General features: G+C 65.4%; 47 protein-coding genes (1 of these 47 running past the window's edge). 22 read left to right on the forward strand and 25 right to left on the reverse strand.

Annotation, left to right across the window (positions count from 1 at the left end; all coding sequences use genetic code 11):
• Window positions 1–585, forward strand: a 585-nt coding sequence (locus tag RJT48_RS09180; protein WP_486617180.1) for a PLP-dependent aminotransferase family protein, incomplete at its 5' end; no start/stop codon positions are given.
• Between the two features lie 304 nt (window positions 586–889).
• Window positions 890–1705 (forward strand): universal stress protein, encoded by an 816-nt coding sequence (locus RJT48_RS09185; protein ID WP_311171982.1) that lies wholly within the window; start codon window positions 890–892, stop codon window positions 1703–1705.
• Between the two features lie 81 nt (window positions 1706–1786).
• Here RJT48_RS09185 and RJT48_RS09190 read toward each other — a convergent pair whose 3' ends face one another.
• Window positions 1787–3157, reverse strand: coding sequence for an aminomethyltransferase family protein (locus tag RJT48_RS09190; protein WP_311171983.1), 1371 nt, complete (start codon window positions 3155–3157; stop codon window positions 1787–1789).
• A gap of 146 nt (window positions 3158–3303) precedes the next feature.
• Between RJT48_RS09190 and RJT48_RS09195 the strand changes: the two genes are divergently transcribed.
• The gene (locus RJT48_RS09195; protein ID WP_311171984.1) at window positions 3304–3576 is read left to right on the forward strand and encodes a hypothetical protein; all 273 of its coding nucleotides are present in this window, start codon (window positions 3304–3306) and stop codon (window positions 3574–3576) included.
• Window positions 3577–3653: 77 nt separating this feature from the next.
• Window positions 3654–4430: an MOSC domain-containing protein gene (locus RJT48_RS09200; RefSeq protein ID WP_311171985.1), complete on the forward strand. Its 777-nt coding sequence runs from the start codon at window positions 3654–3656 to the stop codon at window positions 4428–4430.
• A gap of 55 nt (window positions 4431–4485) precedes the next feature.
• On the opposite strand, the gene RJT48_RS09205 is transcribed toward RJT48_RS09200, so the two are convergent.
• The 4 genes from RJT48_RS09205 to RJT48_RS09220 form a co-directional block, all read right to left on the reverse strand.
• Window positions 4486–5145 carry a helix-turn-helix domain-containing protein gene (locus tag RJT48_RS09205; protein ID WP_311171986.1) on the reverse strand — a complete coding sequence of 220 codons (660 nt, stop codon included), beginning with the start codon at window positions 5143–5145 and terminating at the stop codon, window positions 4486–4488.
• Window positions 5146–5303: 158 nt separating this feature from the next.
• Window positions 5304–5429, reverse strand: coding sequence for a hypothetical protein (locus tag RJT48_RS09210; RefSeq protein WP_311171987.1), 126 nt, complete (start codon window positions 5427–5429; stop codon window positions 5304–5306).
• A 150-nt stretch (window positions 5430–5579) separates the two neighbouring features.
• Entirely contained in the window at window positions 5580–5861 is a 282-nt protein-coding gene (locus RJT48_RS09215; RefSeq protein WP_311171988.1) for a DUF8036 family membrane protein, read from the reverse strand.
• A gap of 63 nt (window positions 5862–5924) precedes the next feature.
• Window positions 5925–6203, reverse strand: coding sequence for a winged helix-turn-helix domain-containing protein (locus tag RJT48_RS09220; RefSeq protein WP_311171989.1), 279 nt, complete (start codon window positions 6201–6203; stop codon window positions 5925–5927).
• Between the two features lie 335 nt (window positions 6204–6538).
• Here RJT48_RS09220 and RJT48_RS09225 point away from each other — a divergent pair, with 335 nt between their 5' ends.
• The 7 genes from RJT48_RS09225 (at window position 6539) to RJT48_RS09255 (ending at window position 23310) form a co-directional block, all read left to right on the forward strand.
• The gene (locus RJT48_RS09225; RefSeq protein WP_311171990.1) at window positions 6539–7996 is read left to right on the forward strand and encodes a DUF4397 domain-containing protein; all 1458 of its coding nucleotides are present in this window, start codon (window positions 6539–6541) and stop codon (window positions 7994–7996) included.
• A 143-nt stretch (window positions 7997–8139) separates the two neighbouring features.
• Entirely contained in the window at window positions 8140–11517 is a 3378-nt protein-coding gene (locus RJT48_RS09230; RefSeq protein WP_311171991.1) for a tubulin-like doman-containing protein, read from the forward strand.
• 82 nt (window positions 11518–11599) lie between these two features.
• Window positions 11600–14995, forward strand: coding sequence for a tubulin-like doman-containing protein (locus RJT48_RS09235; protein ID WP_311171992.1), 3396 nt, complete (start codon window positions 11600–11602; stop codon window positions 14993–14995).
• Window positions 14995–16437: a hypothetical protein gene (locus RJT48_RS09240; protein WP_311171993.1), complete on the forward strand. Its 1443-nt coding sequence runs from the start codon at window positions 14995–14997 to the stop codon at window positions 16435–16437. Before RJT48_RS09235 ends, RJT48_RS09240 begins: the two co-directional genes overlap by 1 nt.
• Window positions 16438–16654: 217 nt before the next feature.
• Window positions 16655–18661, forward strand: a complete 2007-nt coding sequence (locus RJT48_RS09245) for an ICP22 family protein (RefSeq protein ID WP_311171994.1) — start codon at window positions 16655–16657, stop codon at window positions 18659–18661.
• A gap of 14 nt (window positions 18662–18675) precedes the next feature.
• Window positions 18676–19962 (forward strand): hypothetical protein, encoded by a 1287-nt coding sequence (locus RJT48_RS09250; protein WP_311171995.1) that lies wholly within the window; start codon window positions 18676–18678, stop codon window positions 19960–19962.
• Window positions 19963–20082: 120 nt separating this feature from the next.
• Entirely contained in the window at window positions 20083–23310 is a 3228-nt protein-coding gene (locus RJT48_RS09255; protein ID WP_311171996.1) for a PQQ-binding-like beta-propeller repeat protein, read from the forward strand.
• A 20-nt stretch (window positions 23311–23330) separates the two neighbouring features.
• Here the strand turns inward: RJT48_RS09255 and RJT48_RS09260 are convergent, their stop codons facing one another.
• The 9 genes from RJT48_RS09260 to RJT48_RS09300 form a co-directional block, all read right to left on the reverse strand.
• Window positions 23331–26039, reverse strand: coding sequence for a hypothetical protein (locus tag RJT48_RS09260; RefSeq protein WP_311171997.1), 2709 nt, complete (start codon window positions 26037–26039; stop codon window positions 23331–23333).
• The gene (locus RJT48_RS09265; RefSeq protein ID WP_311171998.1) at window positions 26026–27171 is read right to left on the reverse strand and encodes a hypothetical protein; all 1146 of its coding nucleotides are present in this window, start codon (window positions 27169–27171) and stop codon (window positions 26026–26028) included. Before RJT48_RS09265 ends, RJT48_RS09260 begins: the two co-directional genes overlap by 14 nt.
• A gap of 1 nt (window position 27172) precedes the next feature.
• Window positions 27173–30208, reverse strand: a complete 3036-nt coding sequence (locus tag RJT48_RS09270) for a hypothetical protein (protein ID WP_311171999.1) — start codon at window positions 30206–30208, stop codon at window positions 27173–27175.
• A 3-nt stretch (window positions 30209–30211) separates the two neighbouring features.
• Window positions 30212–31507, reverse strand: a complete 1296-nt coding sequence (locus RJT48_RS09275) for an FtsZ/tubulin family protein (protein WP_311172000.1) — start codon at window positions 31505–31507, stop codon at window positions 30212–30214.
• Window positions 31477–33555, reverse strand: coding sequence for a carboxypeptidase-like regulatory domain-containing protein (locus tag RJT48_RS09280; protein ID WP_311172001.1), 2079 nt, complete (start codon window positions 33553–33555; stop codon window positions 31477–31479). Before RJT48_RS09280 ends, RJT48_RS09275 begins: the two co-directional genes overlap by 31 nt.
• Complete coding sequence (locus RJT48_RS09285) at window positions 33552–34628, reverse strand: hypothetical protein (protein WP_311172002.1); 1077 nt, start codon at window positions 34626–34628, stop codon at window positions 33552–33554. The genes RJT48_RS09280 and RJT48_RS09285 overlap by 4 nt, the downstream gene beginning before the upstream one ends.
• Before the next feature lies 1 nt (window position 34629).
• Window positions 34630–34947 carry a hypothetical protein gene (locus tag RJT48_RS09290; protein ID WP_311172003.1) on the reverse strand — a complete coding sequence of 106 codons (318 nt, stop codon included), beginning with the start codon at window positions 34945–34947 and terminating at the stop codon, window positions 34630–34632.
• Window positions 34944–36122 (reverse strand): FtsZ/tubulin family protein, encoded by a 1179-nt coding sequence (locus tag RJT48_RS09295; protein WP_311172004.1) that lies wholly within the window; start codon window positions 36120–36122, stop codon window positions 34944–34946. Before RJT48_RS09295 ends, RJT48_RS09290 begins: the two co-directional genes overlap by 4 nt.
• 542 nt (window positions 36123–36664) lie before the next feature.
• On the reverse strand, window positions 36665–37678 hold the full coding sequence (locus RJT48_RS09300) for a metal-dependent hydrolase (RefSeq protein WP_311172005.1): 1014 nt from the start codon (window positions 37676–37678) through the stop codon (window positions 36665–36667).
• A 115-nt stretch (window positions 37679–37793) separates the two neighbouring features.
• Here RJT48_RS09300 and RJT48_RS09305 point away from each other — a divergent pair, with 115 nt between their 5' ends.
• The 4 genes from RJT48_RS09305 (at window position 37794) to RJT48_RS09320 (ending at window position 41863) form a co-directional block, all read left to right on the forward strand.
• A complete protein-coding gene (locus tag RJT48_RS09305; RefSeq protein ID WP_311172006.1) occupies window positions 37794–39089 on the forward strand; it encodes an outer membrane protein assembly factor BamB family protein in 1296 nt (431 codons plus the stop codon).
• Window positions 39090–39160: 71 nt separating this feature from the next.
• Entirely contained in the window at window positions 39161–40288 is a 1128-nt protein-coding gene (locus tag RJT48_RS09310; RefSeq protein WP_311172007.1) for an aminotransferase class V-fold PLP-dependent enzyme, read from the forward strand.
• A gap of 230 nt (window positions 40289–40518) precedes the next feature.
• A complete protein-coding gene (locus RJT48_RS09315) occupies window positions 40519–41082 on the forward strand; it encodes a hypothetical protein (protein WP_311172008.1) in 564 nt (187 codons plus the stop codon).
• 292 nt (window positions 41083–41374) lie between these two features.
• Window positions 41375–41863, forward strand: coding sequence for an Lrp/AsnC family transcriptional regulator (locus RJT48_RS09320; RefSeq protein ID WP_311172009.1), 489 nt, complete (start codon window positions 41375–41377; stop codon window positions 41861–41863).
• Here the strand turns inward: RJT48_RS09320 and RJT48_RS09325 are convergent.
• Window positions 41856–42872: an amidohydrolase family protein gene (locus RJT48_RS09325; RefSeq protein ID WP_311172010.1), complete on the reverse strand. Its 1017-nt coding sequence runs from the start codon at window positions 42870–42872 to the stop codon at window positions 41856–41858. The genes RJT48_RS09320 and RJT48_RS09325 overlap by 8 nt on opposite strands.
• A 386-nt stretch (window positions 42873–43258) precedes the next feature.
• Between RJT48_RS09325 and RJT48_RS09330 the strand changes: the two genes are divergently transcribed.
• Together RJT48_RS09330 and RJT48_RS09335 are read left to right on the forward strand one after the other, a co-directional pair.
• Window positions 43259–44746 (forward strand): proton-conducting transporter transmembrane domain-containing protein, encoded by a 1488-nt coding sequence (locus RJT48_RS09330; RefSeq protein WP_311172011.1) that lies wholly within the window; start codon window positions 43259–43261, stop codon window positions 44744–44746.
• Window positions 44736–47165 carry a DUF2309 domain-containing protein gene (locus RJT48_RS09335; protein WP_311172012.1) on the forward strand — a complete coding sequence of 810 codons (2430 nt, stop codon included), beginning with the start codon at window positions 44736–44738 and terminating at the stop codon, window positions 47163–47165. The genes RJT48_RS09330 and RJT48_RS09335 overlap by 11 nt, the downstream gene beginning before the upstream one ends.
• A 173-nt stretch (window positions 47166–47338) precedes the next feature.
• Here the strand turns inward: RJT48_RS09335 and RJT48_RS09340 are convergent, their stop codons facing one another.
• The 7 genes from RJT48_RS09340 to RJT48_RS09370 form a co-directional block, all read right to left on the reverse strand.
• Window positions 47339–47740, reverse strand: a complete 402-nt coding sequence (locus RJT48_RS09340) for a secondary thiamine-phosphate synthase enzyme YjbQ (protein WP_311172013.1) — start codon at window positions 47738–47740, stop codon at window positions 47339–47341.
• 395 nt (window positions 47741–48135) lie between these two features.
• Window positions 48136–48753 carry a CDP-alcohol phosphatidyltransferase family protein gene (locus RJT48_RS09345; RefSeq protein WP_311172014.1) on the reverse strand — a complete coding sequence of 206 codons (618 nt, stop codon included), beginning with the start codon at window positions 48751–48753 and terminating at the stop codon, window positions 48136–48138.
• Between the two features lie 28 nt (window positions 48754–48781).
• A complete protein-coding gene (locus RJT48_RS09350; RefSeq protein ID WP_311172015.1) occupies window positions 48782–49318 on the reverse strand; it encodes an adenylate kinase family protein in 537 nt (178 codons plus the stop codon).
• The gene (gene hisC / locus RJT48_RS09355) at window positions 49315–50412 is read right to left on the reverse strand and encodes a histidinol-phosphate transaminase (protein ID WP_311172016.1); all 1098 of its coding nucleotides are present in this window, start codon (window positions 50410–50412) and stop codon (window positions 49315–49317) included. The genes RJT48_RS09350 and hisC overlap by 4 nt, the downstream gene beginning before the upstream one ends.
• 87 nt (window positions 50413–50499) lie before the next feature.
• Window positions 50500–52131, reverse strand: a complete 1632-nt coding sequence (locus tag RJT48_RS09360) for a GMC family oxidoreductase (protein WP_311172017.1) — start codon at window positions 52129–52131, stop codon at window positions 50500–50502.
• On the reverse strand, window positions 52124–52735 hold the full coding sequence (locus tag RJT48_RS09365) for a gluconate 2-dehydrogenase subunit 3 family protein (RefSeq protein ID WP_311172018.1): 612 nt from the start codon (window positions 52733–52735) through the stop codon (window positions 52124–52126). Before RJT48_RS09365 ends, RJT48_RS09360 begins: the two co-directional genes overlap by 8 nt.
• A 53-nt stretch (window positions 52736–52788) precedes the next feature.
• The gene (locus tag RJT48_RS09370; RefSeq protein WP_311172019.1) at window positions 52789–53520 is read right to left on the reverse strand and encodes a fumarylacetoacetate hydrolase family protein; all 732 of its coding nucleotides are present in this window, start codon (window positions 53518–53520) and stop codon (window positions 52789–52791) included.
• A 127-nt stretch (window positions 53521–53647) separates the two neighbouring features.
• On the opposite strand from RJT48_RS09370, the gene RJT48_RS09375 reads away from it, so the two are divergent.
• The 3 genes from RJT48_RS09375 (at window position 53648) to RJT48_RS09385 (ending at window position 55128) form a co-directional block, all read left to right on the forward strand.
• Complete coding sequence (locus tag RJT48_RS09375; protein ID WP_311172020.1) at window positions 53648–53818, forward strand: DUF7560 family zinc ribbon protein; 171 nt, start codon at window positions 53648–53650, stop codon at window positions 53816–53818.
• Window positions 53819–54031: 213 nt separating this feature from the next.
• Complete coding sequence (locus tag RJT48_RS09380) at window positions 54032–54667, forward strand: helix-turn-helix domain-containing protein (RefSeq protein ID WP_311172021.1); 636 nt, start codon at window positions 54032–54034, stop codon at window positions 54665–54667.
• Between the two features lie 56 nt (window positions 54668–54723).
• The gene (locus RJT48_RS09385; protein ID WP_311172022.1) at window positions 54724–55128 is read left to right on the forward strand and encodes a helix-turn-helix domain-containing protein; all 405 of its coding nucleotides are present in this window, start codon (window positions 54724–54726) and stop codon (window positions 55126–55128) included.
• Between the two features lie 106 nt (window positions 55129–55234).
• On the opposite strand, the gene RJT48_RS09390 is transcribed toward RJT48_RS09385, so the two are convergent.
• A complete protein-coding gene (locus RJT48_RS09390) occupies window positions 55235–55909 on the reverse strand; it encodes a PHP domain-containing protein (protein WP_311172023.1) in 675 nt (224 codons plus the stop codon).
• On the opposite strand from RJT48_RS09390, the gene RJT48_RS09395 reads away from it, so the two are divergent.
• Window positions 55898–56020 (forward strand): hypothetical protein, encoded by a 123-nt coding sequence (locus RJT48_RS09395; RefSeq protein WP_311172024.1) that lies wholly within the window; start codon window positions 55898–55900, stop codon window positions 56018–56020. The two genes, RJT48_RS09390 and RJT48_RS09395, sit on opposite strands and share 12 nt — an antisense overlap.
• 72 nt (window positions 56021–56092) lie before the next feature.
• Here the strand turns inward: RJT48_RS09395 and RJT48_RS09400 are convergent, their stop codons facing one another.
• A complete protein-coding gene (locus RJT48_RS09400; protein WP_311172025.1) occupies window positions 56093–56239 on the reverse strand; it encodes a zinc finger HIT domain-containing protein in 147 nt (48 codons plus the stop codon).
• Between the two features lie 3 nt (window positions 56240–56242).
• Window positions 56243–57124: a universal stress protein gene (locus RJT48_RS09405; protein WP_311172026.1), complete on the reverse strand. Its 882-nt coding sequence runs from the start codon at window positions 57122–57124 to the stop codon at window positions 56243–56245.
• Between the two features lie 270 nt (window positions 57125–57394).
• Here RJT48_RS09405 and RJT48_RS09410 point away from each other — a divergent pair, with 270 nt between their 5' ends.
• A protein-coding gene (locus tag RJT48_RS09410) for a universal stress protein (protein ID WP_311172027.1) crosses the window boundary here: on the forward strand, window positions 57395–57671 show its 5' portion. It continues 161 nt past the right edge of the window; only the first 277 of its 438 coding nucleotides appear in the window; its start codon is at window positions 57395–57397; the stop codon falls past the right edge of the window.

The following is a 57671-nucleotide window of genomic DNA, read 5'->3' on the forward strand; positions in this document are numbered from 1 at the left end:
GTGACGGGGTCGACGCACAAGACGATCCGCGCAGGGCGCGGGGGGATGATCCTCTGTGACGAGGAGTACGCCGACGCCATCGACAACGCGGTGTTCCCCGGCACACAGGGTGGGCCGCTAATGCACAACATCGCGGGGAAAGCCGTCGGATTCAACGAAGCACTTAGCTCTGAGTTCCAGGCGTACGCCGAACAGACGGTGGCGAACGCGAAAGCGCTGGCCGATCAACTGCAGGAGCACGGCCTGGAGTTGGTCTCCGGCGGGACGGACAACCACCTCATCCTGGCGGATCTGCGGCCCTCGCATCCGGAGACGACAGGCAAAGACGTCGAAGCCGCTCTCGAATCGGCGGGGATCGTGATGAACGCGAACACGGTGCCGGGCGAGACCCGCTCGGCGTTCAACCCCAGCGGCATCCGACTCGGCACCCCCGCGCTCACCACCCGCGGGTTCGACGAGTCTGCCACCCGCGAAGTCGCCGATCTCATCGCGCGCGCCGTGGACGCCCCGGACGACGGAAGGGTGCGCTCGGAGATCGCATCCCGGGTTGCGGAGCTGACAGAGGAGTACCCGCTGTACGACTAACGCGGATCGCTGTGGTCGCTTACCGCCGATCACACCGGACGATGCTCTGACAGCGGGGAACAGTACACCAGTCGGTATAGGAGTGCAGGACAAGGGCCTGGTGGGGAACAATTTCGTAACCGGCGGCGTCCGACAGTGCAACGTCGACCGTCGTCTCTTGCCGCAGATCGGAGGCCGAACTACCGGATACGCCAGTTCGTGTGCGATCGGCGAATCGTGCTTTCGACGGGTGAAACGCGCGTATTCTCGGCTCCTGGGAATTACAAACGGTTATTTGTTATATCAAATACTATACTAGAATGGTATGTACCGTATGCTGATTCCGGTCGACAGGAAGGTGGATCGAGCGCTCCATCAGGCGAGATACGCGGCGAACCTGGCAGAGAGCGGCGCGGACGTCGAGGCGACAGTGCTGTATGTAGACCCCCCCGGCAACGCGGACGCAGTCGACGTCGTGTTCGACTCCATCGACGCGGCGGTCGGGGCCGCCGATCACCTGGAGGCGAAAGGTGTGTCAGTCGAGCGTCTGGTCGAGGAGGGGAGCGTCGTGGAGACGGTGCTCCGAACTGCAGACGAACTGGATAGCCACGAGATCGTGATGGGCGGCCGAAAGCGGTCCGGCGTCGCCCAGGTGTTGCTCGGTAGTACGGTCCAGGACGTGTTCGTCTCGACGGAGCGACCGGTGACGATCACGGGCGCGGAGATGGTCGTCGAGGACGGGCCGCGGACGGTGATCGTCCCCGTCGACGAAAACAAATCGCACGCGCGGAAGCAGGCGGCGTACGTCGCCGAGCTCGGAAGCGTGGCTCCCGACGTGAAAGCCGTCGTCCTGCACGTCTTCCCGGGGCAGGATTACAAGGGCGCACCGCCGCACTCCTTCGAGGACAACGAGGCGGCCGTCGAGGCCGCCGACGACCTGACCGACCGAGGAATCGAAGTCGAGCGCATCGGCATCGGCGGCAACGTCGCACAGAAGATCCTCGAGACGACCGCCGAGCGAGAGGCTCACGGGATCGTGATGGGCGGCCGCAAGCGGTCGGGGGTGCAGAAAGTGCTGCTCGGCAGTATCGCACAGGACGTGTTGCTGTCGGCCGACCGCCCGGTGACGCTCACCGGGTAACGGCGGCCGGCACGCCTGCAACTTGGCTCCAACTGCTCACCGACGTCCTGTCAAGGCCCGAACCCGGGCCCGTTCAGGCGATCAGTTGTTCTCTTCGGCTTCCTGCTTTGCGCCCAGCTTCGCCTGTTCGCGGGCGCTCGGGTTGACAGACTCCTTGAACGGCACTTCGGCGACCGTGGCGAACACAGGCTCGCCCTCCTCTTCGGCGTACTCGTCGGGGAGGTGCACCTGGAACTCCAGATCCAGGTCGTCCTCGTAGATCTCGTCGTCGAGCGTCGCCTGGGCGGCGTCCTGCAGTTTGTCCGCGGGGACGAACCCGAGACCGATGTTGGTTTCGAGGTCCGGGTTCCACCACGGCGACGTCATGTAGCCGCATTCCTCGCCCGTCTCCGGATCGGAGATGAGCCAGAAGTCGGAGGCGTAATCGCGGATCGGCTCGCCGGCCATCTTGAGGCCGACCATCTTGAGGTTGAACGGGTACTCGCCGTCCTCGATGAGCTCTTTCTGGCGTTCGAGCTCCTCTTTGCCGATGTAGTCGCCCTCCTTGTCGTCGGGGACCTGGTAACCCAGGTTGACCTGGAACGGCGAGGTCTCGTGGTCCATATCCTGACCCCACGAGAGGATCCCGGCGGCGATGCGGCGGTGGTGACCGGGGGCGATCTGTCGACCGCCGTGGTCCTTCACCGTATCGAGCACCGGATCCCAGACGCGCTCTGCGTTCTCCATCGCGTCCTTGACGTAGATCTCGAAGCCCTTCTCACCGGAGAAGCCGGTCTGGCTCACGAGAACCTCTGCACCGTTGATTTCGGCATCCATCAGGCCGTAGTACGGGATGTCGGAGACTTCCTCGCCGACGACTTCGACCATCACGTCCTCGGAGCGGGGGCCCTGGATCTGCATCGGGGCGACGTCGATCTCGTCGATCTCGACGTCGAAGTCCATCCCGACGTTGACGCCCTGTAGCCACTGCATGAGGGTCGAGTCCGAAATGGAGAACCAGAACTCGTCGTCTTCGACGCGCAGTAGAATCGGGTCGTTGAGAATGCCGCCGTCCTCGTTGCAGAGGATGACGTATTTGCCTTTCATCGTCTCGATTCCCGTGGCATCACGGGTGATTACGTAGTCTGTGAGTGCCTCGGCGTCGGGGCCTTTCACACGGATCTGGCGTTCGACGGCGACGTCCCACAGCGTCACCGTGTTCGTGAGCGCCTCGTACTCGGCCATTGCGCCGCCGTCCTCGGGTTCGACGAGGCCGCGCGGGTGGTAGATTCGGTTGTAGACCGAACACCGCCAGGCGCCTTCCTCGTTGAAGGACTTATGGAAGAACGGCGATTTCCGGACGCGGGTGGAGACGAGCATCTGAATCCCCGGATCTCCGGTCTGGCGGAGGTTCCGCGGGAGCGTTCTGTCGGACTGGTCGACACTTGGGTGGTTCGGGTGATCCCCTGTCATCCGATAAAAAACGACATCATATCCCAATAAAAGATGGCCTTGAAAGTACCGTACATTTATCCGACTCGTCGGAGCCGCGCGGATTCACTATGGTATAGCACTCCATATCGCGCGCCGTTTATCTTCCTAGAAAACGTAGCGAGTCTATGGTTGAGGCCCCACCCGCCCCCGGCCCCGATGCGGCCCGCGCGTTCCGGCTCGGCTCAGCGGCGGGTGCGGTCGCCGGCCTGGTGGTCATCGGCCTCCTCTACTGGACCGGCGTGCTGTCGCCGTTGGCTCTCGGATACGTGCTCGTGTTGCTCTTTCCCGTCTATCTCCTGCTCGTCGCGGTCGTGCTCAGCCTGTGGCTCGGCTACGACAAAGACGCCACCGCACTGCGTCCGGTGACCCGGACGGACGGCGAGCAACGACCGAAATGACTTCTCGCCGTATGATCTCTCGCCGTATGAGGTCTCGTACCGAACGATGAAACCCCCGAGAGACGAACGAGCAGTCGATGGCTAATCTGGCAGAGCTCCGAGTGTATCCGGTGAAGGGACTCGACGGGGTCGCGGTCGAGGCCGCCGACGTGCTCGCGGGCGGGACGCTCGAACACGACCGGGAGTTCGCTCTCTTCGATGCCGACGGCGACGTGCTCAACGGGAAACGGACGGACCGCGTCCACGACCTGACGACGGACTTCGAGCCGGAGACGGGGACGCTCGCGGTGGCGACGCCCGACGGCGAGACGCAGCGGTTCGTGCTCGATCGGGAACAGGATCGGGACCGCGCTGCGGCGTGGTTCAGCGATTTCTTCGAGATCGACCTCACACTAAAGCGGGATTCGGCGCTCGGGTTCGTCGACCGCCGGGACCTGGGTCCGTCGGTGGTCAGCACGGCCACGCTGCGGGAGGTCGCCTCGTGGTTCGAGGGGCTGACCCCCGAGAGCGTCCGCCGCAGGTTGCGAGCGAACATCGAGGTCGACGGCGTCCCGGCGTTCTGGGAGGACCGATTCGTCGGCGACGACGCCCCGACCTTTCGTATCGGGAGCGTCGGCTTCGAGGGCATCAAACCCTGCGGACGGTGTGTCGTCCCCGAGCGCGACCCGGACAGCGGCGAGCGACTCGCGGACTTCCGGGAGCGGTTCGTCGAACAGCGGGAGGAGACGCTCCCGGCGTGGGCCGACGCCGACGCCTTCGAGCACTTCTACTCGGTGATGCTCATCGCCAGGATTCCGGAGTCGGACCGTGGACAACGGCTTCGCGTGGGTGAGGACGTGACTGTCATCGAGTGATGTCGCCAAAAAGACTCTCTCCACGTGACGTCGCGAAAAACAGCCCGCTGTCAGTTCACTCCTCGCGGTCCCGCTCGGCAATCGTCGCCGCGATGAGGTTGCGCATCCCCCGGCGGAGTCGCCCGCTCATCGCCGTCGAGGAGAGATCCATCTCCGCGGCGACCTCGCTCAGGGAGATGTCCCGGGGTTCGTTGAAGTAGCCCTCGGCAAAGGCGAGCTGAAGCGCGGTCCGCTGTTCATCGGTGAGGCCGTAGGAGGATTCCCCGCCGGCGTCCTCGTTGCTGTAGATCTCGATGATGTCGAGCGCGATGTCGTTTGCGATCGCGTACTCCCAGATGGAGTTGAGCGCGGCGCGGTCGGGCAAAAGCAGGTGGACCAGCCAGCCGTCGTCCTTCGTCTCGGTGTGGACGAGAAAGCCGTTTTCCTCGGTCACGACGCCGCTTATGAGCCTGGTCTGGGGCGTGTGCTCGATGTAGTAGATGGCGGTGTCGTCGGTTCGGTCGACCAACTCGAAGGATTCGACAGTCACGTCGTCTTCGAGCATCGATTCGAGTTCCTCGTGGTCGTCGTACTCGATGAGAAACGGGAAGTTCGTCGACCCGGGATCGGTCGTCCCCTGGGTGATTACCCGGATCTTGACGCCGTCGAGGTTCCGAAGCGTCGGAATGAGCGCGAGATGCTCGTGGGAAATGTGTACCTTTGCAGTGATCGACATTGTGTGTTCCTCTGCCCCACCGATCGTCGGCGGAGCCAGTCGTTATCGTCCGGTCTCCGGCGGGGCAATAGTGTCTGTCGGTTTATCGGTCCCGGATCTTCGTCGTGTGTCAATTCGACTGAGGAATAAAAAATGGTGCCGCACACCGGAGCCTCGGGTCACCCGACGACCGGCTGAGGGTCGTCGTTGCCGCTCCCGAGGATGTCGTCGACGATCTCGTCGATGTCCGGGGTGCGACGGTCACGCCGAGGTTCGTCGGTCGGATAGTGCGGTACCAGGGGCATCTGACTCACCCCATCCGAAATACGGATCACACACAAAAAGTGTCACTGTCGCGGGCCACAGGCGTGCACCGTGAACGTCCCCTGACCCCCATCGAGTTCCCCTAACTCCCGCCGAGCGGTCACCGGGTCGCTCCCGGGGGCGTGGTCGCGTCACTGCCACGTGATATACGTGAGGACGCTGATTCCGGCCGTCTCCAGAATCTGCAGCAGCATCATCACCTGCACGGCGATCGCGGGCATCGCCGGGGCGGTGAAATAAAAGTACAGCGCGACTGCGTTCTCCGCGAGGAGAAACGACGCGAACACGATGGAGGCCAGCGTGAATGGTGCACGGATCTCACGGTACGTCTGCACCCAGGTACCGATGATGATCAAAAGGAGCAGGATGTTGAGCGCCGCAGCAACGCGGGCGGCGTCCAATACGAGACTCATTTCGGCACCCCCCGTCGACTTTCGGGGCCGTTCGGAAGGCAGTGGATTGGTTCGTGTATCATTTTACTCCTCAAGCTGTGTGATTATCCGCTCGACCGTCTCCCAGTGGTTCTTCGCCCTGTCGCTCGGGAGGTAGACCGTGCCGTAACTCGCATCGCTGCTGGTGACGACCCCGTTGTCCTCGAGCACGTCGAGATGGTGTCTGATCGTGTTGTACGCCAGATCGAAATCCTCGGCCAGCTGGTTTGCGTTCCGCGGTCGTTCCTCGAGTGCGCGCAGGATACGGGCGCGGTTCGGCCCTCCGCGTGTACCGGCGAGCGTCTGCCAGAGGACCGTATCCATCCTCCGGGTGGTTTTCTACGCGCCGTAATCAATCCACCGGCGGACCTGAGTACCCACTCGGGGGGGTCTGACGACGCCGACCTCACGGAGTCGAACCGGCCGTTGCGCTCCGCTCTGAGGTGATCCACTACCGCTTTTGCCCCTCCGGCTCGAGCCGGTGTTGTGCGCGCGCTCCTCACACCTCACATATCCGAGAATAGTGTATAAAACGCTTTCGACCACGAAGGAAGGAGAGCCATTTCAGGCCTCTAAAAGGTAATTTACAGGGATTTGAGGGAGATTTTAGTCTGAGTTGCGAAATCGATTATTAACCTGTCATACCTCGACTCTTGTGGATGCCATCAGACAGACCAACTTCCACGCGACGACGCGTTCTGCTCGGAATCGGAACCGGAGCCACGGTCGGACTCGCCGGCTGTAGCGGCGACGGTGGTGGCGGCGGGACCGACGCCCCAACGGAGACACCCACGGATACGCCGATGGAAACCCAGACGGAGACCGAAACTCCCGAAGAGACGCCGTCCGAGACCGCGGCCGTCCGGATTGCACACCTCTCGCCGGATGCCCCGAACGTCGACGTCTACGTCGAGGGCGACACGGTCTTAGAGGACGTCGCCTTCGGCGCCGTCAGCGACTACCTCGACGTCCCGGCGGGCGAGCGATCGGTCGAGATCACCGCGGCGGGCGACCCCGACGCGGCCGTCTTCTCGGGACCGGTCCAGGTCGAGGCGGAGACTGCCTACACGATCGCCGCAGTCGGCGAACTCGCGGACGATGGCGATCAGCCGTTCGAACCGCTGGTTCTGGAGGACGACAACAGCGACCCCGGGGCTGAGACGGCCCGCGTGCGAGTAGTGCACGCCTCGCCCGACGCACCCGCAGTGGACGTGACCGTCGAGTCCACCGGAGATGCGCTGTTCGACGGCGTCGCCTACGGCGAATCTGGGGACGTCGAGGTCCCGGCCGGCGAGTACACCGTCCAGATCCGGGGCGACACCGAGAGTAACGACGGCGACGTGGTCGCCGACTTCGACCTCGATCTCGCCGGCGGCGGGGTGTATACGGCATTCGCGGCGGGCTACCTCTCGCCCGACGACGAACCCGCTGACACGCCGTTCGACCTGATCGTCGCGCAGGATGCGGGCGGCGACGGCGGAGCCGACCCCGCGAATGTGCGCGTGGCGCATCTCTCACCCGACGCCCCGAACGTGGACGTCTACGTCGAGGGCGACGCAGTCCTGGAAGATGTCCCCTTCGGCGCCGTCAGCGACTACCTCGACGTCCCGGCCGGCTCTCGGGCGGTCGAGATCACCGCAGCGGGCGATCCCGACGCATCCGTGTTCGCGGGCGACGTGGACGTCGCGGCCGGCGATGCGTACACTATCGCCGCGGTCGGTGAACTCGCGGACGATGGCGATCAACCGTTCGAGCCGCTGGTGCTTGAGGACGATATTTCGACCCCCGACGCCGAAACGGCCCGTCTGCGAGTCGTTCACGCCTCGCCCGACGCGCCCGCGGTGGACGTGACTGTGGAGTCTACCGGGGACGCCCTGTTCGACGGCGTCGCCTACGGCGAGTCGGGGTACACGGAGGTACCTGCCGGCGAGTATGTCGCTCAGATCCGCGGCGACACCGAGAACAACGACGGCGACGTCGTCGCCGACTTCGACCTCGCGCTGAGCGGGGAAGCGGTGTACACGGCCTTTGCGGCCGGCTACCTCACGCCAGACGACGAGCCCGCGGACACGCCCTTCGACCTGATCGTCGCCCAGGACGCGGGCGCGATGCTGTAACACATCGAGATCCGCTGTCCCGTTTATCGCCCCGCTGACGTCCTTCCACCGGCCGCCGACTTCCCGCACCCGTCCTTTCGCGAGTCCCTCCGACACAGTCTGATTCGCACAATTTTATGTGAACAGATGGACTCGTCCCGGCTATGTCGGCTGATTATCACGGATCCCGGGTCCGCTGCCGTCTTCCTGACAACCTGGTCGGAATCGGCCAGGCGGGCAAGCGGATCGTCGATCACTATCTCTCACAGGAGTGGATTCTCGAACAGGGGGTCGCGGAATTCGACTCGTGGGGGATTCCGGAGGGGTTTGACGCCTACCTCGTCGACACCGAGGCCTACTCACAGCAGGATGACGAGAGGCGGGTCCGCGAGCATACCGAGCGGATCGAAGCGATCGCCGAGCAGTCAGGACGACCGCCGGAAACTGTCTCCACCAGTGTGGAGTACATCAACCCGGTCGACGACGCCCCCGACGAACTGGTCACCCGAGCGGGTCTGACCTCGGCGGCCAGCGTCAGGGAGATCGCCGAAGAGGCAGGTCTCGACGCGTGGTGGCTCGAAGACGACGATCGGCTGTTGAACGACGGATACGACCACGGCCTGTCGCGTCGGCGCGGACTGGGGAAGGCCCTCCTCCACGCGAGCCAAGCCGGCAACGGTCGAATGGCGGCGTTGCCGGCGGAGCTTGCGGGCTCGACCACCATCGTCGTCGGACTCGGCGGGGGAACCGGGGCGGGAATGGCGATCGACCTCGCAAAGCAGATTGAGGGCTACGGTCAGACTAATCTGGTCGCCACGCTGCCGGCCCCCGAGGAGTCCGACGAGAACGCCGCAAACGCCTTCGCCGCGCTGTCGGAACTGGAATATCTGGCGTTGCAAGGGCAGAATCCGTTTACGAATATCCTCCTCGTCCCCTTCGCCCCAGCCAGCGACCTCGACGACCACGAGGGCTTTCTCGACGGTGTCACGAAGGCCATCGTCGCCCGGGAGAACCTGGTCGCAGTCGATCGACTCGACGAAAGCGGACCGAACCCTCTGCCGCCCGCCTTCGCCCCGTTCACCGTCGCGATCCCGCAGACGCTCCGGTACACAGTCGAAGACGTCAAGGATGTCGCCCGAACCCTCCGCGCGTACCGGGACGAGAAGCGCGAGGCGCTCGACGCCGAACTGGACCTGTACCGCGAACTCCGAGAGGTCCTGATCGAAGAGTGGGGCGGTGACGTGGGCGAGGCGCTCGATGACACCCGGGACGGCGTCTACGGCCGTAACGAGGAGTTCCGGCTGAACGAGGCGGACACCTACTTCCTCCGTGGCCGGATCGAGGAACTCGAGGCGTGGCTCGGCGAGGAGGCTTTCGACTCCCTCGACAACAAAGCGATTCACGAGTGGCGTGATCAGTTGGCGGACTGGCGGGACGTGATCAGCGATGCAGTCGGCGACCGGCCAACGGAGGAGTTCGTGGGGGAACTCACAGCCCGCCTCCGGTCCCGCGTGGAGACGCTTCAACCGCCCGAGGACCGCTATCCGGCGGAGCCGGACGAACAGGCACTCGACAGCCTCGTCCGCGATGAGGTCCGGGCGATCGCGCTCCGTGCGGATCTCCTCCGGGCGGGGAGGCTGATCGAGGTGGGCGACCCCGACGCGGAACCGGTCGGGAAGGCGATCACGGCCGCGATGGACCCCGGTCGCGACGTCTGGGTCGCGGCGAGGGACCTCGAAAACGAGTCCGACCGATTCGCCCACGAGATCAACGCGGTCGAGAGCGATCTCGACACTCTGGACGACCTCGAGGCCGACTTGGTCGAGCGCCGGGACGAAGCAGTCGACTCGTGGCACGACGCCGTCGTAGACGACGTCGAGGCGCTCGTGGAGGTCGATGCCCTCACCGACGAAATCCACCGTCGCCTCGATGATCTGGAGCACGAGATCGTGGACGCCGTCCGCAAGATCGAAGGCGCGACTGCCCCCGACGAACTCCCGGACCAGCTATTCGATTTCGACTTCGCCCCGCTGAACGATGCGCTGGAGGCCGTCGGTCTGGACCCGATCGATCCCGGCGCGGTCAGGCAGTCGGTCGAACTGACGGCCACGGCGTTCGAGGCGTGGTTCGACTACCGCAGTACCGGCCTGGTCGGCCGGATCTTCAACCGACAGGAGGAGGCCGAAAACCGGTATCTGCAGGCTATTGTCGGGATCGACGACCGGTACGTCGACGTCGTGCCCTCGACGGACGGGGACCTCGAAGCGGAGGACTTTCACTGTGAGTCCGTCGCGGGGGAACGGTTCGATCGGATCCGGGACCAACTGGCCGAAGAGCGGGCGAAGCGCATCGACGCCATCGTGGATGAGTTCGAGCGGACGCTCTCGGAGGCCGACGGCTCTGCAGTCGTAGATTCCTACCGCGATCGCTGGGCCGGAGACGGAATCGGGACGACGTGGCCCGGAGCCGTCGAGGATGCACCCGAACAACTCTACCACCGGCTCGAATCGGGGTTCGAAAGCAACGCCGTCCACGCGGCGTTCGACGAACTGCTGGCTCCGGGCCGGGGGAGCGACTCGCCCGGCCCCGTCCACGAAGCGCTCCACGAGGCCTATCTGGGGCCGGTCGAGCACCAGCGCGACGAACTCGAAGCGACCCTCGAGACGCTCGAATCCTCCTGGGAACGGTACGAACTGCTCGGAGAGATCCTGAAAGATCACGGGGACCGGGTCGACGCGCTCGATCCCGATCGACCCGACTTCGATGAGGCCGTCGCGCCCGGCGACGCGACTGACGATCCGTATCTCGCGATGACGGCTGCCGAGGACCGAGCGGGGCTGTTGCAGTACGAAGACCTCGCCGAATCGTTCGTCTGGGAGGACGCCGATTCGGTCGAGATGCGGAAGATCCGGTCGCACTTTCAGCAGTTTGCGGAGCACGTCGGCCGGAACGGGGATCTGGTCGGTCTGCGAGACGGCCATATCGATCTTACGCAGACTAGTGACGGTGACTACGCCGACGCGCGGAGGCCCGTCTACGACGGCCACATTCTCGGCAATATCGTTATGAGTCGGACGTTCGAGACCGACCACGCCCATCCCAGTCACCCGATATTCAAGGAGGCCGACGAGGTGCTCGATCACTCACAGCTTCACTTCGAGAGCAACGCGCACGGGTACGACTCCCAGTCGCTCGGCTGCGGCGCGCCGTGGGACCTGTCGATGGTCACCTTCGTCGGCGGTGTCTTCCTCGACAACATCCGCGGCATCGACCGATACAGGGAGGCCTACGAGTCCCAGCGGTCGGAACTCGACGACGCTATCCGAATCAGACACACCCACGGCCTCGACGGAACTGATCCGACCCTCGGCGACGAGGGAGCAGGCGCCTACGTCTATCGTGATGCGCTTTTTGATCTCGACGATCCGGCGGACGTCGATGAGCTCCTCGACGCGTCCGAAGAGGAGGTAGCCGAACTCCTGCTCGACGACTACGTTGCCCGGGAGACGTTCGGGAGTACGATCGACCTCGACCGCGGATAGGCGCGCACCTCGGTTCTCACTCCGTCCCCCGATCTGTGCCTACGACAATACTTATACCAGTTCGTTCAACAAACAGAAACTAATGTCTAGTGACGGGGATCTTCAGGGGAACGAACCAATCCGCTGTGACCTGCCCGACAATATCGTCGGAATCGGCCACGGCGGCAAAACCATCGTGGGGCACTATCTGTCGAAGGACTGGATCGTCCAGGAGGGGGTCGAGGCGCGCAGAGACGACGATAACCCGGACGGGTTCGACGCCTACATCATCGACACGGCGGTCGAGGACCAGAAGGAGGACGAAGCACGCGTCGAACAGTTCAACGAGCGGATCCGACGGATCGCCGAGCAGTCGGGGCGACCGCCGGAGATCGTCAACACCGACGTCACGTACATCAATCCGCTGGACCACGCGCCGGACGATCTGGTCTCGCGGGCGGGGTTGAGTTCGGAGGCTACCGTCGGGCGGATCGCGGAACACGCCAACATCGAGGCGTGGTGGCTGGAGAACAACGAACAGATGCTCACGGACAACTACGAACAGGGCGTTCTCCGCCGGCGCGGCCTGAGCAAAGCGCTCTTGCACGCGAGCCAGACGGGCGGCGGGCCGATGGACGATCTCCCGCTCCAACTCGATGGGTCGACGACCATCGTCGTCGGCCTCGGCGGCGGCACCGGGTCGGGGATGTTCCTCGATCTCGCAAAGCAGATCACAGAGCAGGGGGACAATCGGATGGTCAACCTGGTCGCAACCATCCCCGACATCGAGGAGAAAGACCGGAAGGCCGCAAACGCCTTCGCCGCGCTGTCTGAACTCGAGTACCTCGCGCTGAACGAGAAAAACCCCTTCACGAACATCGTCCTGCTGCCGTTCGGGCCCGCCCGTGATCTGCGGGACCGGCAGACGTTCCTCGACGGGGCAGTCCAGACGATCGTCGCGCGGGAGAACCCCTCGAACAACTTCATCAACTTCCTCGATGAGAGTTCCGCGACCGACCCGCCGCGCGGGTTCGCTCCCTTCACGATCGCGGTCCCTCAGATTCTCCGCTACGACGTCGGTGACATCATCGAGACGGCGAACGCGATCGAGGAGTTCCGCGCGGAAAAGCGCGCCGCGCTCGATGCCGAACTGGCGCTGTACCGGGAACTCCACGAGTTCGTCATCGAGGAGTGGGACGGCGAGATGGCGGACGGCCTCGAGACGGCACGCGGCGAAGGACAGGTCCAAAACGAGCAGTTCACCCTGAGCAGTACGGAGGCGAACTCGCTGCGGAACCGCCTGGCAGACCTCGAAGCGTGGGTCGGTGACGAGGAGACGTTCGGCCACGTCGACAACAGTGCGCTGTCGGACTGGCGCAAAAGGCTTGACACGTGGATCGACGGAGTCGAAGATACGGCCGGCGACCTCTCGGAAAAGGAGTTCAAGAAGTATCTCGTCAATACCTTGCCGGAACGCGTCGAGACGCTCGACGAACCGGAAGACGAGTATCCCGGAGAGGAGGCCGAATTCGAACTCGATCACCTCATCCGCGACGAACTGCGGGCGATCAAACTCCGATCGAACCTCCTTCGGGCGGTCAAGATCGCCCGGGAAGAGGAGGTACAGGAGGCACTCAGAGCGGCGCTGGAGATCGACCGCGACGCCTGGGCCGGGACCAAACGGCTCAAAGACGTCATCAGCCGTCTCGACGGGCAGGTCAGCGAGTACGAGGCGAACCTCGAACACCTCTCGGAACTCGAAGACGAACTCGCGACGGTGCGCGATCACAACGTGGAGGCCTGGCGGGACGACGTCACAGACGACGTCGAGCAACTCGTGGCCTTAGACGCCCACGCCGACGAGATCGAGACGCTGTTCAAGGACCTCGAGGGACAACTCGGCGACGCGTTCCGGACGATAAACAACGCGTCGGACCCGGACGAAGTTCCGCAGAATCTCATCAGTTTCGACTTCGCCCGGCTGAACGAACAGTTGCGGGCAGTGGACCTCGAACCCGTCGACGGCGATGCGATCAAACGGACCGTCAGCCGGACTGCAGACGCCTACGACGCGTGGTACGAGATCAACAACGGGGGATTCTTCAGTTCGATCTTCGGCGGGAAGGAGGAGGCAAAAGAGCGGTACAAAGACTACCAGACCGAGATCGACACCCGCTATGTGACGGTCACGCCGACGGGCGAACGCGACAACTTCGACCGGGACTTCAAATGCGAGTTCGTCGCCGATGGCATCTTCGACGACACGATCGAGCGGCTGGGAGAGAAGCGCGACCACCACCACGACGCCGTCGTCCGGCGGCTCAGGGATTCGCTCTCGCAGTTCGAGGCGACGGAACTCGTCGACGAATACCGGGCCCAGTGGGTGGGCGACGATTTCCAGGCCGACTGGCCCGGTGAGACCGAGGATGCGGTCGAGGAACTGCGAGACTACCTCGCCGGCGGACTCGACGCCCGCTCGGCCGAGGAGTTACTCGACGACCTGACAGAGGAGACGGGCTATCCGGACCCCGGACTGGTCCACGAGGCCTTCCAGGAGGCCTACCTCGGCCCCGTCGAAGCGGAGCGCGAACGGATCGAATCGGTGACAGAGGACCTCGGTGCCCGGATGGACCTGTACGCCCGGTTGCGAGAGATCGTGACGGACTACGGCGAGTCCTTCGAGACGACCGGGCCGACGCGCCCGGAGGTAGACGACGTCGCGACGCCGCAGACGAAGAGCGCCAGCCCGTACGTCAAAACCACGCAGTCACAGGACCGCGGCGGTCTCAGGGAGTACGACGATATCGCGGATGCGGGCGTCTGGAGCGGGACGAACAGCGACGAAATGCGGAAGATCCGCGCTCACTTCAGTGGGTTCGCCAAGACGATCGGCGACAACAGCGACCTCCTGGACCTCGCCGAGCGCCGCATCCGGATCGACAACCGCTCCGGGGAGTACAAGGACGTCACGAACCCCCACTTCGACGGCCACTACGTCGGGAACGTCTTCCTCGGACGGCCGTTCGACACCGACGAGTCGCCCTCTCACCCGGCGTTCGATGCGGTGAAAGAGACCCTGGAGGACTCGGACTTCTACTTCCGTGAGGGCGCAAACGGCTACAGTCAGGAGGCGGTCGGATTCGGCGCCCCGTGGGATCTCTCGATGATCACGTTCATCGGCGGCGTCTTCCTCGACAACATCGCCGCGATCCGTCAGCCGAGCAAAGGGTACAAAAACACCTACGAGCGGCAGCGCGATCAGCTCAAAGAGAGCGTCCGCATCCGCCACGTCCACGGGGTGGACGGGAGAGACGACACGCTCGGCGACGAGGGGGAGGGCGGGTACGTCTACCGCCAGTCCCTGCTGGACTTCAACGATCCGGACGACCTCTACACGCTCCTGAACGCGACCGAAGGGGAGATGATCGAGACGCTCCTCGACGAGTACGTCGGCCGGACGACGTTCCAGAGTTCGATCGACCTCACTGACGGGGAATAATGACACGGTCGGACTCGCGGCGGGCCGACGTGCTTCGGCTCGCCGGGGCGCTCGTGGCTATCCTCGTGGCCACGGCGTCGGCGTCGCGGATGCTGATCGCGGCGTGGGACGATCACGGCCTCGTCTATCATCTCGTGCACGGGTTCGGCCGGACGATGGGCTGGGGCATCGACGGGGTCGTCGTCTTCGCGGCGGTGTTTCTGCTCGCGCTCGTCGTCGCCTTTGCGCTCGACGACGACAAGCACGTCCAGGGGGTGTTGCTTCTGGCGGCCATCGTTTTCGTGTTCGTTCCCACGCTGGTCCTGCTTGGGCGGTGGCGGATCGACTTCCTCTCGCATCCGATCCCGGCGCTCGTCGGGTTCGCACTCGGTGTCGTCGTGGTCGGCGTGGGCGCCTCGCCGCCGCTACTTGGCGAGGGGCGGACCGCGTTTCCGAACGCCGCGCGTGCGCTGTACGCCGTCGTGGGTGGAATCGCCATCATCGGCATCGTCGAACGGTATCTCACCTACCAGAGTCCGATCGTCGTCGTCGAGAACACGCCGACGATCGACCAGGTAGCCGGGGGGCCGCTGACGCCGCTTGTCGACCTCGTCTCCGTGTTCGCGCTGGTGTATCTGTTGGGCTACTTCACGCGGTACTCCGACGTCACGGACGTGGTCATCTCCTCGCCCGACGAGGAGACGGTCGCGCGCTTCCTGGGCGGCCTCTACGACACGGCGGATCGCAACCGACGGTACGAGGCGACCTCACTGGAGGGCGGCGACGTTCTGAACGCCGCCCGGAGCCGGGAAGCGTCGCTCCCGCGGATCACCGGCCGGGTCGCCTTCGAGTTTCGTCCCGGGAACGGCTTCTTCGCCCGGCGGCGGGAGGTGTCCTACGACAACATCAGGCCGGTAACGGCGGCCGACGCCGACGCGATGTCCGATGTCGCTGACCGCCGCTCCTCGCTGGGTTCGCGGCTCTGGTTCGCGTTCCGTCGCCACCTCCTGCTCGCAGCGCCGGGGTCCGTGCAGTCGCTGCTCCGCCGTTCGGGCGGGGCGCATCTGGATCGCCTCGTTCGCGCGGACGTCATTCTCCTCTTGGCGCCGGTCGCCGATGTGCTTCGAAAGTCGCGGATAGACGAGGACGGCGATTTCGACGAGTCGCGGGTGCAAAACAGGGACTACACCGGTGAGTACGGCGACAGCGAGGGCGGTGGAGGCGTCTACGACGGGATCGTCGCAGCGTGTGCCAGATCGACGATGCCTGAGGTGTACGTGGTGGCGACCGACGCCGATCTCGCGATCACGTTGCATTCCGACGATTCCTTCGAGAGCGGCCAGTTTCTCCAGTTTCTCCGGACCGACGTACTCCGGATGGGAATCGACTGCAGCGGACGCATTCTCCCGGTCTCGGATCAGGAGGACGGCGAGGGATACGAGACGGTGCTTGGATCTCTCTGAGACGAACCGGTATCCGCTGTCGTCACACCTCCAGCAAGAACTCCGTGGCAACGACTCGCGAACCAGTTGGTCCGTCAGGATAGTCTCTTGCCGGGTGGGGTGTGGGGTACTGGGAAACAGGCACAAAACCCCTGGTAACTCGGTGAGAATCCCCGGCGACAGGTGAGTGCCGGACCGTAGGGAGCCTTTTATTATATCACCGGATATTCATATGCGTATGGCACTCTTTCCGTCGTTGACACCGAAAAACAGGAGACAGCGCCGGCTTCTGTTCTTTCTCTCGATCGGTCTTCTCCTCGCTGCAGGGGTTTTAGTCATCGAACTGCTGGCGACCGCGTGGGGGTCGTGGGGGATCTCACGGAACGCCCTCCGCGGGGCGATGAACGCCGTGGGCGTCCCGGCGACGTTCTTCTACTACATCCCGCTCGGCGTGTTCGTCGGGCTCGTCGTGGGATTACTCCTGGACTCGTTCAAGTACATCCAGGGCGCCGTCATCGCGGTCGCCACCCTGATCGCGATCCCGACAATATTCCTCCCGCGCGGCGTGTTCATCGAACCGCTGGCGACGAGTTTCAGTCCGAACACGGTCCTCACCGCACTCGTCGCGGCCGGTATCACGCTCTGGGCTGGCGGGGTCACCCCCGATAGCCTCGCGACGAAACCCCGCGAGTATCCGAAGATTCCCCGGATTATGTTCCGTCTCGCCGTGGTGCTCGTCGCTCTCGGCCTCATCGAGGCACACGTGGCCTATCAGAGTCCCGTCCTGGCGGTATCTGATGGGGTCGTGCTCCGACCGTTCGTCTTCGAGGGACTGGACGGCACCGACGCGTGGGCGCACTTCATCGGGGCCGCCGTGCTCCTCCCGTCGCTCCGGTACTTCACGACCTACGAACGCAACCTGAACGTCATTATGATCGGCCCCAAGCGGAGCGGCAAAAGCGCCGTCTTCGGCGGGATTCACCTCTACATCCGGGACCACGTCGACCCCGATGGACAGGCGGCGAACCGCGTGAGCACGTTGCGCCAGAGCATCGAGAACGGCCAGTTCCCGGATCCGACGTCGTCGTCGGTCCAACCAGGGTCGCGGAACGCCCGGGGCAGCCAGCCGATGCTGCTCGAACTGCCGTACTCGTGGGGGCGGTTCCTCCCGACCCGCGTCCGCTTCAGTGCCGTCGACTATCCCGGCGAAGTCCTCGGTGAGATCCTCGATGAGGTCGTCGCGGAAGCGCGGCGGATCGCACAGGGCCAGGAAGCCGAACTCGTCGCCGACGGCGGCGATCCGTCCGATTTCGATGTACCCTTCTCCGATACTGGGGAGGACGACGAATCGGACGGGAAGTCTGCGGCGGTCGATGACGACGGCGGCGAGTGGGACGCGCCGTTCGATGACGATCCCGAGGAGACGTCAGAGTCTCTCGGCGGCGACGTTGGAAGCCCTGAATCCGACCCGACCCCGGACGCCGGTGGGGACTTCGGGAGGGGGGAGAACGGCCGCCCGTTCGGCGACCACACCGACGACGGCAGTCGGCTGTTCGGCGGGACCGACGGGGGAGCTGAAAACACCGGTCTCGATCCGAAGGCATCCTGGGAACAGGCGACCCAGGCCGTCCGCGAGGCGGCCAACCAAGAGCAGATGATTCCGGGCGTTCGGGGCTGTGTTCACAACGCCGACCGGATCGTGTTGACGCTCCCGCTCGACGACTTCGTCGCCCCGATCATCGACCGTGAGACCGTCCCCGACTATCTGCAGGACAGGGTCGTCACACCCGACGAGATCGACGATCACCGCTGGACCGAAATCCGGCCGATCGAGTACAACGGCCGGACCTACGCGATCAAAGGACCCGACCGGGAGGACCTCGAAAACTACCTCCTGTGGTACGAGTCGCTTCAGTCGGTCTACCCGGAGAAGGACATCGTCATCGTCGGGACGATGGCCGACTGGATGCTCGAGGACTTCCGGGAGAACCACCCGACGGACGATTCGCCACATGCGGATGCATACGAGGATTTCTGCGAACACGTCCGCGACGAGATCGTCCGCGAGCAGACGGGCGCGATCAATCAGGTCTTCGGGGGTCGCGACGCTGATCCGCTGTATCTGCTCTGGTACGAGATCGAAAACGACGAACCCGCCGGGACGAACGAACTCAGAATCGACACGAGCGGGCCCGCCTCGGTACTCAAGGGCGCGCGGCAGTTTATGGAGCGAATCAACGAGTAACCAAGGGGTCTCTGATGAGTCGATTCCGCATCTACGGCAGCGGCGGACGCCCGGTGTACGACTCCGCAGGGGAACCGCCCGAGCGACGGCTCGACCGGATCAAGCGTGAGTTCAACGCCGGTGTCGCGATGTTCTACGATCCGGGTGCGGGGCTGGTCCGCGAACAGGTGACGATCCACCGTCGGAGCCCGGAGCAGTTCGTCGCGACCTACGAGGCCGACGGCGACGAGGATCTCCTGGCTCGACTGGTCGAACACGTTCAGGAGGTCGCCGACGGTCGTGACTGGACGATCCAGCACGGAATCGGCGGGACGCAGGCACTGTTCGATGCCATCGCGGACGGGTCCGCCTTCGAGCGGGATGCACTCGCCGCGGTCGAAAGCGACCTCGCGGCGAGTTCGCTCGACCCTGCGGACCTCCGCGGAGCGGTCGATGCGATCGGCGGGGTCGACCTGCTCGTCCCGGATTACGAGACTGCGGCCGCGACGCTCGGCTATCTCCGGGAGACGCATCCCGAGTACGCCGTCGCGGTCACTGAAACGCCGGACGTCGAGACCATCGCCGGTGCGGACGTCTTCGTTCGACCCTCTCGGGAGGCCGACGGCGTAGCGCCCGGCCCGGAGTTCCGCGCGTGGCTCGACCGGCGGCGGGCGGAGGCCGCAGCAGACGCCTTCCGAAGGGCCACCGAATCGTTTGCCGAGGAAACCGAAGCAGCGTCGGGGGTCGACGTCCCGACGGCCCTCAGCGTAGCATATAGCGGGAGCGAGCCAGTCAGCGACCTCGATCGCCGACTCGTCCGGACCGGAGAATCGGCCGCTGACCGGAGCGAATTCCGACGGACACTCCGGTTTGCCCTGCCGGGTGCGCTCATCTTCGGCCTCCTCGCGGGGGCGTTCTGGCCCGGTGTGGTCCCGTTCTCCCCGGAGAGCCTTCAGCTCCATCTCCTCGGCCTCGCCGGCGGCGTGGTCTGGCTCGGCGCCGTCTTCTGGACCGGAGTGGCGCGAGACGACGCCAGCGCTGAGTCGTCTCTGGAGCACCTCCCCGATACCGCGCGTGCTCAGGCCGAACGGGCAACGGACGCCCTCTCCGCGCTCGTCGCGGCCGCCGGCGAGGACGCCGCACGGGAGACGCTCCGGACGACCGTCGCCCAGTACGAGGTCGCGGTCGAACCGACCGGGGAGCGAGGGCAAAACCGGGTTCGAGCGGTCGCCGCGGCGACGGCACTCGCGGCTGCCGTCGGCGGATTCCTCCTGGTCGTGATCGTCTTGGCTACGGACAGTTTCGCCGCTACCGGCCCCTAAGGGAGTTGACTTTTTATCATTCCACGATACAGGTGCCCCTATGTCGAGTGATCGAAGGCCGGCGAATGCCGCCGAACTCGCAGCCGCGGGGAGACCGGCCGCCGAGCGGGGGCAACAGCCGTGAGCGGGCGAGGAGACGAAGACGTTGCGGACGCGTATGACTCGGTCCGGTCGGTCGATACGGGTTCAGTCGTCCGCTCGGCCGTCGGCGACGCGCGGATCGCGCTGGGCTCGGTATCCGGCGACGTCACCTTACTCTCAGCCGACGCGGAGGAATCGAGACGGATCCGTATCGGGGAACGACCACGAGGGCTCGCCGTCGACCCCCTGCTGTACGTGGGGGTCAATTCGCGCCTCCAGGCGTACACACTCGACGGCGACCCGGCGTGGGACGCAACCATCGCCGGCGCCGAGGCGCTCTGTTCGCTCCCCGGAGACTCGATCGTGCTCGCGGCGACGGCCGCAGGCGAGTTCGTCGGCCTCGATGCTCACGACGGGTCGATACGATTCCGTACCGACCGGAAGCACGCCGAGGTCAGCGACCGAATCCACCTGGCCGGCCGTGACGGCCGGTTTCTGGCCGGGGCCTCGTGGTATCTGACCGTCTTCGATACCGGGGGACGGCTCCGGACGGAAGTCGACCTCGACGGGGCGATCACTGCGGTCGGCGCCCTCGACGGTCTCGCCGTCGTTGCGCTCCGTGGTGGTCGCCTTGCTGGCGTCGAACTCGCTACCGGTGAGATTCAGTGGACGCGCGAACGGGAGATCGACTGGCTGGCCCCGCGTGGAACGGGCGATCTTTACGCGTCTGCCGGGGACCGACTCCTCAGTCTCGATGCCGCCGGCGAGGTAACGGTAGTCAACACGTTCGACGCCGGGGAGTCCCGCCGCGAGGCGGGTCGGCGTTCTGGCAGCCGGGGGCGCCGAATGCTCGTCACGACCGATGGATCGCTGGCCTGCCGGATCGACGACACCGAGGCCGAGGTCTTTCGACCCACCGGATCGCTCCCGACCGTCGATCTGACGGTGCGGGATTCGACCGTCGGGGTCGGCGAGGCGGTCACCGTCGATATCGAGAGCCGTGGCTCGTCTGTGCGTGGGGACGTGCGGATCGAAAGCGACGATGCGACGTTCCAGCCCGGATCCCGGGCCGTTCGGCTGGACGCCGAGGATGAGACATCGGTGACGTTCACACTCTCCGACGCGGCGGCGGGGACGGCGACAGCGACGGTCGCGTTCCTCGAAGGAGGCGCTCCCAGCGCCGCTCAGTCGCCCGAGACACGGGCGGCGGAGTCACTCACCGTCCGCGGCGGGCAGTCCCCGCTCGCCGTCGAGACAGACTGTCAAGCCATCGAGAACGGAACTGCAGTGCTCGAGGTTACTGTAAGGACCGAAGACGGCAGCGAACTCCCTCGTCTCACGATCTCGCCCGGGGAGGACGTGGTACCGAACCCCGGTCAGTCCTCGCTTACGCGGACGACTTCGGTCCCGCTCGATACCGATACGATCGAGATCGTCCCGGCGGATGCCCGTGAGCCAGTCAGCCGCGCGGTGACGCTGCCCAGTGAGCCGCTTTCCCTCTCGATCGCGGCCCAGGCGGGGTTCGTCGACGTCCGTCTCTCGAACGAGGCTTCGGTGCCGATCACGGATTGGCTCTCTGTCTCCGGCGACGGCCTCCCGGACGAGTTCGATCGATCCGTGTCACTGGCTCCCGGTGCCGAACTGACGGTCGCGATTCCGTCACTGGTCGATGGCCGGACGGAAGTTCGGGCTGAGACGGCGGTCACTGCGGCGACGACTGTCGTCGCGGTCGACCGCGCCGCCCTCGATGATATGAATGGGGCGCAGGCTGATGCGTCGCAGTCAGCCACGGGACCGACTGCGGATTCGGCCGGCGGGGGGGAACGACCGGACTCGACAACAGACAGCTCAGCCGAGGCCCGGGACTCGGCGACCGGACGGATATCCGATCGCTCCGACCACTCATCGCCGGCGTCGGCGGCGTCGTCAGCGTCGGCGACCGAATCGCCATCCGACGCGGGGTCGGACAGGACAGCGCCGGCGACGCCCACGGAGACGGGGGATGGCGACCCGGATACGGTCGCTGCGGAAACGCGCGACGACTTCACGGCCGAAAACCGTCTCACTACTCCCGATCCGATCGACCTGTCCCGCGAGTTCGACGCAGACGCCGTTCCGCAGGGACACGCGGTCGAGGAAACGGTGACGATCGACAATGTGACGACGGAACAGCGGTCAGTGACCATCTCGTCGGGCGGGGGCACCGAAACGATCGACGTGACTGTGCCAGCCGAACAAGAGACGCGGGTGCTGCGGTATCACGCCGCCTGGGGAACCACACCGGTGCCGATCCCCGGCATCACCGCGCGGACGGACGAGTACGAGACCTCGCTGCCAGAGACGTCCGTCGACGTCGAGCCGTCGCCGCTCGTTGTCCGGCCAGTCCTGTCCGAACGCGCCACCGAGACGGACGTCCACGTGGCGGTTCGGAACGATCGCGATCGGTCGTGTTCGGTCGTCGAGATCGGCTCCCGGGGGTTCTCGCAGAGCGCCACCTTCGATGACTTCGAGGTCCCCCCGGACTCGATCGGGTACGGAACGACCACCTACGAAGGGGCGCCTGCGGAGGATCCGTCGTTGACTTTCGTCGGGATCGAGGGTCGCAAGCGGCCGATCCGCACGCTTGCACCCGTCCGCGAACGCGCGCCGGTTCCGGTATCCGTCGCTGTAGAGGCGATAGACGTCCTCGGAGAGCGGGATACCAACGTTGTGCTCCGAGTCGACAACGACGGCGACGTGCCGCTCGACGTCCGGGTGGAGGCGAACGGTGACGTCCCCGACGAGTATCTCTACTCGGCGTCGACGCTCGCGGCGATCGGGCCGGGCGAGTCGGCGACGCATCGAATCGAATGCACCACGGACGCCGAAGCGATCGAACTCCCCGTCGAGGTGGTCGCCTCTCTCGCCGACGATTCGACGGCCGGCGACAACGCGACAGGCGGCGAAGCGACAGCCGGTGACGACGGGACAGGCGGCGAAGCGACAGCCGGTGACGACGGGACAGGCGGCAAAGCGACAGCCGGTGACGACGGGACAGGCGGCAAAGCGACAGCCGGTGACGACGGGACAGGCGGCAAAGCGACAGCCGGTGACGACGGGACAGACAGCGACGAATCGGCGGCGGAATCGATGACAGCGACGCTTGTTGTCACGGGAGATCGGTCAGCCGACGCCGCAGCGTGGTCTGTCGACGCCGGCGACGATCCCGAAGCGACGATCGAACCGACGGAGCCCGGCACGCTCTCGACGCCCTTCGAACGATCCTGAAGCGGGTGTGACCCACCGAGTCACTGCAGCTCGGCGCCCAGCTGGACGGTCCGTCTGTCCTGCAGATAGGCGTAGAGGTTCCGGCCCGTGTTCAGGAGGAAGCCAGCGACGATGAGGCCGTAGAGCCCGGTCGCACCCCACAGGCCGTACTGCGTGAGCTGGAAACGCTGGCTCGCTGCTGCGCGCTCTGTGCGTACTGCGTCGGCTTCCTGGGTCGCGCCGGCAGCGGCGTAGGTTTCGGCTGCCGAGGCGTAGGCTGCGTCCATCCGCTCGATCTTCGCCGACATCGGATCGAGCCGCGCCGGGTTCAAGACGAGCGGCTGCTCGAAGAGCACGAGGGTGGCGCTCTCCCGGATCGACGCCCGGGTCGTTCGCGCGGTTTCGACGTCACTCGCAGCCTCGTCGACCTGCGAGAGATACGTCTCGAAGGCTGCTGAGGCCTCGCTGTTCAGTTCCGCTGCCCGCTCCGTTTCGCCCTGGATCGCTGCCAGCCGGGCGAGCTGGCGGTTCGCGTTCGCCCGCTGGAGCGTCGTGGGCTCGCCGTTGTCTCCCTGCAGTTGCGAGCGGTAGTACTCCTCCTGGGCGGTGACCTGTTCGTCGGTCGCCGTCCGTGCGGCCGCCAGCGACTCGCCCGCGGCGGCGCCGACGGGCTCGGACTCGATGCGGTCGACGTACTCCGTCATCGCGTTCAGGGTCGCTCGGGCCCGAAGGACGTCCTCCTGGGCGGCTGCCGCCCCCTCTTCCGACCGCGCCGCGTCGGCGGCGTCGAGTGACTCCAGCAACAACAAGGCGGTCTCGCCGGCGGCGATGGTCTCCGTGAGGTCGCCTTCCGGGACCTCCCGGCCGTCTCTGAGTTGCGATTCGAGCCTGCCGAGGGCCTCGCTCATCCCACTGGCCGTCCCCGCACGCGGCCCCGAGCCGCCCTCGTACGTCGAAAGGCGCTCGGAGATGTTGTCGATGAAGGGCGTCGGCCGCGCGATCACGGTCACCGTCTGCGTCTCGACGCCCTCGCCGCTGACCTCGAACTCCCACCGGTATTGTTCGTAGAGTTCGGCCGACGTGTCGAACGAGATGGCGAACACGAGCGGCGCCGATTCGCCGGCGTCGAGTTCCGTCGGCTGTTCGGCCACCGTCAGATACTGATCGGGCCCGGAAACGCGCGTCACCTCGACGTTCGGCACCGATTCGTATTCCAGCACCTCCGAGACGTCGACGCTCGTCGTCTGCCGGTTCGTCACCGTGACGTCGCCCAGATCGACGGTGTCCCGGTCGACGCCGAGTTCCGGCACGTGGTCGATCGTGAGTTCGCGCGTGATCGACCCCGATCCGGCGGAGGCGGTATCGACGTCGACGGTAAAGGAATGGCTGCCTTCCGCGGCAGCGGGATCGGCTGCCAGCACGACGGTCGCGTCTCCGGTCGAGAGGCCCCCCACGGTGTCGGGAGCGTCCTCGATGCTGGCCTCGACGTCAGGCGAGTCCGTGCTCGCGGAGACGTCCGTCACCTCCATATCCAGATCGCCGGTGTTCTCGAAGCTGACAGTGGTTTCTGTCACCTGCACGTCGGCCTCCGAGCGCGGGACGTCGAAGACGTTCTGTGCGCCCTGGCCGTCGACAGAGCCCAGGTTCGCCGGGTAGTACACCTCGCCCTCGACGTCGATCGTCTCGGTCGGGCTGTCGGGGTCGTCGGGCGTCAACTCGATCTGCCAGTCGAGGTTCGCGTGTTGCGGTGCGTCGCTGTTCGCGGTCACCTCGACGTCGACCGTGTCGCTGCCGCCGGGGTCGGTGCTGACGAATCCGGCGCCTTCGACGTCGACGGAGCCGTCCTCGTCGGTCCCCACGACGTTCACGCTGACGCCGTCGATCCCCTCGAACCCGGCGGTCTCGCTGACGGTGAGTTCCACCGTCTCGGACTGGCCGCGGAGCACGCCCCCGACGTCGACGTCGTCGGCCGACAGGACCGGGGGCTTTTGAACATCAATATCGGCATCGAACGACTGGCTGTTCCCGAGGTTGTCCGTGATCGTCCCCGAGATCGTGTAAGTGCCCTCTGACACCGATGGGTCCACACTCACGTCGAGCGATGCAGTGCCGGTGCTTCCGGCGTCGACCTGATCGGAAAGGGAATCCACCGAAACGTCGACCCCGCTGGGCGAACTGTCGACCGAAACCGACTCCGGCACCATCACGCCCTGTCCGGTGTTTTCGAACTCGACGTCGAGGTCTTCGGTCTGTGTGTTGTCGTCGGTGAACGTCACCGTCTCCTCCGGGCGCGTGGTGCCACCGAAGGCGGGTTCGAGGACGTCGACGTTCAGCGTCAGCGTCTCGCTTCCCGCAGTCCCGCCGCCGTCGTAGTCGATCGAGACGAACCAGTTTTCACTACCGCTGGCCCCGGAGTACGCCTGCGCCTCGTAGGTGACCTCGTACGTGTGGCCGTTCTCGACTGTCCAGCCGGACGACGATCCCGACGCGCCGCTGTCGCGGTCGTTCCAGCTTTCGAACTCGAAGACGACGTCGCCGCCCTGAAACTGATTGGAACCGGGAGCGTCGACGCTGCCGTTCTGTGAAGCGACGAACTCAAATGTCAGCTCCTCGCTCTTCTGCTGGTTGTCGAGTGCGGCGTCGAGATCCACGTCGCCAGTCACGGCGGCAGCTGGACCTGCGAAGGCCGACAGCGCCACGATAGCAGCGAGCACGACCGCGAGCGCCCGGACGCGTTCACTCGCCGCCATCGGTCGTCACCTCCGCTGGCCGCGGTGTGAGTATCGAACCGACCGACGCCGCCCGTCGGTCGATCGCCCACTGGGACATCCGGCTTGCGACGAACATCGTGGGGATGGCGAGCACGAGCGCGTACGCGAAGACGACGAGCGCTGACCCGATCGCAAGCGAGAGGAGCGTCCCGGAACTGTCGTCGGCGATCGCCTGGACCTCTCTGGTGCGCTCGCCGAGGTTGTGCGACTGCGCGATGCGGACTGCCTCGCTGGTTTCGGCGTTTGCGGCCCGCGCGTCGCTGTAGAGGCTGAACACGCCGACGGAGTGGGACGTGACGGCGGCGACGGGGCTCGTACACGTCTCGCCGCAGCGCTCGCCGAACGCCTGTGCCGCCGCGATCGACTCGTTCATCTCCGCGCGGTCGCGCTCGTACTCGCTCGCGAGGCTCTCTGCCCGGACTGTCACTTCCGCGAACCGCTCGCTTTCGCCGCCGAGCCGGTAGGCCTCGCCCGCACGTTCCAGGGCGGCGACCCGCTCTGGAGTGCTGATCCCCTGCCGCGAGCGCTCCTCGAACTGCTCCCCGAGCGAGCGGAAAAAGCGGTCCAGCGCCACGCCGGCCAGGGAACTGTACTGCGTCCCGCCGGCGGATTCGAGCGTCGACAGCGTCTCCCGCGTCTCCCGGGCGGTCTGCAGGCCGCTGGAGAGGTCTCCGTCGGCCGCAGCGCGGTACGCCTGGTCGAACCGCACGAGGGTGCGCAGTACCGCGCGCATACGCTCTCTGTCGGCTGCGTCGAACTCGCCCGCCTGGACAGCGACGATCGCCTGCGTCCGGATCACCTCGAACTCGCTGTAGGTCTCCAGTGACTCGCGGTCCGAGAGTTCGCGGAACGCCGCGAGGAACTCGTTGCTCGTCTCCGGCGCGTCGACGTCGACGGGGGCCTCGACTTGACTCCGGTCACGCGGCGCGACGGTGCCGTCGCTCGACACCGCTTCCCGGGCTCCTTCTGTTGCCGGGACGGGTTCGCTGATCGGTGCGACTGACTCTCCCGTTCCTGCGGACGGTGCCGCCGCGGCTGTTGCCGCAGCGCCCGTCGCGGAAACGAGCACCATCGCGACCACGAACGCCCCGAGGAGTCTGTGGATACCCATCTCAGTGCCCTCCGCTGTTGAGCCGCTCTCGAAGTGCGTCGTGTTCGAACAGCTCTTCGACCGCATCGAGCAGACACACGCCGACGTACGCCTGTGCGACGGCCGTCAGTTCGTCGTCGACGTCCCCGGACTGTCGGGCCAGATCGCCGATCTTGTCGTGGACCATCCGCGCGGGCCCGATCTCGCCGACCTCGCTCCACCGCTTGTCGAGGAACTCGTCGGTCTCGGCGAGCCGATCCCGCAGCGCCCGGCGCTGGTGGTCGGCGCCTTCGGCACCGCGGTCGAGGAAGGTTTCCAGATCGACGTAACCTTGCCAGGACGCCTCGACCATGGTCGCGTCGATTCCACGGAACAGCTTGATGTTCCGCCACTCCGACATCGCTCCTTCGACGGCCTCGATCCCCCCGTCGACCGCCGAGAGCACCGCATCGACGGCTGAACCCGGTTCGACGTTCGCTTCGAGCGCGCGCTCGGGGCTCGTTTCGAGTTCGTCGATCAGATCGAGGACCGCCGACAGCACGGTCCCGTAGTAGTACGGAATGGCGACGTCGTGATCGGGTTCGCTACTCAGCGCTTCGATCCGATCACGGAGCGCCGCCCGTCGCTTTTGCTGTGCGTTCGATAGCGAAAACGTGGCGTCGATGGAGAGTGTCACGCTCGTCGTCCGATCGGCCTCGACCGTGGCCGTCTCGACGCTTCGCTCCGTCTCCAGCCCCGAAATCTGCGGGTGGGCAGCGAGTTCGTACCGTCCCACGGGAACCTCCTGGCGCGCCTGCGCGGATTCCTCGGTCGTGATCGTGCCCGGCTCCGCGTAGGCCACCGCGTCGCCGTCGACGGGTGTCACCTCGACGTCGACCTCCGCCCACTCACTGTCGCCGACGCTCGTCCCGATCGATAGCGTCCCCAGCTCCGGTGTCAGTTCGACGGTTGCGCCCGACTTCGCGGCGTGCTCGGCCTGGACAGTCGTCTGTTCGCCGGGCAGGTCTTCGTACTCCGCGGCGAACGTGACGGCCGAGGCTGATCGCGGGATCCGGAAGGCCGCCTGGCCGTTGGGATCCGTCGGTAGCGATTTCGGTGGATCGGCCGTTCCGACGTCGGGTTCGGCACGGACGCGAGCGCCCTCGAGCGGCTCGTTGTCGAGTCCGCCGGTCACCCGGACCTTGATCTCGCGAGGCTGCACCGAGATCGGCACCCGATCGCGGTCGATCCCTGGATCCAATTGGACCTGCCGTCGGGCGATCGTCCCGCCAGCTTCGACGACCTCGAACGCCCACGTTCCGACTTCGAGTTCGGTCGAGCCTTCGCCGCCGGTGAGGTTGATCCGCTCTTCGTCGTTCGTCGTGTTGATTCCCTGGCTTCGAGTGCTTCCCGGGATTCCGCCGCCGGCTCGGCCATCTCTAGCACGCTTACGGTTTCGGCGGCCACCTGGACTGTCGGGCCGTCCAGTTCCGCTCAAGCCGCTGCTTTGGCTACGGGCGTCGCCGCTCATCTGATTGCGTCCCTCGGATTCGACCTCTCGTGCCACGACTGCCTCGGCCCCCGCGTACGAGTCGCCGAGTTGTTCGTCGACGACGTCCACCGTTACGTTCACCGTCGGGGGCTCGTCCGGCGAGGTTCCGGGTGAAGAGCCGCCTGAGCTGCCCACGAACGGGATCCTGGGTGAGAGGCCGAGACGGCGGTTGCGGCGCAGGACGACCGCTCCGATGACGATCCCCAGGACGAAGATGGCGGCGACCCCAGCGAAGATGAACAGGTCGGACGTGATAGACTGGAAAACCCCTCCAAGCGGCCCCGTGACCGCGTTCGTCTCGTCTCCCGGGCCGCCGTCGCCACCGCCTCCGTCGCTATCGAGCGTCGCGTACGCGGATCCCCCGTTCGCAAACTCGATCAGGAGTGCGGTCGTGTCTGCCGGAAGCGACGCTGACTCTCCGAGAGACAGCGTCCCTGTCGAGGTATTCAGACTCGCGTCGAAGTGCTGGACGCCCGACCCGTTCGTGTTCACCCACAGGCCGGCGACCGTTCGCTCTCTCCCCGCGAGCTCGGGGACAGAAACGGTCGTGCGATCGTCGCCGGGGTCGGCCAACAGGGCTCTGGATTCGACCGCTACCGTCTCGCTGTCGAGGAGCGTGTTCTCCCTCCGCTCGACGGTTACCTCGATCTCGGAGGCGACAAGCAGCGCCGAACTGTTCAGCCGGAGTTCGCCGTCGCTTGCGGCGTCGACAGTCACGAGATATCGGCCGTCGTCGTTTGCCGGCTGTCCGTCGACGACGTAGGTCCGCCCTTCGGCGAAAAGCGGGTTCGAGAGGGAGAGGCGCTCGGAATCCCGCTCGGCAGTCGTCGCGGCCGCGGCAACGTTCCCGACGTCGACTGTCGTCGAGCCGTCGAGATAGCCGGTCCGTCCTTCGACAGTCACTTCCCGGGGCTCGTCGAGAACGCCGAGGTCGTCGAGCGTCCCCCGATCGATCACGACCGCGGAGGTGTTATCCGATCGCGAGAGCGTGCCGTCGACGTCCGCCGTCGTCCCGTCTACCGCGACGGTTACGGGGATCGTCGTTCCTTCCGGGAGCCCCACCGCAACGTCGAAACCCACCCGGAGCCGTCCGTCGTCGGTGAAGCTCCCCGAGCGGCCGCCGAACCGGGCGTATCGGAGATCGAGTCCCGTTCTGGAGAAGTTGGCGCCGCTTTCGTGTTCGACGGTGACCGTCGCATTCGCGAGGTCGTCGGTGGCGAGCGTGCCCGCGTCGGCCAGTTTCGGGGCGTCGAGTTGGTACGTGTAACTGCCGCCAGTGGGGGCTCGGTCCTGCTCGATCGACGCGCCCGCGACGTTGATCGTTACGGTCTCATTTTGGCCCTGGAACGGCCCGGTCCCATTCTGAATTTCGACCGCCAGTCCGCCCGCGTCGGTCTGTCGGATGTCGCCGTCGACGGCCCCGTTCTGTGCGCCGGCCTGCGGCACGACGGCGCCGACGGCCGCGAGACAGAGGAGGGCGGCCACGAACGCTGCGACGAGCCGTGATCGGTGACGGTGTCCTCGCATCTGTCACTCCTCCAGGCGGTTCCGGTACTGTCTGAGGTTCTCCTCGATCCGGTCGACCCGGGCGAGCTGATCGGTCGACTCGCCGCGTCTGAGCCCCTCTTTCTCCGTCTCGTAGAACTCCCAGGACTCCTCGAAGAGGGGGCCGAGATCGAAGCCGGCCAGGAAGACGAGTACGTCCATACTGTTGCGCCGGCCGGGTGCCTGCGCGAGGGTTTCCATCCCGACAGTCCCCCGGAGGCCGTTCTCGGCTTTCCACTTCGCGAAGCCCTCGCCGACGCGACCCATCGTCACCTCGCCCGACTGGATCTTCCGTTCCGGCGCGCGGACGATCACGTACGCCGCTTTCGCAGTCGAGGGATCCAGCGGCACAAAGGCGTTCTCGACGGCGCTTTCGATCGCGAGGTCGATGTCCAGCCCGGTCGGTTTCTCCATCGCCGTCCCGAACGTCCCGTGGTAGGCGCCGTGGAGTTGTGGTTTCTCCACGTAGTCTTTGACGTCGATGGTGCTCTCCGAGAGCCGGCCGGCGCTGATGAACAGGTCGATGGCGTCGATGATCCGCTCGTTGACCAGCGTCTTGTCGTCGACGTAGTCGCCGCGGCTGTCCTGTCGGACGTCGTCGCCGCCCTGCAACGCGAGTTCCTTCAGCCGGGTGTTCGACGCGAGGATCGTCATGTCGGCGTTCGGCTCGCCGTCCTCGCGCATCAACAGCCGCGAGAGGCCACAGATCGCGTTGTAGTGTCGCTGGGCGGACTCGTAGTCGAACGGCCACGCCGCCAGGGCGAACTGCGTGATGCCGTCGAGCCACGCGGCGTTCATATCCGCCGTCTTTCCGCCATCCGGGCCCTGTGAGAGCTGATCGATGATGTACGGGACCGACCCGTTCCCGCTCCCGCCGCCGAGCGCGACGGAGTACATCAGCGCCTCAGAGCCGCTGATCTTGTTGTTTATCGGCCGGAAGATGGTCTCGAAGTCCTCCTCGGCGAGGCGTTCGCCCTCGAAGAAGTCGTTGCCGACGCCGACGGAGGCGCCGCCGAACGTTTCGACGTGCTCGCGGGACAGCGTCTCCCGATCGATCGCGAGGTCCGACTCGTTGCGGTCGATGTTCCGCATAATGTCGGTGTCGTTCGTGTTGACGAGCACGACTCGCTCGTCGATACCGGGGTTGTCCTTCCGGGTGAGAAACTGGATGGCGATGTTGCCGCCGCCCTGCCCGACGGCGATGATTCCCAGGGTCGTGTAGGCGCGCCCGTCGCGGTCGTCGGCGGCCATCAGGCGATCACCACCTTTTCGTCGGTCCACTCGAAGTCGACCTCGGTTTCGACCTGCCGCAGCAGGTCGCAGAGGAGCCCGTCACTCGTCGGCACTGTCAGATATCGTTCCCGGATGTCGTCGTAGTACATTTCGTTCTCGTCGGGTAGTTTCTGATCGATGAGGTCCGCCAACTGCGTTTCGAGGCGTTCTCTGTCGTACACCAACACGCCGTCGCTCTCCTCACGGACCGAAAGCCCGGCGTCGTCAGCCCAGAGTGCGAGCACGCACGGGCGGTATTTGTCCTGGACGCCGATGTCCATCTCGTCGGTGAGATACCCCTGCTGGTCGTAGCGGGCGTCGACCTTGCCGGCCACCTCGTCGAGGAGGAGCTCGGCGTCCGTCCGCATTCCGTCACAGAGCCGGTCGATCGCGGTCTCTTCGGCCAGTGTCACGTCGACCGTCCGATCACGATCGAGCGTGACCTCCGTGTCCCGCCGGCCGTACCGGCCGTCGTCCGTCGAGACGGTCACCGTCGCGCTCCCGCCAAGCAGTGGGTCGAACTCGAACGTTCCGGCGCCATCGATGGTCCGGGTGAGGCGTCGGCGTTCGTCTCTGATCGTCGTTTCGACCGTGACATCGCGGGTTTCCGGCGGGTCGAGCCGGACCTCGACGGTCAGATCGAACTCCTGGGCCGCGACGTCGGCACCCTGTGTGAGCGCGGGCCGACTCTCCAAGTAGGTCACGTCATCGTTGCGGTAGGCGTACAGTTCCATCATCGGGGCGGCCGGGTTGTACGGAACCTCGCCGGGCGTCACCTCACCCTCAGTCGCGAGCGCCCGCTCGACTTTCCCGCGGGCGTCGTCGTACGCCAGGATGGCACCCTCGCGGTCGGCGGCCTCGTCGAGCGCCGCGACGAAATCGTCCACGAACCCTTCCCAGCGGCTCCGGAACGCCCGCAGGTCCGGGGCGTCCCGCAACTCCTCGCGGGGAGAGCGATCCAGAACGGCGGGCCGCTCGAAGTAGTCCGGCGGAGCGTCAGCATCGCTGAAGGTGTCGAAGTATGCTGTCAGTTCGCCCTGGAGATCCGAAATGATCTCGGCACACGCCGACAACACCTGCGGCCGGAGTTCCGATTCCAGCCGATCGAGATCGAACGCGGAGTCGAGATCGGCCAGCTCCCGTTCGGCGTCGTCGATCTTCTCGAACTGGGAGTCGGAGGCGTACCCCGCCACTGACGACGACTGCACCGTCTCGATTAGGTCTTCGAGTTCCGCCCGCTTCTGTTGGAACTCCGACCGCTCGGCGTCCTCGATCTCCGCTGCCACCTCGATGACGTGGTCGGCAGCCTTCCGGTACTGGCCGTCGGCGACGTACGCCTCCAGGGTGGCTCTGTCGACGACGGGCTCTCCCGCGACGTCGTGGACGCGGGCGACGGCGTCGCCGAGTCGATCCCTGAACTCCTCCTGGTGGGATTCGAGCCGCTCGGTCAACTCCGTGGGTGCCCCGGCATCGGCCCCGACCACGGTCATCGCCTCGCTTTCGGGTTCCGCGAGGAGATCCGCGTCTCGCAGCCGATCGATTCCCTCGTTCATCTCTCCGACTTTCGATTCGACGAACTCCCTGAAGCCGGCGCGCAGCCGGTCTTCGAGGATCTTCCCGACGTTCGTCTGATACTGGGTGATCTGGCCTTCGCCCATCTGGTACTCGACGACCTCGACGTCGTAGCCGCCGTTTCCGGCGGTGACCGAGAACCCACGGTTCTCCACGCCACGTTTGAGGTCCTCGATCTGGTCGGCGTGTTCGGAGGGATTCCACGGCGTCTCGCGGTCCAGCCGCTCGTAGGTTTCGAGCAGTTCCTCGAGGTCGTCGGCGAGGTCCCGGCTCCGGGACTCGATCCGCGGTGAGGTCTCACTAGACGAGCGGGTGACGCGGCGGTGCCACAGCAATCCGCCCACCAGCAGAATGACCGGAACCCCCCCAGCGAAGAACAGCACTGCCTCGCCCGACCCCGAAAACAGGAACACCGCGAGTCCCGCGAGCGCGAGTGCGAATACGATACCGCCGGCCGTCAGCCCGTCTCGTCGTGTCGATTTCATAGTCCGATCACCGCCCTGAAAGCAGCCACGAGTGCATCGACGAGCCCGAAGTACCACACGATACCCGTCGCTGCCAGAAGCAGAAGTACCGCAGCGCCCAACTGTCCCACCAGCTGGCGTGGACTGAAGTCAACCGCCGAAGTCCGGCTCCGCTTGTGCGCGACTTCGCCGAGGATTTTGCCCGTCACGTACCGTCCGAGTGCGCCGCCGACGACGGCGCCGACGATCAGGAAGCCGACCACGTTGAGGAGGAGCGACGTCGCCCCGTCGCTCGCCCGGGCACCGAGCTTCTCGTTGGCCGCCCTGAGATCGTTCTGGACTGCCGTCACTGTCTCCTCCCGGTGATCCGCGTACGCTCCCAGCGCGGCCGTCGCGTCCGCATCGCCGGCCGCGGCGGCGGCGAAGAGCGACTGCTGGACGGTGTCGTAACTGTTCTGCAGCGCCGTCGTCTGATCGAGTTCCGTGATCCGACCCCGATCGACGGCGGCGCCGTCGGCGTTGATCTCCGCCGCTGCCGTGCGCATCTCCCCTGCCGTCGATACGTACGTGTCGTTGGCATCCTGGAACCTCGTCAGCCGGTCCTCATCGGCGAAGGAGATCCGGTACGGCCCCGAGCCGCCGACTGAGACGACGTCGAGGGTTCCCGCCGTAGCCTCGATATCGGGGGTGTTCACTTCCGAGGGCCCGGAGATAGCCGAGTCGGCCCCGAAGTCGATCGTGACCCGTTCGTCCACGTTCGCGATGGTGATCTCGTAGCGGTACTCCGAGCTTCCCTCCACCGTTATGCCGTCGATCGCGTCGCCGTTCACCTCCCAACGGCTGCCGGTCGGATTGGTGTCGAACTCACCGCCGGAACAGAGGACGAGTTCGCCCCCCGTCCCGGCGTATAGCGTGGCCGAGTCACCGGGCTGTACTGCCGTTCCGTCCGGGAGCACTAACACGAGGCTGTCTCCCGCAGTACCCGGACAGATCGAACTCGCATCGCCGCCCGACTGTGCCGTGGTCGGCGCGGCGACTCCCGCGAGGAGCACCATCCCGACCACCACGCCGAGCACGATTCCGTTCACTCGCATCTCAGGGCCTCCGGTTCAGATACGTCGCGATCGATCCGATGCCGATTCCGAGCGCGAGCCCCACGAGTGCGCCCACGCCGCGCAGGTGGTTGATCCACTCGGCGTTCGCCTCGCTGATCCGTGCGACGAGTCGCAGATTGCGTTCCGTGCGATCGACGAGGGCGGCGAAGTTCCCGGCGTCGCCTGTCCCCTGTGCCGCTGCCGGTCCCGCACCTACCCGGAGCAGAAGGGCTGCGACGACGACGAGCACAAGCGTGCTCGCGAGAAGCGTCGCTCTCGGCCGCGAGCGCCACCACCGAAGCGTGTCCTTTTCTCTCACGTCGATCCCTCCCGTTCCGCGATACGTTCGATCTTCGCGATCCGATCGAGGTTCTCCCGCTCGAACCGGAACGCGGTCGTCACCGACGCCAGATTGCGCTTCGTCACGGCCCACCCGGCGTTCGCATCCGAGCAGTAATACAGGAGTTCGTCGTAAACCGCGCCGAGTGAGATCTCCTTTTCGTCCCAGCACCAGGCGGGCGCCTGCGCCACGGCGACAGCGCTTTCGGCGTCGGTCGGCGTGAACCCGTCCAGGGTCTGCCGGTCGATGGCGTCGGCGATCAGTTCGGTCTCCCGGATCGGACGTCGACCGATCTTCCCCGGGGTGAGATACCCGAGTAGCGACTCCGTCTGTCGAACGCCGCGCCCGAGCGTGGCGTACCCCGCACGGAATCCGTCGCCGTCGATGAAACGGACGAGGTCCTGCAGGTCGACGTCCTGCATCTGGACGTCGAGGTCGCCGCCGGTCCGCTCCCGCTCGGCGCCGAGGACGATATCGAGGAACGCGTCGGCGACGTAGCGGTTGTAGTCGCTGAACTCGTTTCCCTGCGCGACGTCCAGCGCCAGCCGCTGGTTGTCGACGAGGACGATACTCTCGACCTCCGTTTCGAGGTTGTCGAGGCCGAACACCGTGTTCTGACACTGGGTAATCTGACCGCCGCCGGCGTCATCGTCGTCGTCCCAGCCTGTCGCGTCCACCAGTTGGGTGTTCGGGAGCACACCGACAGCGATGATGTCCATCTCCGACGGCGAGTACGATCGGATCTCCCGGGCGAGATGCGGCGCGATCCCACAGCCGGTGCCGCCGCCGAAACCCAGGAAGATGAACGCGTACTGCAGCGTCGAGGGATCCGCCTCCAGTTCCGCGTACACCTCGTCGAGCACGCGGCCGACCTCGCCCTCGTTTCGCTTCATCACCTCGTCGGACGCGGTCGGCGTCTGTCCGAACCCGCCCGTGACCTGCTCTTCGAATCCGCGTTCGGTCCCGCCCACGAGCCCCCGGTTTCGCGAGATGCCGTACCACCGCTCCTGCGGGATGTTGTCGAGCCGTTCGAGGTCCTGGATCGTCGAGTTGAACGCGATCGCCTCCGCCCGGAGGTCGATGTTGTCGTGTGCGAATATCTGATCGACGATCTGGGTCCCCGCCTGCCCCGCCCCCACAAAGAGATATTGCATATGACAGTTGCTGTGATTTTTCGGAACAGGCCTATTATACTTGACGACCAGGGAGTCCCGACGCCGTCATCCGACTCCGTTCCCGGCTGCCTGCATTCTCACCTTGCGTGACCGCGACCGAACGCACTCGGCGACGGGCGCCCCCGGCCTGTCCCCCGGAATTATACACAAGACTTTTACTCGTATCGTTGAATTGTCCTGTACGGTCACGGACGAACGCCTCGACGGGCGCCCGGGTAGGGGTACACGAGCGAACGTCGGACGTCGTCCCACGGATATTTTTCGGAGACTGAACGGCGAGCAGCGCCGCGCGGGTCGAAGCGATCGCGAGCTGCAACCAGCTCTTGTAACGCGGCCAGCCGGCTTGACGTCGGGAAGCTGATCATACTATCGCCCGCGACGTAGACGGAGATCGCCACGGAATGGATGGAGTATCATCCACGAGGTAGACGGAGTTCCGTACACGAGTTAGACGGAGTTCCGTACACGAGGTAGACGGAGTTCCGTACACGAGGTAGACGGGGACGCTCGATATCCCGGTTTCAGAGCCATACCGCGGCGTACACGGCCGCATAGCCGGCGAGCGCGAGGGTCGTTCCGGCGAGGGCGATCCCCCAGTAGGCGAAGCCGGCGCCGAGGTCGACCGCCGCTGGTCGTGTCACCGGCGGCAGCCTCGGCCTCGTCCGGTACCACGAGAGCACGCCGCAGGCGGCGCCCACCGCCAGGATCGAGAACACGAAGTGATACGACACGTCGAGGGTCGGCGGAACCAGGACGAACGCGGCAGCGCCGTACGTCGCTCCCAGTCCCGCGGTGCCGTCCGTGACGGTCCAGAGCGTCCGGTCCGTGACGACGACAACCGCGAGCGTGGCGAACCAGATCGTCGCCAGTTCGATACCGAAGGCTCCGAGGAGATGCATCGTCGGGTCCGGATGCAACACGATCCGCTCTGAGAGGACCGCCATCTCGAACGGGTACAAAAGCTGTGGGGGCTGTCCGGTCACGAGGTCGCCCCACGGATGCGTGAGAAGGCCGATCGTGGCCGCGAGACCGACCGTTCGGACCGACAGATCCGTCCACTGTCGGGTCGCGGTCGCGATTCCGACGCCTACAACCACGAACGCGCCCATCACGATTCCGCCGAGTGGCCCGCTGACGGCGATGGCGACGCCGACGAGCCCGACGAGAACGGCCGCCGCCACAGAGCGAGTCGCGACGGTTCTGGGCGTCCGACCGCGGAGGGTCCAGACACCGAATAGGGGGCCTGCCACCAGCGCGATCAGCACCGAGTGCGTCATCGACCGGTGGACGCTGTTTGCGGCCTCCCAGAACGCCGACGGCGGGAGCCCGTTACCGAGGAACCGCCCGGCGTCGAGTGCCACGACAGCGTACACGACGTCGACGTCCGGGAGTGCCGCAAACGCGCCCATCACGGCACCGAGCGTCAGTGCACGCCGAGCGGGCCAGCCTCGCCACTCCGCAAACAGCACCGCAAGCGCGAACGCGAGGAGGGCGTGGCCGATAAACACGTTCCCGATAGTTCTCTCTGTGAGCACATAAGCGCTCGCCTCCGGATGTGGCGTGGTAGCGGGTCTCTCTCGGGATGTCAGGTATTTCAGCAACGTCTTTCCGACCCGCATATATTTGTGCGTCTCCGCGGATGGATGCCGTATGGGTGTTAGGGACCGGCCCGCGATCCACTGGACCTACGATGCGGCCGCAGCAGAACCGGATGGGGCGGTCGGGAGCGCCCGACCGGAGGTTGTTGAGGCCGCGGACGGAACCTTGCTCGTCGCCGGCGATCGGGCACTGTCAGCCGTCGATCCGGCGACCGGAAACAGATTCTGGGCGGAAACCTTCGAGAAGCGGGTTGCCATCGAGGGGACAACCTCGAACGCCGCTATCGTCTCGGAGGGGTCGCGTGATGTGCTAGGCGAGGACCCTGTCACGCTCGTCGCAGTCTCGCTTGAGTCCGGGACTCGGGTCTGGGATCTGTGTGCGGACCTCTCTGATACGGTTGTCGACGACCGAACGCTTTTCTACCGGACTGACGATTCCGTCACGGCTGTTGATTCGTCGACGTGGAATCGACTGTGGCGTACGACTGTCTCGGACGCGAACGCGTTGGCTCCAGATCTGCTGGCTCACGGTCTTTTGGGCGTCGGCACCGTCGATACCGACACCGGCGGGTTGGTCGCTCCCGGAGCCTTTGCGGCGCTCGATACCACTACCGGCACTCGACAGTGGAGGAGCACCGATGTCGACCCAAGGGTCGGTGTCAATCCATATACGGGCAGTGACGACCCGGCGTGGCAGATTCTCACCGACGAAGTCGCGGTGACGAGTAGTCGGGACCGCTCGCTCGTCGCTCTCGATACGACAGATGGCACGCTGCAGTGGCGGTTCACCCCGGATCGGACGCTCCCCGTTGTCCGACCACTGGCAGCGAACGACGACTACGCCGTTGTGGGAACGTTTCAGGCGACAGTTGTCGCTCAATCGGTCACTTTCGACAGCGCACCGGACGCGGTCCATCTGGTCTCCCTGGATACGCAGACCTGTGAATGGCACTACGAAACCGGGTCGTACGAACCTGGAACCGGGGCCGCTCTGCTCGGAGGGACGGTTCTGATCTACGACCACGGCACCATCGAAGCCCTCACTCTCTCAACCGGGACGCAAAAATGGGAGTTCGAGACGTCCGGGACTTTCAGCACCCGGGAGACTGTCAGTCACGTCGACGACAAATTCCTCACCGTCTGCCAGGGAGGGACAGTGTATCTGGTGTCTTCTGAGACTGGAGAACCGCTGTGGACCTTCGCTGGCGGGAACAGCAGCGTCGAAGCGCTCCAAACGGCGGATCGCCTCATCGTCGCCAACCACGACAGCGGCGACGGCGTCATCTACGCCCTGGATTGGTCTGCTGGCGTTGATACGAACCACCGGACGCGCGTGTACTCCGGTTGAGGCGGCTTTCAAGCCAGCGTGGCCCCCTCGGTCGACAGCCTCTAAGTGCCGACCCCGCAAAACAGCATCCAATGACGACACCTGCCGAAGTTCGCGAGGCTGTTCCCGTATTCGACGACGTCAGATATCTCAACACCGGCGCGAGCGGCCCGACACCGCGACCGATCGTAGAGGCTGCCCAGGACGCGATCGAGGCCCACGAGTGGGAAGCAGCCAGCAACGAGGGTCCTTACCCGCATGCGTTCGATCTGTACGACGACGTTCGCGCGGATGCGGCAAGTTTCGTCGGCGCCGAGACCGAGGAGATCGCGCTGACCCAGAGCACGACCGACGGCATCAACCGCTTCGCGTCGGCACTCGAATGGGAACCGGGCGACGTCATCGTCCGGACGGATCTGGAACACCCTGCGGGGATCCTTCCCTGGCAGCGGCTCGAACGCCGCGGGTGTGAGGTGCGGATTGCTCCCACGACCGATGGCCGGATCGACCGCGGCGCCTACCGCGACGCAATCGCGGATGCGGATCTCGTCTGTCTCAGCGCGCTGACCTGGAACTACGGGACGCGGCTGCCGGTGGGCGAACTGACGGCCGAGGCCCACGACGCCGGTGCGTCCGTCCTGGTCGACGCGGTACAGGTCCCGGGGCAGTACGACGTCGACGTGACCGACTGGGGCGCAGACGCCGTTGCGATGGCGAGTCACAAGTGGATGCTCGGACTCTGGGGCGGCGGCTTCCTTTACGTCGATAGCGAGGTCGTCGCCGACCTCCAGCCGTCCGCGATCGGATACCGGAGCGTCGAGGACTCGGGCGCCGTCGACTACACGCTGAAACCCGGGGCGCCGCGGTTCGAGGTGGGGACGACGAACCCCGCTCCCTACGCTGCACTCTCGGCGTCGGTCGATCTGATCGAGTCTATCGGGCTCGATACGATCGAATCACACATCGGCGATCTCGCGGCCCAGTTCGTCGACGGCGTTCCGGACGGGCGGCTCATCAGCCCGCGGGATCCGGAATCGGGGCTGGTGACCGTTCGCGTCGACGACCCCGAATCGATCGTCGAGGGGCTCCGCACGGAGTACGACGTCGTCGTCCGGTCACTCCCCGAACCCGAGGGTGCGGTTCGGGCCTCGCTCCACGTGTACAACACGCCTGCGGACGTCGACAGGCTCCTGACTGGGCTGCACGACTTGGCCTGGTAGTTTCCGCTCGCTGTTTTTTCTTCCAGGTCGCTCTTGGTTCGCTCTTGGTTCGCTGACTTCGGTTCGGGAGTGTACCCTGGGACTCCACCCTTCGAGATCCATTTGATATACCGGTATGTGATTTATTTGCCCGCAGCTGGTCGATCTTCGGTCGGGTGACGACGAGTCTCGCCTGCTCAAGTCCCGTGCCGGAGAAGTCATACGTCCCCCCGCTGTAGAACCTCCAAGAGATGCCACGACGCGACACTATCAGGGTCCCGCTCGAACCGCTTCGACAACGGGTAGCGGAAGCCACTGGTCGCTCGGCTTCGCTTATCGATCTGACAGCGGTAGAACTGACGGACAACGCCCTGGAGGTGACGATCGAGCAGCCGGAAGGAGACGTCCCGGTGGTCGAGGTAGTAGTGGAGGGGCCCGACGGTCGGACGGATCGGACGCCGGCCCGACTCGATTCGCCGTCCGGACTGCGAGTGTACGGCGAACTACTCCGGATCGAATATGCCGGGCGCGATGCCGAAACCGACGAGATCCTGGTCTCGGTCGACCGCAAGGCCGGCGACAACTGGGAGACGCTGCTCGGCTGTGGACAGATCTGGGCAGTCGAAACGACCCAGAACGGCGAGTCGGCCTCCGTTTCGTGTCACGTCGAGACGCCCTCCCAGGCGGAGGAAAACGAGGAATCGGAGGAAGCGGTGGCGGATGATGACGATAGCGCCCCCGAGAGCGGGGGCGACGAACAGTCGGAAGAAGACGAGGAGAGCGCGGATGGGTTCTTGAGCAGTTTCGGCGGCTAACCACGCCGAGTCTCGGAATTCCCGTTGACACCAGTAGTGAACTGGGGACTGCTATACCAAATTCCACTGATTCATACTGATTACTCTCGTCTCTTACCGCCGAACGCCGCCAACGGGGGTGGCCTTCGACGGTAAACAGTGAGAGTAATCAGTATCAGCAGGGTTCGATCGGTCCGATTTGGTGCTTTGGTGTATCGTGTGATCTCGAAACGGGTGGCGACGCAGAGAGGCATCAGTCCGACCGATTCGGAGACGTACAAAGGTAAAGTATCCGTGCTGCGGACGTACACCTATGAGTGATCAGGATATCGACGACGTCGACAGAGCGATCCTGTATGCGCTGCAGGAGGATGCCAGAAATATGTCGTCGGGGGAGATCGCAGATCGGACCGGGACCTCCAGCAGTACCGTCCGCAAGCGCATCCAACGGCTCGAATCGGAGGAAGTGATCAAAGGCTACAGTGCCGAGGTCGACTATCAGCGCTCCGGGTACCCGCTCCGAATGTTGCTTTTCTGTACAGCGTCAATCCCCGAACGCGGCGACATCGTGCCCGACATCCTCGAGATCGACGGCGTCGTCTCGGTTCAGGAACTCGTCACCGGCGATCAGAATCTCCTCGTGACGGCGGTCGGCGAATCGGACAACGACATCACTCCGGTCGCACAGGAACTGCTCGAGATGGGGCTGACGGTGGCCGACGAGGTCCTCGTCCGGAGTCACGAGACGACACCCTTCGGCAAATTCGATCCCGAGACGTCCCGGGAGAAATCCCCTAAATAAGGACTCGCTCGATATCCAGCGCGGTCGCCCGACGGACGACCGCCTCCACCGGGTCGGTCGTGCCAGTCAAATTGTCCGAATCACCATCGAGCACGACGAGCGCTGCCGGTCGCCCGGATGCAATCATCCCACTCTCGCGGCCGATGATATCGGCACCGGCGCTCGTTGCCATCTGCAGCACTTCTCGGGCGGTCACGTCGAACTGCTTCGCGGTGAAGGCCATCTCTCGGAACATCGACGGCGGATTCAGCATCACGTTGTCCGTCCCCAGGGCGACGGTCGTGTGATCGAGTAACTCCCGTATCGGCGGGCGACCGACGTCGAGGACGGCGTTCGCACGGGGACAGACCGCGACCGGAACCTCCTGCTCGGCAACTCGGTCGAGGTGGGACTGCTCCGCGTGTACCATATGGACGAGCAAGTCAGGATCCAAATCGAGCGCAGGGTCGATATCCGTCGGATCCGGTTCGCCGGCGTGGATCGCAAACGGCCGGTTCCGCTCCGCGGCGGCAGCGCGCTCCGAGCGAAAATCGTCGTCGTTGGCACCGCTGGCACCGTATCCGTCCGCAACGTCGAGAACTGACGCGTCTCCGGAGCCGAAAATAAACGGGTCGAGGTCGACCGATTCTGCAGCGTCCCGTAGTGCCCGAGCGCCAGGGATTCCCGATTCTCGGAAATCCAGACACGAGACCGTGCCCGTCCGTTGCATATATCGGAGCGTCCGGTGCATCGCAGCCACCAGTTCTGCCGGATCCGCGGCCGCCAGCCGACGGTGCTTCAGGCTGTCGGGTGGGGCCACCGCCTCGTCGAGTGAGCGGCCGACGGCGGCCTCTTTGGCGACCGAGTCACCCAGGTGCGTGTGCGCGTTGACGAACGCTGGCAGGATGATCGACTGGGAGGTCGTCTCCGCCTCTTCGACAGCCGTGATGCGGCCGTTATCGATCACCACGCGGCCACGAACCGGCTCGAACGATTCACCGGCGAGAACCGTCCCGGCGATTTCTTCCATACTGGAAACCCGGCCGCCGTAACGATATGATTTACTGACGAGAGAAAACGAACGAAGCGGTATCTTTGTTTCCCAGCGACGTCCCGTGAGACTTCTCTGGGTTGAGACGCCTCTGGCGAATTCGAGTCGCCAGCGATGATCTGATAGCCCGCTGTGAGGGTCTCCCCACCGGAAACGCGCCCATCCAATTCGGCTATTGGTTTCTGGAACGGCCGATCGACCGGACAAAACCATAATGTTCTATAATCGGAGTTTGAAGAACGATCTGGTAATATAGATAGATTTATTAGCTATTCTGTTCGTATTGCTGGTAATCGCGACCGATAGTCGGCATCCGGATGCGAGACCATCCGGGGCGGAGTTGTCGGTCGCAGACGGATCAAACGATGGGAGGAAACACGCAGTCGACGACGGTGGGACAGCTTCCGACCCCGCGGACGGACGACTCACGCGTCCCCGCGGTCCTGACGAAAGTCGTCTGGGCGCTGTGGGTGCTGAGTTGTGCTGCAGTGGTTGTGTTTCTCCGAAACACCGGTGGGTGGGAGATCGCGGGCCTCGCGAAGGTCGACGGACTGACGGTCGTGATGTGGCTGACCGTCACGTTCTTCAGCGGGATCGTCCACAGCTACTCGCGGCGCTACCTGGCCGGCAGTCGCACGATAGACCGGTTTTTCGGCCGCGTGTTCGCGTTCACGCTGGTGGTGATGGTTCTCGTCGCGGCCGACCACCTGGCGGTGTTCGGCCTGGCCTGGCTCGCGATGGGGCTCGTGATGGCCGACCTGATCGGCCACGTCGAGAACTGGCCACAGGCGCAGTCCGCAGCCTCGCTGGCGCGTCGGTACTTCGTGGCAAGTAGCGCGGTCCTCGGAGGGGCCCTCGCGGTGCTTTGGTGGGGAACCGGGGCCACGACGATCTCCGGAGCCCTCTCCGCCACCGCAACGACGCCGTCGACGATTCTGCTGTCGGGTGCCGGTGCCCTGGTGCTAGCGGCGATGATCCAGTCGGCGCTGCTTCCGTTCCACACGTGGTTGCTTTCGTCGATGACGGCCCCCACGCCCGCCTCGGCGCTGATGCACGCTGGCTTTGTCAACGCCGGCGGGGTTCTGCTCACGCGGTTTGCGCCCGTCGTCACCGTCGACGCCGGCGTGATGCTGGCCATCGTCGGGATCGGGGCGGCGAGTGCGCTGGGCGGAAAGCTCCTGAAGACCGTTCAGACGGATATCAAAGGCCAACTCGGCTGTTCGACGATCGGGCAGATGGGCTTTATGATCCTCCAGGCCGGACTCGGCTTCTTCGGAGCGGCTGTCACACACCTCATCCTGCACGGCTTCTACAAGGCCTATCAGTTCCTCGTGTCCGGAAGCCGGATCCACCACGAGAGCCCCCGGCAGACGAAATCGACGGGGGCCTTAGGCGCCGTCGACGTGGTCGTTATCGGTCTCACCGCGGTCGTCGGCGGCGGCCTCTTCGCCGCGCTCACGGGCAAGGGAACGAAACTCGACAGTGGACTGCTGCTCACGTTCATCGTCGTCCTGACCGTGGTCCACGCTGGCCGCGAGGTCGTCACAGGGGCCTCGCTTCCGACCTCGCTCCGGTACGGAGCCCTCCCCCTTGTCGTGCTGCCGGCAGTTGTGGTCTACGCCACCGTCTACCGCGCGATCACCGGGCTCCTGGCTGGGCTGCCCGCGGTCGGGCAACCGGCGGAGTTGACGGTCATACACGGGGTCGTCGCCGTCGCGTTCGTCGCGGCGTACGTCGCGATCGAGACCGGGATCTACACACGCAGCCGGCGCCTGTACGTTGCGCTCGTGAACGCGACCCAGCCACCAGCCGAAACCCTACTGACCGCGACGGAGGAATACAATGAGTACTGATTTCGCAATCGAGGAGGAAATCGAATCGGCGGCCGAATCGGTCGGGTCGGTCTGGCCGCTGCACTCGTTCGTGACGGCAAACCCGCTGGCCGGCTTCGAAGACCAGCCATTCCACGAGGCCGTCGAGGCCGCAGAGCAGGTGCTCGGTGGCGACGGCTACCCGAGCGCCGACGTGTTCCGGGAAGCCTGGGACGCCGGCCGGATTGAGCCGCAGGAGGTCCAGCGGGGACTTCGGTCCAACGGGTACGAACTGGATCCCGAGACCTCGCTGGACCGGCTGGCTGCCGCAGAGCCGAACAGCACGTCAGAAACGGCCCCCGAAACGGAGCAGGTCGAGGCTGTCCTGACGAAGTGGCTGGCAGCCTTCCTCGATCAGGGACGGGCGGCCTGGGAGATGCCGAACCGCGAACTGGGGTTCTACGAGGCGTTCCGGGGCGTCTCCCCCTACGACAGCAACATCCCCGACAGCCGCGCGCTCGCGACGCTCCCGGCGGATCCCATCGAGGCGGTTCGCGACAGGCTCACCGACTACCCCGTCGGTCAGTGGGTGGACATCTTCGAGTTCCACCTCGCGGGCCTCCCGGGGTGGACGGGATTCATTAAACAGCGCGCGGCCGACGGCGACGAGTGGCAGTTGACGTACCCAATTACGCTCCCCGGCTACCTCGCAGTTCGGCTGGTGCTCGCCGATCAGTTCGATGCACCGCTCGCTCCGAGCGAGGCCCCAGAAGCCGAGGCGGCTGACGGAGCGGACGCGGACCGCGTGCCGCTGCCCGAGGTCTGGCTGAACGCGTGGGAAGCGAGCTACCGCGCGGAACTCGTCGAGCCGCTCACCGACGCGAGTGCGTCGTTCGACGACGCTCGTGGCGGGGACCGTCCGGACGCGCAGTTGGTCTTCTGCATCGATACGCGCTCTGAGATCATCCGGCGTCACGTCGAATCCGCCGGCAACTACGAGACCCACGGCTACGCCGGCTTCTTCGGGATTCCGATGCGCTATACGGGGTACGATTCGGACGTGAGCGTGGACGCCTGTCCACCGATCCTCGACGCGGAACACCGGATCAGCGACCGGCCGCAGCAGACGACCGACGAGACACGGGGGGCGTACGATCGCTGGCAGAGCGCGCTACAGGTCGGAAAATCTGCGATCAAGAGCCTCAAGTCCAACGCCGCGACGGCGTTCAGCTTCGTCGAAAGCACCGGTGTCGGATACGGGCTTGCGCTGGCCGTTCGGACACTAAGCCCCGCAGGCTTCGCCGGCTTCCTCGACAGGAAGGACGCCCACGTCCCCAACGAAGCGGACTTCTGTGCGCCGGCAGTCGATCACGATCCGGGCTCGGCAGGGGACCTGCCCGCGGGCCTGACGCTCGACGAGAAGGTCGAGTACGCCGCGACGGCCTTCGAGCTGATGGGGATCGAGGAGTTCGCCAGGGTGTTCGTCTTCGCCGGGCACGCCAGCCAGACCGCGAACAACCCCTTCGATTCCAGTCTCGACTGCGGCGCCTGCGCCGGTAATCCGGGGGGCCCGAACGCCCGTGTCCTGGCGACAATCTGCAACGAGGACGCGGTGGGGCGTGAACTCCGCGAGCGCGGGATCGACGTCCCGGAGGATACGGTCTTCGTCGCGGGCGAACACAACACGACGACCGACGAGGTGGAACTGTATGCGGGAGACGTCCCCGAGACCCACGCCAACGACATCGAACAACTGCGTGCCGACCTCGACGTCGCACGCGCCGGTGCGGCCGCAGAGCGGGCTGGTGATATGGGCGCCGAGACTGACTCGGGAGTTCGCGAGACCCGGCGTCGTGCCGCCGACTGGGCGGAGACGCGGCCCGAGTGGGGCCTCGCCGGAAACGCGGGGTTCGTCGTCGGACCCCGTCCGCTGACCGACGGCCTCGATCTGGACGGTCGGTCCTTCCTCCATTCCTACGACTGGCGGACCGACCCCGACGGCGACGCGCTGGAGGCGATCCTGACCGGCCCGATGGTGGTCACCCAGTGGATCAACACGCAGTATTACTTCGCGACCGTCGACAACGCCGTCTACGGGAGTGGCTCGAAGGTGACGCACAATCCCGTCGGCAACGTCGGCGTCTACCAGGGCAACGGCGGCGATCTGATGGGGGGCCTGCCGCTGCAGTCCCTCCGGAGCACCGACGACGAGCCCTACCACCAGCCGCTCCGGCTCTCGACTGTCATCCACGCGCCGGTCGACCGCGTGACTGCAGTTCTCTCGGAACACGACCAGCTGATCGAGCTGCTGGACAACCACTGGCTCTCCTTGACGGTCGTCGATCCGACGCAGGATCACCGGGCGTTCCACTACGACGGGGAACTGACGTGGACGCGGATTTCGGAGCAGTCGAAAGTCAGCCCTGATCTCTCGGCGACCGCCTCGGTCGCGGACGATTAGCCGCTACGACTTCTGAAACCACCCACATCAGCTCGTTTTCCCTCGATGAGGATCGCTATAGTAGCGTTTGCAACTTATTGCTCATTCGATCGCACGCAGTCGTGCGATCGGATGAGTGAAGACTTGCAAACGCTACTATAGTCGGGTCTCTGTCGGCTGCGCTGCAATCACCGTCAATCGCTGGCCGCCGGGGTCGTCGTGACCTCCACTGTTCGCGTCCGAGGACCGTCGCACTCGACGAACAGGATCGACTGCCAGCGTCCGAGATCGAGGTCGCCGTCGACGACGGGGACGGTCACGCTCTCGCCGAGGAAAATCGCACGGAGGTGCGCGGCGGCGTTGTCGTCGATCTCGTCGTGACTGTATCGCTCCTCGTCCGGCACGATCCGCCCGAGCGCGGTTTCAATGTCCGACAGCAGTCGTGACTCCCGTTCGTTGACGACGACGCCCGCGGTCGTGTGCTGGACAAACACCGTACAGGTGCCGCTGGTGAGGTCTGATGGGACCTCGGCTGCGACGTCGTCGGTCACATCCACTGTATCCGTCTTGTCTGTCGACTTTACGGTAATCGACATAGCGGAGGGTACGAGAGAGAACGTGTTTAGTCTGGCCGTGGCTCCGAGTCGACGTTCGATGTCCGAATTCGCGGTCACCGACGGCGTGCCGCGTGTGACGGTGGGATCCCACTGCCGACTTTCGGGCTCATCGGCTCCTGCCGCTCTCGCTGCGATGGCATTTCGATCGAGTTCTCCCGCCGATCTGCACCAGGAGGCTCGTCCGGAGATTTATATCAGAGTGCGCGGCCACCGCTCACCGTGACGTGAGAACGGCCCCGCGTCGGGCAGCGGTAGCTCGGCACGTCGACGCGGGGAGCGAAACGTGTGCCGACTGTTTGCCTTCATCCGTCTGAGGGGACACGCATCTCCTCCCTCCGGATCAGAACCCTCACGAACGGCTCGTAACCCGTCTGTTAGAGATCCGACCAGGCACCCCAGAACCGCTGCAGCGCGGTCAGGTGACCGACCACGGCGAAGAAGACCAGGAGCCAGCCGACGAGAGAGAGCCCGAGCGGACTGGCGGGAACAGCGGGGACGGCAAGCGAGACGGCCGCCACGACCGCCATCGCGCCGATGATCGCCAGCCGGTCCGCCCGTCCGACCAGACCGCCGTAGGCCCGGCCGAGTCCGACGGCCTGGATCTGGGTGCCGAGGTACGAGGTCATCAGGACGCCCGTCACCGCTGCCAGGCCCAGCGCGTACGCATCGACACCCGCTGCAAGCCCCACGAGCATCGCGATGTCGGCGTAGCGGTCCAGCACGTGATCGAGGAGGTCGCCGCCGTCGCTCTCGATACCTTGCGCCCGGGCGAGTGCCCCGTCGACGAGGTCGAGCCAGCCGTTCGCGAACACACACGCTGCACCAAGAACGTACCACAGCGGCGACCCGACGGCAAAGGCGCCGCCGGCAGCGACCGCGAACCCGAACGCGGCGAGGCTGACGCCGTCCGGACTCAGTCCCAGCCGGTCCGCCACGGCGACGAACGGTTCCAACAGCCGATCCGCGAGACCGCGGTACTGATCTAAGGTCATCGGAACCCTCCAGCGAGGTGGACCGCACTCATAGGTATTCGACGAAGTCGACGACGCCGACCCGCGGCGCTAGCTCTCCTTCGATAGCGGCGACGACATCCTCAGCCACTGCCTCCGGCGTTCGGTCGGTCGTGTTGATCTCCCAGACCGAGTCCTCGCCGTGCATCTCGACCGCTTCCGCGAGGATCAGATCCAGCGCCTCGCTCTCGGCGTTCTCCGCAATCGTCGCCTCCGATTCGCCGCGCTCGCGGAGCCGGGGTTTCAGCGACTCCGGGTGACAGCGGAGCACGATCACCTTCTCGACGTCGAGAAGGTGAGACAGGTGCGACTCCACGAGGAGGTCGCCCCCGTCGTCGGACTCGTTCCGATAGTCGTCGAGCCACGCCCCCACGGCCTCGATGTCTGCGACGAGCGAATCTCTGTCGAGGTCGTGTTCCGCCACGAGGTCCTTCTCGCGGACCACCTCGTTGAGGTGGATCACCTCGACGTCCGTCCGCGCTTCGACTGCCTCGGAGACCGAGGTCTTTCCCGTTCCCGGCGTCCCGCTGAGCGCGACCCGGGTCACGGTTCGACGGCCTCCGGTCGGATGTCAGCGACGACGTCGTTGATCACCTCGACCGCCCGGCGTGTCTCCTCGCGGGTCCCGCAAGAGACCCGGATACACTCGGGGAGGCCGAAACTGGAGGTGTCGCGGACGATGACGCCGCGCCGCTGGGAGGCGTCGGCGACGGCTGAGGCGTCGCCGACCGCACAGAGCACGAAGTTGCCGCCCGAGGGCCACGTCGGCACGTCCAGTTCCTCGCGGAGATACTCGCGAGACCAGCGTGCGGTTTCGACAGAGCGTTCGAGGTGGTCGTCGTCGTCGAGCGCCGCGAGCGCGGCGCGGCAGGCCACCTCGTTGGCGGCGAAGGGAGTGTTCACTCGCGCGTAGACCTCCGCCCACTCGCGGGGGACGGCCGCGTAGCCGATTCGCAATCCGGCGAGACCGTAGGCCTTCGAGAAGGTCCGGAGGACCGCGACGTTGTCGTACTCGCCGAGGAGATCGATCGCCGACGGTTCCTCGGCGTATTCGGCGTAGGCCTCGTCGACGACGACGAGCGTCTGGTCGTGAACGCGTTCCGCGAGGGTCCGGATCTCCTCGCCGTCGAGTACTGCTCCGGTCGGGTTGTGTGGGGTCGTCACGAAGACGATTCGCTCGCCGTCGTACGACGACAGGACGCCTTCGGCGGTCTGCTCGAAGTCTTCAGCCTTCGAGAGCGGATACGTCGACACCTCGCCGTGGTGGTACCGCGCCGACATCGGGTAATACGAGAAGCCGGGATCGGGGGCGAGAATCTCGTCGCCGGGTTCCAGGAAGGCACGCGAGAGGTAGTCGATCGCGCCGTCGGCGCCGGCGCTGACCCACACTTGTTTGGCGTCGATCTCCCACTTCTCGGCGATCCGATCGGTGAGATCCGTGTGGGAGGCCTTCGGGTAGACGTTCACGTCCGCGGCGGCGGCTTCGACCGCCGCGACGGCGTCCGGGCTCGGGCCGTGCGGGTTCTCGTTGGACGACAGTTTCGTCAGTTCCTCGGGGTCCATCCCGAGATCGCGGGCCACCTCCTCGGTCCCGCGTCCGGGTACGTACGCTTCGTGTGCGGAGAGGTCCCTGGGTTGCATACACGTACGCAGTTGCCCGCGGGTCTTGAAGGGTACGTCTCGGATCGGTGGAGACGGCGAATCCGTCTCCGAGTCGTCGGCGATGACCTACAGCGATTCCTCGATCGCCGTCGCCGCCCGGAGCGACAGCGCAGCGATCGTAAGCGTGGGGTTCATCGCCCCGCCCGTCGGGAACACCGACGAACCGACGATCCAGAGGTTCGAGAGGTCGTGCGTCCGGCAGTCGGCGTCGACGACGCTCCGTTCGGGATCCTCCCCCATCCGCGTCGTCCCCATCTGGTGGAACGCCGGCCCGGTGGCATCCGGGCCGACGGTCCACTCGATCGACGCGCCGAGTTCTTCGAGGATCGCGTGCTGGATCTCGTTGGCGCGGCGGATCGCCCGCTTCGTCCGATCCGACAGCGACCACTCGACGTTCGGGACCGGGTTCCCGTGGTCGTCGCGGCGGTCCGGATCGAGCGTGATCCGGTTTTCGGCGTCCGGGAGTTGCTCGACGAGACCACCGATCGCGACGTGGGTCCCGTAGGACTCGCGGAGTCGATCCAGGAGTTCGTCGCCCCACGTGTCGGCGCCGAGCGCCTCGATCACCGGTGACGGGCCGGCGTAGTTGAGAAATTCGAGTTTGACGCCTTCCACGGGGCCGGTATCGTCGTAAAACTGGTGGCATTCGCTGGTGTTGAACCCGACGTGGTTCTGGCGCGTCGGCTCGTCGAGCCGCCCGCCGGCCCCCGCGAACAAATGGTCCATAAAGAACCGGCCGACCGCGTCTGAGGAGTTCGCCAGTCCGTCGGGATACTGGTCAGACTCCGAGAGGAGGAGCAGTCGGGCGTTTTCGACGCCGCCGCAGGCGAGGACGAACTGCCCGGCGGGCTGCCGGTGTTCGGTCCCATCGGGCGTCGCGTACACCGCCGCCTCGATCGTCTCCCCGCGTTCGTCGTGTTCCAACCGCTGAACGGGAACGCGGTCGACGATGCGTGCGCCGGCCGCTCTCGCCTTCTCGATGTGCGATTCGGCGGTGTACTTCGCCCCGGAGGGACAGACCGGTTTACACGTCCCGTATCCCTGGCAGGCCGCGCGCCCGTCGTACGGTTCTGGGTTGCGAGCGTTCGGAACCGAGTGCATATCGAGCTCCAGGCGCTCGCAGGCTTCTGCAAAGAGCGAATCCGAGTAGGAGGGCGGAAACGCCGGGAGAGGAAACGGCTCCTCCCGCGGCGGCGCGTAGGGGTTGTCCATCGCGCCCGCGACGCCCAGCGCGCGCTCGGCCGTTGCGTAGTAGGGCCGCAGGTCCGCGTAGTCGATCGGCCAATCAGTGCCGACACCGTGCCGGGTCGCCAGCTCGAAGTCCCGCTCGTGCAGCCGCATCACCATCCCTTGCCAGTGGAGGGTCGAGCCGCCGACGCCCTTCACCCGCGCAGCGTTTAGCGGGTACTCCCGGCCGGCGGTGCTGTAGGCATCCCGCGGCCCGCCCATCTCCCAGGGGTCACCCATCCCGGGGCGGATGTGGCGCTCCTGCGCTTCGGTCCGCCGCGAGATGTCGAATCGGGGGCCAGCCTCGAGTACAACCACGTCCGCACCCGCCGCCGCGAGTCGATGAGCGACGAGTGCGCCCGCGGGACCCGCCCCGACGATGCAGACGTCCGCCCGCGACGACGGGGTGCGGTCGACTCCGTCGCCGGCGCCGCCGTCGTCTTGACTGCGGGCCCGGCGGCGATCACTCACCGTCGCCACCACTCGTTGTTCCGCCCGGCGTCTCCTCCATCGACGCCCGCTGGTAGCTCTCGATCCCGCCAGGGTGGCCGATCGGGTTCTCGATACCGACCAGCCGTCCCCCAGTCGGCGACGAGTAGAACGCGAAGAGGAGGTCGTTGACGACGTAAAATCGGATCCGGTCGGTGATCGGTCCCTCGGGATCCGGATCGGCGGTTTCGACGCCCAGATCGCGGAGCAACTGGTCTCTCGTGTCGGGTTCGAGGTCTGCGTAGGCCGTTCCGTGCCAGTCGCGGGCGGTCGCGTCCAACTGGGCGGCGGCTTCGTGCAATCCGTCGCGGTACGCCGGGCGGTTCTCGACGCGCCCCAGGACGTACGTCTCGACGAACGCCCGGCGGCCCTCGACGTCGTCTGGATAGACGACTTCGGCGGCCGCATCCAGTAAATCGAGGAGATCGGCCGAGAGGTCCGGCGAATCCCTCGGATTCGAGTCCTGAGCGTCGGCCGCGCCCGCGTCTGCCCGTGGCGGGTCCAGGCGGCCGACGAGTACGCCTGCCCCGACGGTGGCCCCCGCGGCCGACAGTGCCGCCAGCGCGTCGCGTCGCGTCAGTTCCACGCCCCCGGATTAGGTTAGCCTAAACTTAGGGGTTGCCTTTCGGGATGGCGCCGCTACGGAATCCGGATGTCGTGTTCGAGGACGCCGACGCCTTCGAGTTCGACCTCGACGTGGTCGCCGTCTTCGAGCGGTGCGACGCCGGCGGGCGTGCCGGTCGCGATGACGTCGCCCGGTTCGAGCGTCAGGTAGGTCGTGATCTCCTCGATGAGATCGGGGACCGAAAACGCCAGGTGGTCACGCGAGGAGGACTGGCGCGTCTCGCCGTTGACGCGGAGTTCGATCGTCGCGTCCTCGGGCACCTCGTCGGGAGAGGCGACGACCGGGCCGATCGGCGCGGCGTTGTCGAAGGCCTTCCCCCGGACCCAGTTTGTTTCCTGCCGCTGGTCGTCGCGGTTCGAGAGATCGTTCAGGCAGGTGAAGCCTGCGACGTACTCCATCGCCTCGTCAGCCGCGACGTTTCGTGCCGCATCGCCGATCACGACCGCGATCTCGGCCTCGTGGTCGATCCGTTCCTTGCCGGCCGGCAGCGTCACCGTGTCGTTGTGGCCCGACACCGCGTTCGGGGGTTTGAGAAAGAGGAGTGGACGGTCGGGGATCTCGTTGTCCATCTCCGCGGCGTGGTCGGCGTAGTTGCGGCCGATACAGACGATTTTCGAGGGCTCACTCGGGGGGAGCACGTCGATTTCGTCGAGGTCGTACGTCCGCCCGCCGAAGGAGACGTGATCGCCGTGCCACTCGCCGTGTCGGGTCGATCCGGCCGGGTCTCTGAATCTGACGGTGTGCATATCTGCGGATTCGTCACTGTGGCGTTTTGTTCTTTCTATCTGGCGTCGGGCCGACGGGGCGCGGCGTTCTCACGCGCTTGGAAAAGTAGGGGATGATTTAGTTTGGGATCGTATATCATAATACACGATGAACAGCGCAGAAGGAGGAGAGTACGTCTTCGTCTGCGTCGAATGCCGCGAACGGCTGGTGGTGAACGAGTCGATGAAAGACGAACTCGTCGAGCAGGGATGTGTCATCTGTGGGGCGACCGTGACGCCCGACGCCTTCTTCCGAAACCCGACGTCTGACTCGGCGTGATCCCTCCGGGCACCATCGCTTCAGTATCTCTCCGGACACCCTCGCTTCAGTATCTCTCCGGACACCCTCGCTTCAGTATCTCCCCGGACACCCTCGCTTCAGTATCTCCCCGGACACCCTCGCTTCAGCGCTTCCGCGGCGTGCGTCCGCACGATCGACCCATCGTAACCTCCCTATAATTATACACTGCCACGAGGATCACTAGGGACATTTATGCCGACCGGGATCCGAACCACAGTCGAGATTCCCGCCGTCGACGTCTGTCCGATCGTGGAACTCTCGGGGGCGGCCCAGACGACGATCGACTCGATATCGCCGAACATCTGCCCGCCCGACTGTGCGGAGAGCGTGACCGAATTTTCGACGGACGAAGACCACGTCCCGGACGGCGACGTCACGCGGGTCTTCTCGGACGGGGAGACGCACCGATACCGGCTGACGCACGGCGACGGGGTAAGCTGTCCGTGCGAATGTCTCGGTGCCCACGGATGTCCGGTCACTCGATACATCGCAGCGGAGGGCACACTTACCGTGGTGTTCTATGCGGCCGAGTACGATCAGCTCCAGGCGGTCGTCAGCGCACTCCGCGAACGGTTTCCGGACGTGGACATCAAGCGGTTAGTTCGGTCGCCGACGGAAGCGGACGACCGAGACAGCGTGCTGGTGGATCGCAGCAGGATCACGGCTCGCCAGCTCGAAGTGCTCGAAGCCGCACACGAGATGGGATACTTCGAGCGGCCGCGGGAGACCAACGCAACGCAGGTCGCCGCCGAACTCGACATCCACCCATCCACCTTCAGAGAACATCTCACTGCGGCGGAATCGAAAATCCTCGACGATCTCTTATAAACCTGCCCGGATATCGGGGGTGCGCCTTCCTCCCGGTGGCTGACAAACGTACGTATATGGGACTATCACTGGCATCACCTGCGATCGGCTATCACCTCGACCCAGCCGCGGAGCACGTCCGTAGGGTAGAAGACGAAACCGCGATTCAGGTACTCCTCGAGGCGCTCAACGACCCCGACTGCCGCGACATTCTCGATGTGACCAGCGACTTCGCACTCACCGCGGCCGAGGTTTCTGAAACGTGCGACATACCACTCTCGACGACCTACCGAAAACTCGATCACCTCACCGACGCCGGACTGCTCGAAGAAGGGACTCGCATCCGTAACTCCGGCAAGCACACAAGCGAGTATCGTCGACTGGTGGAGAGCGTGATCGTCTCGCTCACCCCCTCGGGGGAGACAGCGCTGCACGTGGCGAACCGGCGGGACGCCGAACGTATCGGTTCACCCGCTCAGTGACCGGTGCGATCGAAGTCGTCTGGCCGTTCCGGGGCACTGCGGACCCGCCCCGTGTTCCGGGCCTTGTCGTCGAGTGCACGCCGAAGTGTCGTCGACGGTAACGGTGTCAGCTCCCGAAGAACGACAGCAGGTCCGAAAGCGAACGCGTATTGAGGACGTGTTCCGGCTCGCACCAGCCGCGTCGGGCCTGTGAGACGCCCAGATGCAGAAAGTCCAGTTCGCTGGTCGTGTGAGCGTCCGTCGAGACGACGTAAGCGACGGTGTCGCGATGCTCTTTGACGGCCTGCCAGACGAGGTCCAGCCGTTCGGGTTGCCCGTTGATTTCGAGGGCGACGTTCTCCCGAGCGGCCGTTCGAGCGACGGCGTCCAGATCGAGTTCCAGCGGATCGCGCTCGTTGATTAGCCTGTTTATCGGGTGTGCCAGGACGTCGACCGGGAACTCCTCGAGCGCCCGGATCACCTGCTCGGTGGGATCGGACGGTCGGCTGTGTATCCCCGCGACCACGAGGTCGCAGGCCTCGTACCACTCGGGAGGGATCTCCAGTCCGTTCTCGGTGATCTCGGCTTCGACGCCCTGGAGGATCGTGACCTCGACGCCGTCGTCGACCGCCTCGATCTCCGCTCTTTGCTCATCGAAAGCCGCCGAATCGAGTGTACTCGGGATCGGAGCGTGGGGACCGTGATCGGTCACGAGGACGTACTCGGGTCCCCGCTCGTCGGCGGCGGCAGCCATCTCGCGGACGCTGTGGGTCCCGTCGGAGTACTCGGTGTGGAGTTGCAAATCGCCCCGGACGTCGTCGGTCGATACCAGATCCGGCAGTTCTCCTGCTGCCGCTGCGTCGACTTCGCCGGTGTCCTCGCGAAGTTCCGGTGGGATCCACTGGTCGGGTAAGTATCCGGACGCTCCTTCCCAGGAACTCGTAAGTCCAGCCGGAACGTCGCGCGGACCGGACGGTCCGGTCCACTACCGGTCGCGAAGCTCCGCAGCGCAGTCGGTACAGAGGTCGGTTCTGCTGTCGTAGTGGCTGCTGCAGACGAGCGCCCCACAGCGGGAACACTGGTGCTCGGCGGGCGCCGCCTCGCAGATCTGACAGAGGCCCTCGATGCTCATCGGTTAGCTCCTGGTCAGGACGGGCACGGTCGAACAGCGGACGATACGCGCGGTCGTGCTCCCGAACAGCCGATCCGTTTCCGCGACCCGGCCCCGGGTTCCCATCGCGATCAGGTCGGCATCGACTCCCTCGGCGTAGTCGAGGATCTCCTCGTGGGGGATGCCGCGGACCACGTCGGTCGTCACCGGCAGATTTCGCTCGCGGGCGTCGGCCGCTATCTCCTCGATCGCATTTCCACCGCTCTGTTTGAGGAGGCCGGCGATGCTCCCGGGGGACCCCTCGAAACCGTAGGTCGACTCGTCGACGACGTACACCAGGTGAACGTCGGCGCCGTAGCGTTCGGCGATGCGGAGTCCGTGGTCGGCGGCACGCTCGGCGGCGTCGCTTCCGTCGGTCGGAATCAGGACGTGATCGTACATCCCGTAGCCCGACTCGGGAACGTCTGTGTCCACCGCGAGGGGGACGGCGATTACCGGAACGTCGGCGAGGGCCACGACTCGCTCTGTGGTGCTACCCAGCCGGGACGCGGTTCGACTGCGCGTCCCCATCACGACGAGGTCGATGCCGTTTTCCTCCACGTACGTCAGTATCTCCCGGTAGGGAACACCTTCCACGACGTCGCGGGCGGTTTCGAGACCGAGGCTCGACGCCCGTTCCTCGATCTGGACCGTCGCCGCCTGCCCTCGTTTTTCGGCGTCGCGTCGCCATTCGGTTCGCGCTTCGTCATCGAGACGGTGCAGATCGAGGCTCGTGTCGACCACGTGGACTACGTGGACCGTCGCCTCGCTTGTTCGCGCCAGATTCAGCGCGCGATCGACTGCGACGTCGGCCTCCTGGCTGCCGTCTGTCGGGACGAGGATGTCTTGATATATCCGAGTCGACACCTACGGGGTCGAGGCGTAAGTAGACTGCCCGCACGGGAGAGGTCTTGTACAGACGACCGGGCAGGGCGGGTAACGGCAGCCGAGGAGCCATCGAATTCAAACTTTTCACACGTCGAACCGACGTTTCAGCTCCTCCCGCAGCGATTCTGTCGCTTCTTCCAGCCCGTGGCCGATCTCCACCTCGTATTTACACACCGGGACGCCCGGATGGATTCTCGGTTCTCTGAAACGAACGGGGCTGTTTTACTTATACGGAGAGAGAGGTCTCGTATGTACGACGACATCCTGATTCCAACGGACGGAAGCGAGGGCACCCGGGGGGCGATCGAACACGGTATCGATCTCGCTACGAAGTACGGTGCAACGCTTCATACCCTCTACGTTGTCAATACGAACGTGACAGTCGAAACGACGTCCGCGCAGACGCTCGCTGCGCTCGAAGAGATCGGCCAGGAGGCGATCGACGAGGTGACCCAGCAAGCGGAGGCGGCCGACGTCGAGACGATCGAGGGAACCGTCGCGCAGGGAGTACCCCACCACGCGATCC

This window comes from Halobellus ordinarius (genome assembly GCF_031823395.1).
Taxonomy (GTDB): Archaea; Halobacteriota; Halobacteria; order Halobacteriales; family Haloferacaceae; genus Haloquadratum; species Haloquadratum ordinarius.

Coding starts and splice junctions, on each gene's coding strand:
- RJT48_RS09185 (WP_311171982.1), top strand. CDS start 890: ATGTACCGTATGCTGATTCCGGTCGACAGGAAGGTGGATCGAGCGCTC.
- RJT48_RS09190 (WP_311171983.1), bottom strand. CDS start 3,157: ATGACAGGGGATCACCCGAACCACCCAAGTGTCGACCAGTCCGACAGA.
- RJT48_RS09195 (WP_311171984.1), top strand. CDS start 3,304: ATGGTTGAGGCCCCACCCGCCCCCGGCCCCGATGCGGCCCGCGCGTTC.
- RJT48_RS09200 (WP_311171985.1), top strand. CDS start 3,654: ATGGCTAATCTGGCAGAGCTCCGAGTGTATCCGGTGAAGGGACTCGAC.
- RJT48_RS09205 (WP_311171986.1), bottom strand. CDS start 5,145: ATGTCGATCACTGCAAAGGTACACATTTCCCACGAGCATCTCGCGCTC.
- RJT48_RS09210 (WP_311171987.1), bottom strand. CDS start 5,429: ATGCCCCTGGTACCGCACTATCCGACCGACGAACCTCGGCGTGACCGT.
- RJT48_RS09215 (WP_311171988.1), bottom strand. CDS start 5,861: ATGAGTCTCGTATTGGACGCCGCCCGCGTTGCTGCGGCGCTCAACATC.
- RJT48_RS09220 (WP_311171989.1), bottom strand. CDS start 6,203: ATGGATACGGTCCTCTGGCAGACGCTCGCCGGTACACGCGGAGGGCCG.
- RJT48_RS09225 (WP_311171990.1), top strand. CDS start 6,539: ATGCCATCAGACAGACCAACTTCCACGCGACGACGCGTTCTGCTCGGA.
- RJT48_RS09230 (WP_311171991.1), top strand. CDS start 8,140: ATGTCGGCTGATTATCACGGATCCCGGGTCCGCTGCCGTCTTCCTGAC.
- RJT48_RS09235 (WP_311171992.1), top strand. CDS start 11,600: ATGTCTAGTGACGGGGATCTTCAGGGGAACGAACCAATCCGCTGTGAC.
- RJT48_RS09240 (WP_311171993.1), top strand. CDS start 14,995: ATGACACGGTCGGACTCGCGGCGGGCCGACGTGCTTCGGCTCGCCGGG.
- RJT48_RS09245 (WP_311171994.1), top strand. CDS start 16,655: ATGGCACTCTTTCCGTCGTTGACACCGAAAAACAGGAGACAGCGCCGG.
- RJT48_RS09250 (WP_311171995.1), top strand. CDS start 18,676: ATGAGTCGATTCCGCATCTACGGCAGCGGCGGACGCCCGGTGTACGAC.
- RJT48_RS09260 (WP_311171997.1), bottom strand. CDS start 26,039: ATGGCGGCGAGTGAACGCGTCCGGGCGCTCGCGGTCGTGCTCGCTGCT.
- RJT48_RS09265 (WP_311171998.1), bottom strand. CDS start 27,171: ATGGGTATCCACAGACTCCTCGGGGCGTTCGTGGTCGCGATGGTGCTC.
- RJT48_RS09270 (WP_311171999.1), bottom strand. CDS start 30,208: ATGCGAGGACACCGTCACCGATCACGGCTCGTCGCAGCGTTCGTGGCC.
- RJT48_RS09280 (WP_311172001.1), bottom strand. CDS start 33,555: ATGAAATCGACACGACGAGACGGGCTGACGGCCGGCGGTATCGTATTC.
- RJT48_RS09285 (WP_311172002.1), bottom strand. CDS start 34,628: ATGCGAGTGAACGGAATCGTGCTCGGCGTGGTGGTCGGGATGGTGCTC.
- RJT48_RS09295 (WP_311172004.1), bottom strand. CDS start 36,122: ATGCAATATCTCTTTGTGGGGGCGGGGCAGGCGGGGACCCAGATCGTC.
- RJT48_RS09305 (WP_311172006.1), top strand. CDS start 37,794: ATGGGTGTTAGGGACCGGCCCGCGATCCACTGGACCTACGATGCGGCC.
- RJT48_RS09310 (WP_311172007.1), top strand. CDS start 39,161: ATGACGACACCTGCCGAAGTTCGCGAGGCTGTTCCCGTATTCGACGAC.
- RJT48_RS09315 (WP_311172008.1), top strand. CDS start 40,519: ATGCCACGACGCGACACTATCAGGGTCCCGCTCGAACCGCTTCGACAA.
- RJT48_RS09320 (WP_311172009.1), top strand. CDS start 41,375: ATGAGTGATCAGGATATCGACGACGTCGACAGAGCGATCCTGTATGCG.
- RJT48_RS09325 (WP_311172010.1), bottom strand. CDS start 42,872: ATGGAAGAAATCGCCGGGACGGTTCTCGCCGGTGAATCGTTCGAGCCG.
- RJT48_RS09330 (WP_311172011.1), top strand. CDS start 43,259: ATGGGAGGAAACACGCAGTCGACGACGGTGGGACAGCTTCCGACCCCG.
- RJT48_RS09335 (WP_311172012.1), top strand. CDS start 44,736: ATGAGTACTGATTTCGCAATCGAGGAGGAAATCGAATCGGCGGCCGAA.
- RJT48_RS09340 (WP_311172013.1), bottom strand. CDS start 47,740: ATGTCGATTACCGTAAAGTCGACAGACAAGACGGATACAGTGGATGTG.
- RJT48_RS09345 (WP_311172014.1), bottom strand. CDS start 48,753: ATGACCTTAGATCAGTACCGCGGTCTCGCGGATCGGCTGTTGGAACCG.
- hisC (WP_311172016.1), bottom strand. CDS start 50,412: ATGCAACCCAGGGACCTCTCCGCACACGAAGCGTACGTACCCGGACGC.
- RJT48_RS09370 (WP_311172019.1), bottom strand. CDS start 53,520: ATGCACACCGTCAGATTCAGAGACCCGGCCGGATCGACCCGACACGGC.
- RJT48_RS09375 (WP_311172020.1), top strand. CDS start 53,648: ATGAACAGCGCAGAAGGAGGAGAGTACGTCTTCGTCTGCGTCGAATGC.
- RJT48_RS09380 (WP_311172021.1), top strand. CDS start 54,032: ATGCCGACCGGGATCCGAACCACAGTCGAGATTCCCGCCGTCGACGTC.
- RJT48_RS09385 (WP_311172022.1), top strand. CDS start 54,724: ATGGGACTATCACTGGCATCACCTGCGATCGGCTATCACCTCGACCCA.
- RJT48_RS09400 (WP_311172025.1), bottom strand. CDS start 56,239: ATGAGCATCGAGGGCCTCTGTCAGATCTGCGAGGCGGCGCCCGCCGAG.